This window comes from Promicromonospora sp. NPDC059942 (assembly GCF_042731755.1).
Lineage (GTDB): Bacteria > Actinomycetota > Actinomycetes > Actinomycetales > Cellulomonadaceae > Promicromonospora.
This window is the reverse complement of the sequence record NZ_JBHWLR010000002.1, coordinates 168457-226127: the sequence shown is the minus strand read 5'-3', so window position 1 is coordinate 226127 and position 57671 is coordinate 168457. Positions and strand designations below refer to the sequence as shown.

Below are 57671 nucleotides of genomic sequence, written 5' to 3'. Positions count from 1 at the left end.
GCCGTCACCGACGGGTTGCGGACGTTCGAGGACGGCGGCTTCGAGCAGTCCGCGGAGCTCTTCGAGCGGGCCCTCGGCTGGTGGCGGGGCGACCCGTTCGGCGGCGCACCGCCGGGCGGCTCCGCCGTCGAGCTGACCCATCGGCTGACGAGCCTGCGGACGACCGCCGTCGAGCACGGTTTCCAGGCGCAGATCAACCTGGGCCGGCACCGGGCGGTCGTCGAGGAGATCGAGGCGCAGATCGCCGAGTCCCCCTTCCGGGAGCCGCTGTGGCGGCAGCTTCTCGTCGCCCTGTACCGCAGCGGTCGGGCCGCCGAGGCCCTCCAGCAGTACGACCGCCTGCGCCGCACCTTCACGGAGGAGCTCGGTACCGATCCCAGCCCGGCCACCCGCGCGATCCACCAGCAGATCCTCGATGAGACGCTGCCGATGACCGAGGCGTCCTCCCGGGCCTCGGCGACAGTCACGGTCGGGGCGGAACCCGCCGAGGCCGCGCGGCCCGTGCGGCAGCTCCCTCCGGAGGTGGCGGACTTCTGCGGGCGCGCGGGCGAGACCGAGGCCGCGGTCCGCGCCGTCACGTCGCACGACCGGCCCGGCTCGCCCGTCGTCCTCGTGCTGCACGGCGCGCCCGGGGCGGGCAAGTCGAGCCTGGCCCTGCACGTGGCGCGCCTGGTCCAGGCCGAGTACCCCGACGCTCAGTTCCATCTCGGCCTGGCCGGGACGTCGAGCAACCCCCGTGGCCCCGACGAGCTCCTGGCGGCGATGCTGCGCGCCCTCGGCGGCTTCGGGCACCCGTTGCCGACCGCCCTCGACGACTGCGCCGCGCTGCTCCGCTCGCAGCTCGCCGAACGGCGCACGCTCGTCGTGCTCGACGACGCGGCGTCCGCCGAGCAGGTCCTCCCGCTCCTGCCGCCGGACGGCCGCTCGGCCGTCATCGTGACCAGTCGTGGAATGCTCGCGGATCTGCCCGGCGCCCGGCACGTCCACGTCGACGTGCTCACCGTCGACGACGCGGAGGCGCTGCTGGCACGGATCGTGGGCAACGACCGGGTGGCGCGGGAGCCGGCCGAGGCGCAGGCCATCGTGCAGCTGTGCGGTCTGCTGCCGTTGCCGATCCGCATCGCGGGGGCCAAGCTCCTGAGCCGCCCGGCCTGGCCCCTGAGCCGGCTGCGCGAGCGACTGGAGGACGAGACCCGAAGGCTGAGCGAGCTGAGCATCGGCGGCCTCGACCTCCGCGCGAGCCTGGACCTCTCGCTGCGTTCCCTCTCGACGGACGCCGCCCTGGCCTTCGCCCTCTTCGGCCTCCTCGGCCCCGGCGACCTCCCGGGCTGGGTGCTGGGCGCGCTCCTGGACACCGACGCCTGGGAGCCCGTGGCCGAGGAGCTCCTGGACGCCGCCCTCCTCCAGCAGGTCCGCCTCGACGACATCGGCCAGCCCCGGTACCAGATGCACGACCTGCTGCGGGTCTACGCGCGGCAGCAGGCGAGCGACCACGGGGCCGGCACCTGCCGGCAGGCGGTACTGCGGACCGTCGGAAGCTGGACCCTCCTGGTCGACAGGCTGCGCCGGAACCGGCCGCACAGCCTCTTCGACCCCGTGGACGCGCCCCGGACGGTCGCCCCCGAGGCGTTCCCGGCCTGGCTCCCGTACGACGACGAGAACCCCCCGTCCCACGCCATGGGGACCGCGTGGACGGCGATCGAACGCCAGTCGCTGCTGGACGCGGTGCGGCTCGCGTGCGCGCACGACCTGACCGCCGAGGCCGGGCGCCTGGCCCTCCTGCTGGGCCCCCTGTACGACCAGCACGCGCTGTACGAGGACTGGCGGACGAGCCACCAGACCGTGCTCGACCGCCCCGACGTCGACGACCTCGCGGCCGCCGCCCTGCGACGCGGCCTCGGCCAGGTCAACATCTACACCGGCGACTTCGAGACCGCCGCCGGGTTCCTCCGGGACGCGCGACGCACCTACCAGGGACACGGCCACGACCTCGGCGCCGCGCTGGCGCTCGCCAGCCTGGCGAGCGTGCACCGCTGCCGGGGAGAGCACGACGCCGCCGAGGCGGCGCTGCGCGAGTCCCTCGACGTCGTCGCGGCCGCCGGGGACGCGCCGAAGGAGGCGCTGTTCCGGGGCGCGCTGGGCCGGATCCTCACCACCCAGGGCAGGCTCGCCGAGGCCCGGACGTGGCTCGCCGACGCCGCGGCCCTGGCCCACGGCATCGGTGACACCCACCGCGAGGCCGTGGTCCTGCGCGACCTCGGCACCTTGGAGCTGGCCGACGGCGAGCCCTCCGTCGCCCTGCGCACGCTCGAACAGGCCACGCAGATCTTCTGGGACCTGAGCGACGAGCGCTGCGCGGCCAAGACCCTGCTCGAGACGGCCCCGGTGCTCGTCGCGCTGTCCGAGCGCGAGCGAGCGCTGGCGTCCCTGGCCGAGGCCACCGCGTACTTCCGCCGTCACGGCCTGCATGACGACGAGGCCCGCTCGGAGAAGCTGCTGGCCGAGGTCGCCGGGACTGCCGCTCACCGGGCACCGTGAGCTCCACGATGTCGAGATTCTGCTCCAGCACCTCCTCGAGCCGGTCTCTGCCAATCGTCAGGGGAAGGTCGGTCATCCGGGCAACCCGCACGGTTCGGTCGTCGGCCCAGGCCATGCCGAGGTAACCGCCTCGTGCCGGGAACTGGCACATGTCGCAGGCACCGACTGCGATGCTCACCTTCTCGGTACCGACCACGACGAGATCGTCGATTCGGACGATCGAGACCTGCATCGTCGGGCCTACGGCAGTCTGGAATGCGACCGCGGCATAGCGAAAGTCAGGCGAGACCCGCACCTCCGATACCAGGTCGCACCCGGGAAGGCCCACGGTTCGGCGCTCGCCACGGGACGACGGCACGACGTCCGTGCGAATCGCCTCGACCCAGCACGGGACGTCCTGTTTCATGCCGAACGACGGGCCGCCACCCGCGAGTACGATCCGGTCCCCGGCGACGTCGCCCGCGGCCACGGGATGGTCCTCGGTGGCAAGGACCCGCTCGTCGGTGGATGTCCGCACCGTGACCTCGACGGGTCCGGCGGGCATGCCGTCCTCCCCCTCCCGCGCCCGGAGCAGGACCACGGTCGACTCGTCAGGTGCCGCCAGCAGCCCCGATCCCCGGCCGGCGGCCGACACGTCCTCACGCGCCCGGACGGTCCCGGAGCCGTCCAGGACCACCAGCTCCTCGCCGAGGGAACCGTCGTCCCGGGTCACGTTGCCGACCAAGGCGACTGCGCCGTCTGCCACGGGTTGCACGCCATCGGCCGAGAGACCGTCGGGGAGGTCCGCCAGGAGATCGACTGTTCCGTCGGGAAGCACCTCGAAGAACGGGATCCCGGTGGCGACGTCATCGCCGGAGTGTCGCGACTGGAAGAAGAGCTGCGGCACCAGGCGGTCCGCACCAGACCGCGCTGGCCAGGAGACGGAATCGGCGGCGGGAAGGGCCGCCGGGGCATCCGGCACCACGCCCGGCCCGGTGCACCCGGAGAGCCCGAGCATGAGCGCGCACCCGACAGCAGCTGCCAACCATCGGGGACCTTGCTGGGACATCGACGGCTCCTCCGTGTCGGCACTGCGGGCGATGGTGGCCGGGGTCGAGGGCTGCCGGGACCGTGGTTCCGGGCAGCCCCCGACGTCAGAAGCCGGAGTTGACGCCGAAGCCACCGCTGCCGTAGCCGGTGCCGACGTCGCTGCCCCAACCGCAGTAGACGTTGCCGGCGTTGGTGATCATGCACAGCTGCTCGTGCGCACGGCTGGTGTTGTCGGTCACCAGGATGCCCACGCTCCCGTTCTCGACGCTGCCACCTGAGGTGTAGTTGCCGTCACCGTTGCCGTCCCAGCGGAACGACACGCGATGGCCGTCAGAGCTGCTCGCGTCCACGAGTGTCGCGTGATATTCGCCGTCACCGTTGCAGGTTCCCGAGTTCGGCACGTCCCGTACACGGACGGTCCCGCCGTAGGACATCGTGCTCGTCACGCCATTGCCCTGACCAGCACAGCGTGCCTCGGCGGACGTCGCGCCGATGACGCCGAACAACGCCGTCAGCATCAGCAGTGACGCGCCGCCGGCGGCGAGTCGTGATCGTGCTCGCATCGTGTTCCTCCATCGTCTCGGGTGGGCCCGGCAATTCCGCCGGACACGACAAGGTTGGATGCCCTGCCATGGCCCGAGGCCGATCTCGATCGATGTCGAACACCGGGTACGCGGCGATCGGACAAGCACAGGTCGGATGTAGGTCCGGCGTGGATCAGGCTCGCGCGTGATGGTCCGTCAGGCGCCGCAGCGCCTCCTGCCGGGCCGTGGCGGGGTCCGCCTCCCAGGACGTCGCCCGCGCGTGGTCGCGGACGAGCTCGTGGAGCGTGAAGCGGCCGGCGCCGATGTCGAGCACCAGGTTGCGCCGCACCAGGTCGTGGACGGCGTCGGCCGCGGACTCCTGCGCGACCCCGGCCAGCGCGGCCGCGGCCGGGACGTCGAAGACCGGGCCCGGGCACCACGCCACGAGGCGCAGCAGAGCCGCCGACGTCTCCGGCAGGAGTGCGCACGAAGCCCCGATCGCCGCGCCGACCTCATCGTCGACCCCGGCCGCGGCGGCTCGCCGGTGGTGGTCGTACAGGCTCCAGCCCTGCCGCTCGCGCACCTGCCGGGCGTGCACCGTCAGGGCCAGCGGCAGGTGGCCGCACAGCCGCGCGATCGCGGCGGCCGCGGGCAGGTCCGTGTCGACCCGACCCGCGCCGATCTCGTGCCGCAGCAGCTCGACCGACGCCCCGGGAGCCAGCGGCCCGAGGCGCACCACCAGCCCGGGACGCAGCCCAGTCAGCCGCGTCCGGGACGTCACGAGCACCACCGTGCCGGGGCGGTCGGGCACGAGGGGCAGCACCTGGTCGGCGGACCCGGCGTCGTCCAGCAGCAGGAGCAGCGGGCGGCCCGGCGCCGCGTGCCGGAGCTGGCCGGCCAGGTCGGCGGTGCGCCGTCGTCCGATGCCGGGGCGGGGCGACGCCCCCATCCCCCGCAGGAAGCCGGCGAGGACGGCGGACGGCTCGGCGGGCACGCGGTCGCCGCCGCCTCCGCGCAGGTCGGCGAAGAGCGGGACGGCCCCCCGGAGGACACCGCGAAGCAGCAGGTGCGCGGCGTGCACGGCGAACGCTGTCTTGCCGACGCCGGGCATCCCGTCGACGGCGATCACCACCGGGCCGGTCAGGTCGGACTCGGAGAGCCCGGTCGCGGCCTCCAGCTCCGTCCGCCGGCCGACGACGGCGACATCGCCTGCCGGGAGCCCGATCGTCGTCCGGGCCCAGGCGGACTCCGCGGCCAGGCCGGCGACCACGCGGCAGGTCCTGCGCCACTCGTCTGCCGCGGCCGCGCCGTCCGGGCCCGGCAGTAGCGCCCGCGCGACGTCCGCCACGAGCTCGTCGTCCAGCCGCCGGCGGCCGGGCTGCAGGCACCGGTACACCGTGTTGAACGCGGGGACGTCGGCCCGGCCGGACTCGCGCCGGAGCCGCACGACCCGGCGGTGCAGCTCCCGGTACGTCACCCCCGACCGCCGACGCAGGTCGGCGAGCCGGGCAGCGAGCTCCTCGTACGTCCGCGCGCCGGCCGGCAGCGGCACCACGGCCCCGGGAGCACTGTCACGCATCGCTGGCACTGGCACGATCCCTTCCTCTCCGTCACGGATCCTTGTCAGCGCGTCAGGACGATCACCTCAGTGGTTGGCCTGGAACCAGGGCTGTGCCCAGCCGAGATAGGTGTACCCCCACTCGCTCTCGACCTCAGCGATCGTGGCGGTCGAGATCCTGGCGTAGCCGTCGATGTCGTTGGAGACGAAGGTGCCGCCCCCGACCGAGATCATCACGTGCCCGTGCTCGCCGCCGCGGAAGAACGCAAGCCCACCGGCGGGCACGGAGCGGTCGCCCGCGTGCTTGTTCCCGGACGCGACGGCGTTCCAGTGGATGATGGCGCTCGCCGACCCGCTGTGGTCCCAGCCGTAGGCGTTCGCCACGAAGCGGTCGCACAGACCGCCCCACCCCGTCACGCCGACCCGGCTCTCGGCCCAGTCGACGGCCCCCGCACAGGTGCGGGGGTTCCCGTACGCGTTCTTGCAGGACTCGCCGCACGGTGCCACGTTGTCCGTGGTCAGCCACTGCTCGCCGGAGTCGGGCCCCGACCACTGGAAGAACGCCCGTGCCCGGAAGCTGTGCACGCCGCTGGAGCAGCCGTGCAGGCCGGTGTCCCCCTCGTCCCGGGTCGCGGCCCAGCCGTCGAAGTCGCCGAGCGACTTGACCGTCACCCACTCCGTGCCGTCGTGCCGCTGCAGCTGGACCTGGTTCACGGCGACGTCGTACGCACCGTTCTCGTCCTCGATCCCGGCGTGCGCGTAGAACGAGTCCCCAGACCTCAGGACCCTGATGCACCGCTTGACCTGCTCACCGAAGCACGTATCCCCCAGGGCCTGCGCCGGGGTCGCGGTCGACACCGCGCCCAGGAGGCTCGCCACCAGCGCCAGGACGAGCGCGCAGGCCACGAGGACGCCGTTCCGCCGCGCGGGCACGCGGGACTCCACCACGGCCGCCATCAGAGGCACTCCGAGTCCCGGCTCAGGTTCTTGTCCCCGTAGTAGACGGGGTCCGCGTTGACGAACCTGACCCGCACGTCGTCGCCGTTCAGCCGCTGCTCGTAGTGCAGGTGCGCCCCCGACGAGTTGCCGGTGCTGCCCACCCGGCCGATCACCGACCGCACGGTGACGGCGTCGCCCACCGAGACACCGAAGCTCTGCAGGTGCGCGTACAGGGTCTGGTAGCCGCCGTTGTGCGTGATGATCACGTACCTGCCGTAGGACGAACCGCCCAGGTCGCGGACGGTCGTCACGGTTCCTCCCGCCGACGCGTACACCTGCTGCCCCTCGTCGGGGTTCCGGTTGAAGTCCACGGCGTTGGCCGGGCTGTGGCCCGAGCGAGTGCTTCCCGTCCAGGTCTCGCTGCACGGGAAGGGCACCTGGAAGGCACCGTCGCACACCGGGACGACGTCGGTGGTCAGCCACTGCTCGCCGGAGTCGGGCCCCGACCACTGGAAGAACGCGCGTGCGCGGAAGCTGTGCACGCCGCTCGTGCAGGAGTGCGCGGCGGTGTCGCCCTCGTCCCGGGTCGCGGCCCACCCGTCGAAGTTGCCGTTCTCCTTGACCGTGACCCACGTGTCGCCGTCGTGCCGCTGCAGCTGGATGCTGTTCACGGCGACGTCGTACGCACCGTTCCGGTCCTCGATGCCGGCATGCGCGTAGTAGGACGTACCGACCTGCAGCACTCGGATGCACCGCTTGACCTGCTCCCCGGGACACCTGTCCCCCAGAGCCTGCGCAGAAGTCGCCGTCGAAGCCACGACCAGCAGGCTCGCCATCAGCGCCAGGACGGCCACGAGGGCCGTGCCGACCCGTCGTATCACCAGTTCCATGCTCATTCCTCACTCGATGCGGGACATGACACGGTGAGCCTGGCAACGGCCGCTATGACGGACCTATGGCGGGTCTCTACCGGCTCTGCGCCGGACGCGAGGCCCACCGGTACGACATCCGCCGCGCGACCCGGCCCAGGACCTGGTGCTCGGGACAGGGACCCCACCGCCGGGAGTCGGACCCGCGCGGGTTGTCGCTCAGGAGCACGACGTGGCCGGACGGCACCGTCTCTCCCCCGCTGCCTCGCGCCGCCTGGCCGACGACGTCCGGCCACGGGTCCCCGCCCGTCGCGGCGACCCGCTTCAGCAGCCATCTTCGGCCGGACGGCGCGCCGGGGCCCGGACCGTCCGGCGCCGCCGGCCACCCGTACGTCACATCGGGCTTGCGCACGACGACGACGTCACCTCGGGCCGGGGCGCGGCTCTCCCTCCGGACCAGCACGCGGTCGCCCGGCGCGTACGCCGGCGCCATGCTCTCGCCGTCGACGACGACCACGACGTAGCGCCGGCGCACGTGCCGCAGCAGCACCAGGACGAGCGCCGTCGCCCCGAGCGCCGCCATGCCGACGACGGACCATGCCTCCACCACCGCGCCCGTCCATGCCGTCACGCGGGAGCCCCTTCAACCGCGGGCACCGCGTCCTGGTACCCGGTCGCCTGCAGGTTGAAGAGCCGGGCGTACTCGCCGCCGAGCCGCATCAGCTCGTCGTGCGTACCGCGTTCGGCTGCCACGCCCTCGGACAGCACCACGATCTCCTGCGCGTCCCGGACGGCGCCGAGGCGGTGCGAGACGAGCAGGGTCGCGGTACCGGACCGCAGGGTGCCGACCAGGTCCCGGACCTCGCTCTCGGCCTGCGGGTCCAGGCCCGACGTCGGTTCGTCGAGGACCAGCAGGTCACGACCGGCCCGCATGAGCGAGCGCGCCAGGGCGAGCCGCTGCCACTGCCCGCCCGACAGCGTCGTGCTCGGCCGTGACCGGTCCTCATCCCCTGTCTCGTCGTCGGACAGGAACGTCCGCGACAGCATCGTGTCGTAGCCGTTCCGCAGTCGCTCGACGACCGGCGCCGCCCCGGCGGCGACGGCGGCGGCGCGGACCTTGGCGTCGTCGTCCAGGTCGTCGAGCGATCCGAGAGCGATGTTCTCCCGGGCCGAGAGCTCGTACTGGACGAAGTCCTGGAAGACCGCGCTGACCCGCGAGCGCAGCGTGGCGACGTCGAGGTCCCTGAGGTCGACGCCGTCCCACCGGATGGCACCGCGCACCGGGTCGTACATCCGGGTGAGGAGCTTGACGACGGTGCTCTTGCCTGCGCCGTTGAGTCCGACCAGGGCGACCGAACCGCGGGCCGGGATGGTCAGGGAGACGCCGCGGAGCACCCAGGGGCCGTCGTCGGTGTACCGGAACCAGACGTCGTCCAGCCGGATCTCGTGCTCCAGAGGTCGCGCCGGCCGGGGCTCCCCCGCAGGCAGGCGGAGGTCCTGGGGTGTCGCGAGCACGTCGTCGTAGTGCCGCATGAGCAGCAGCACGTGGTGCACGCGCGCGAGGGACATGACCAGCATGGCGGACGAGCCCTGGACGCCGCCGGCCGCACCGACGAAGGCGGAGACGTCGCCGACGGTGAAGTCGCCACGCAGTGCGCCGAGGACCACCCAGACGAGGCCGCCGCCGGTGACCAGGGTCCCGACCAGGGTCAGCGGCGCGTGGGCCAGCAGGGTCTTGCGGTCGACGCGTTCCTCGGCGGCGTTGACGGCCCGGAGCTCCCGGTCCATGCGTCCCGCCAGAAACCCTCCGACGCCGAAGAGGCGGACCTCCGCAGCCGCGACCGGATGGATCATGAGGTCTTGGTAGAACGCCAGCCGGCGTGCCCGCGGGCTGATCTGCCACAGGACGTCGGCATGCTCCCGGTTCAGCAGCAGCTGCACGACCAGCCCGGGGACGGCGGCCATGACCACCAGCACGGCGATCAGCGGGCTGATCAGGACCAGGACGCCGAGGGTGCTCGCGATCGTCAGCACGCTGCGGGCCGCACCGAACAGGGACCCGATCACCTCGTCGGGCGCGTCGGCGGCGGACGTCTGCGCCATGCGGAGCCGGTCGCGGAACGCCGGGTCCTCGAAGTGGCGCAGGCCGCTGAGCCGGGTGACCGCCGCGAACAGCCGCCCGGTGACCAGCAGGGTGGCCGCACGGCGAGTCCGGGCGCCGACGTACTGGATCACCTGGCTCAGGAGCGCGCCGGCCAACGTCATGGCGGCCAGCGCCAGCACGATCGCCACGGGCCGGTCCCGCAGGAGCTGTGGCACGCCGTCGGCATCGGAACCGAGCTGGACTACGTCCAGCAGCCACTTGGTGGCGAGCAGCACGCCGGCCGGCAGCAAGGCGTCGACCACGGTCAGGAGCACGTGCACGGTCAGCGCACCGGGCGCGGCCTGCCAGCACAGGGCGACGGTCCGGCCGGCCCGCCCGGCACCGGCACGTACGGCACGGACCGCTGCGGTCAGGGTGCGGGCGTTGCCGCCGGCGTCGGTCATACCGGCGCGAGGACCGTGTCGAGGTCGCTGACCTCCACACCCGAGCGCAACACCTGCCCGGACGCGTCGACCAGCACGAATGCCGGGTATCCGCCGGCTTCGAACGGCAGGTCGATCTCGCCGCGCTCGTGCACGACGACGGTCACCGCGTCACCGAGGACGCCCAGGTACTCGTCGCGCTTCTCGTCGCTCCCGTACTGCTCGTGCACCACGAACGCGATCACCTGGTGAGGGGTGAACCCCTCGCGGTGCACGAGGTCGACGAGCGGCTGCAGCTCCTTGGCGCACGTGCCGCAGCCGGTGTCGAAGAAGGCGTACACGGCGGTGTCGCCGTACCGGTCCTCGTACGACACAGCGGAACCCGTCGTCGTCGTCACCGCGAAGGGCCGGATCGAGGACCCGGCCCTGACCTCGTCCAGGTCCGGGAATGTAGGGGTGCCATGGGAGTGCCCGGCTTCCGTACCGCTGCGGACGCGACGGGCGAGCGCGAGGGTGAGCACGATGTTGAACACGGCGAGGATGCCGAGGAGTACGACGGCGGTGGTCAGGACTGCCACGGGGGTCTCCGTTCTTGCTGGGTTCTCTGGGGAGAGGAGTCAGCGGACAGGTCCGCGCACGCCGGACCGGACCGGTGTACGAGGCACGAGCAGGTCGATGACGTCGTCGAAGAAGAAGGTCAGCGCCGTGACAGCGACGGCACCGAGGACCGCGAGGGCGGCGTGGCCGGGCGTCGAGAGCATGGCGTTGTCGACTGTGCCCGTCGTCCGGGCCGACGCCGCGACACCGGAAACCGTCAGGCCGGTCAGCACGAGGTTGCGGCCCACGTGCGCCCAGCCGAGCGGCGTGGTGCTCGCGCCGAAGCACGAGCACGTGACCGAGCGGCCTGTGACGGCGGAGTACAAGGCGAGCCCGGTGAACCCCACGAGCAGGAGCGCAGCGACGACCAGCGCGGGCAGGACGAGCCGGGGGACGACCGTGCTGAGCAGCAGCGCGCCGCCCACCAGGACCTCGACCCCGACATGGAGTCGCGACATCGCGGCGGCGGGTAGGTGCCGGAGCGGTTTGGGCGCCCTGCCGAGCACCGTCGCCCAGGTGTTCCGGTTGGCGTCGCCGCGCAACTTGGCGACACCGGACGTGAGCAAGACGCCGGCCACGGCGAGCTGGACGAACAGGACCAGGGTGACGAGCACATCAACTCCAGGGGTGGCGGGCGGTGGTCGGTCGCCGGCGCCGGTCACTGTGCCCGGCGCCGGCGGTCGTGGTCAGCAGCAGCCTGTGCTCACCCACGAGTTGCAGCCCGAGCAGGACGTCCCGTCGTAGCAGTCCCGGTGCTCGCGCCACCCTCGGTACCAGACGTTGCCGACTTCGCAGAAAAAGTTGGTATTGCACCGCGTCTGGCGAGTTCTGACGCAGACGGCTTCGGCAGTCTGCTGCGGCGCTACCTTCTCGAGGACCAGGTCACCGAGCTGCGTGAAGAGGTTGCTCATCTCAGTCCTTCGTTCGTCGTGATCTCTTGCTGGCAGTCAGCAACAGCCGTTGTCGGCCCAGGCGGTGCAGCTGGGCGGGCAGGAACCCGTGTAGCAGGCGCGCCGCTGACGGTTGCCCGTCGTCTGCGGCTGGGCACGACACCTTTCGCTGGACTCGCACCGGTACTGGTAGTTGGTGATGCAGACGGCCTCGGCCGTCTGCACGGGGGCGACCTTCTGGAGGATCGCTTCGCCGAACTGCGTGAACAGCTTGCTCATCCCACTCCTACTTTCTCCGCGGTTGCCGACGACGCCGTGTGAACCAGTCCATGACCGAGGCCACCAGGAACGACGCGCCGGCAGCTGCACCGACAGTTCCAACGGCCGGCACAGAGTCGGTTCGGCGTCGTCCAGCGACGGATGTCGTCGCACAAGAAGAGTGGTCGGCCGCGCTATGGCGAACCTATGGTCGATCTGTACGCGGGCACGACGGCGCCCTCAGCTACGAGAGGCATGGCAGGCGTGGCGACCCGACCCGCGCCTCCTGATCGACGTCGAGGGGCGGGTACATCGCCCGCCGAGCCCATCCAGTGGGTCAGCTCGGTCGGCGACAACGCGGAGTTGACCGTGTCCCAGGGTCACGGACTTCACTGGTCCGGGAAGGCGGTGAAGGCAGAGACCCCGCACGACGAGAGGACCCACGATGCCCAGCACCATGTCGCTGCCAGGCTGCGACGAGCAGCTCCGCGACGCCCTGGACGACGCGATCCGCGCCAGGACAGTCACCGACGCGGAAGCGGACACGTACCTGTGGCTGCTTCAGGCGAACCCGGGCCGGTACGAGACCTTCGGTGACCTCATCGAGGTCGTTCGCCAGGTGCTCACCAGCCCGCCGGGCTGACGAGCGCGTCCCAGGTACTTGACCGTGCCCTTGCGACATGGTCTGGAGTAGCGCTCGGCCGTCCGGTCCGGCGGCCCTGTCGACCACTTCATGGAGCATGAGCATGCGACTCTTCCGGCACGCCCTCCAGACCATCCAGGCGAATCGCCGCGCGTATCTCGCCCTGAACGCGATCCTGTACGGCTCGGTCCTCGCCGGCTTCGGGGCGGGCCTGCTCTTTCCCGACCTGACGGCCGCGCAGACGGAGTCCTTCCAGAGCAGCGACTCGGCCGACCTGATCCGGTCCCTGCTCGAGAGCCCCTGGCTGTTCGCCCTCGTGATCCTCGCCAACAACGTCCTGCGCGCCGGCCTGCTCAACCTCGTCCTGCCGTCGATGATCGTGCCGTTCGCGGGCATCGTCTGGTACGTCTACGTCCTGTTCACGGTCGGCCTGATGCTCGCACCGGCCGACCGGGACGGCTGGCTGACGCTCGTCCCGCACTCGCTCACCGTGGTCATGGAGGTCCAGGCCTACGTGCTGCTCTCGCTCGGTGTCTACCTCCTGGGCAGGGCATGGATCCAGCCGCGGACCGTCGGTGCCGGGAGCCGCCGGCAGGCCTACGCGCACGGGCTGCGTCAGCTCGGCGTGCTGAGCCTGCCGGCGCTCGCGCTGCTCGTGGTGTTCGCGCTCTACGAGGCGTTCTCCGTCGTCTACCTCGTGCCTCTGCTGACGGAGGGCTGAGCGCGCAGCCACCGGCTCGGCCGGGTGCTCGCACGGCATGCTGGTCCCATGGATCCGGTAGCCGTCGTCGTCGCAGTGTCCGTGCTGGCCGCGCTGGCTTTCGCGATCGTGGCCGTCCTGCGCCTGGAGTCACCGTGGTTGCAGCCGATCGCGATCGGGCGGGCGGTGCTGCAGCTCGGGCTGCTGAGCCTCGTCCTGACGGGGGTGCTGGCCGACGGCGTGTGGGTGGGCGTCTTCCTGGCCGTGATGGTCGGCGCCGCGACGGCGGTCGTGCTGCGCCGGGCGCGGCTCCCCTGGCGCGACGCGCCGCGCCTGGCCGGTGTGCTGCTCGTCGCGGCGGCCGTGCCGATGGCGGTGGTGTTCGCCACCGGTGCGCTGCCGCCGGAGCCGCGCTACCTCCTGGCGGTCGGCGGGATCGTGGTGGGCAGCACCATGACCGTCAGCTCCCTGATGGGCCGGTCGCTCGCGGCCGCGCTGGTCACCGACCGGGACGAGATCGAGGGGTGGCTCGCGCTGGGCGCCACGCCCCGGACGGCCGCCCTGCGCGCCGTGCGCACGGCGGCGTCCACCGCGCTGATCCCCTCGACCGACCAGACCCGCACCACGGGCATCGTCACCCTGCCCGGCGCGTTCGTCGGGGCGGTCTTCGCCGGCTCGCCCCCGCTGGAGGCGGCCGGCTTCCAGCTGATCGTGCTGGCCAGCATCCTGGCCGCCGGCGCGATCTGCGTCGCGGCCCTGGGCTGGCTGCTCGGCGCGCCCACCCAGCTGCCGGACGGCGGCGCGGACGCCGGCCCGGCCACGCGTCCGGGGCGGCGCTACTCGAAGTAGGTCGGGTAGTGCGCCGCGCAGCGCGGGTTGAACGCGGCGGCACACCGCGGGCAGGACGGCGCCCCGCGGTACCCGTCGATGGTCAGCTCCGTCCGGCACACCCCGCAGAGCACGGCGCGCTCGTGGCCCGATCCCGCGGGCCACGGACGCGAGCCGTGGTCGGCGGTCTCGTCGTGGCAGAGGTGGCACGGGTAGTACCGGCCGCAGCACGCGAACCGGATCGCGATCACGTCGAGCTCCGTGCGGTAGTGCACGCAGCGCGTCTGCTCGTCCACCGTCGGCCCGTGCACCGTCGGCCCGTGCACCACCGGGCTCATCGCACGCCCCGGGCGGTCAGCGCGTCGCCTAGCGCGTCGGCGTGCTTGAGCGCGACAACGAGGAACGGCATCGCGAAAAGCCGCAGGCTCCGCCCGCCGCCCCGGGCCCGCTGCGCCTCGCGGACCTCGCGCTCGATCCTCGCGAGCACGGGCAGGGTGCTCACCGTCACCGCCACCGTCAGGGCGGCCCGGTCGGGATCGATCCGCAGGAGCGCGAGCGGTCTCAGCGCCCGTTCCAGCACGTCCAGCAGCTCGCCGAGCGGCGTGGTCGACGTGAGCAGCCCGCTGATCACCACGGCCGCGGTCACCCGGGCGACGTTCGCGACGGCGTCCTCGGGGCCGGCGAACACGAGCTGCCCGGCGGCGATCACCACGATCATCCACCGCACGACGACGAGCTGCCGGACGAGCTCGCGCATCCCCGCTCCCCGCACGGCGTAGCAGCCGACGCAGACGACCGCGGTGACCGCGGCGCCCCACCAGCTCGCCGGGAGCAGGCACACACCGAGCACGACGAGCAGCAGCACGACGGCCTTGGGCCCCGCCGGCATCCGGTGCCAGGGGCCGTCGCCCGGCCGGTACAGGGTCAGCACGCGAGCGCCTCCTCGTAGGCCGCGACGATCGCGTCGGGGGCTCCGACGGCGGCGATCGTGCCGTCCTGCACCAGGACCGCCGTGTCGCACCGCCGGGCCAGGGCGAGGTCGTGCGTCACCAGGAGCAGCCGGTGGTCGCCGTCGGCGAAGAGGTGGTCGGCGACCCGCCGGGCGTTGCGCGCGTCCAGGTACGCCGTCGGCTCGTCGGCGATCACGAGGTCGGGGCGGCGCACGAAGGCACCGCACAGCGCGAGGAGCTGCTTCTGCCCGCCGGACAGGTCGTGCGACGCCCGGTCCGCGACCTCGTCGAGGCCGAACCGGCGCAGGGCCTCGTCGACCCGCCGGTCCCGCTCCTGCCGGGGCAGCTTCTCGGGACGCAACGAGAACGCGACGTCCTCCGCCACGGTCGGCATGACGATCTGGGTGTCCGGGTTGCTGAACACTACGGCGACGCGACGGCGCAGCCGGGCGGCGTCGCGGGCCGGGTCGAGGCCGAGCACGCGGACCGTCCCGCTCGTGGTGTGGGCCAGCCCGCCGACGAGCCGCGCGAGCGTGGACTTGCCCGACCCGTTCTCGCCGACGACGGCGACGGTGCGCGCGTCGAGCGAGCACGTCACGCCGCGCAGCACGTCCGTGTCCCCCAGGCGCACGTGGACGTCGTCCAGGTCGAGGTAGCTCATCGGACCACCTCGACGACGGCCGCGACGCCCATCCCGCCGCCGACCGAGGCGGCGGCCACGCCGAGGGTCCCGGCCGGCGCGCCCGCGCGGACCAGCCGGCTGAACAGCCGCACCATGGCGACCGCGCCGCTGGCGCCCCACGGGTGGCCGAGCGCGAGCGCCCCGCCGTCGGCGCAGACCCGCGGGTCGTCGTCGGCGAGACCGATCCGGTCGAGCACCGCCAGCGACTGCGCCGCGAAGGCCTCGACGATCTCCACCGCGGCGACGTCGCCGATCCCGGCGCCGGCGGCGTCGAGCGCCGCGAGCACGGCCGGGGCGGCGCCGATCCCCGGCAGGGCCGGGTCGCAGCCGACGACCGCGTGCCCGCGGACCACGAGGCCCGCGGCGTCGCCCCGGAGGCGGTGGGGCACGATCGCGACCGTCGCGGCGCCGTCGCTGATCCGCGTCGACGTCCCCGCGGTGACGGTGCCGCCCGGGAAGAGGGGGCGCAGGCGGGGCAGCAGGGGTTCGGCCACGCCGATCGAGTCGTCGGCGAGCACGCCGCGCAGGGGCGCGAGCTCGGCGTCGAACCGTCCGGCGTCGCGGGCCGCGCGGGCCCGCTCGTGGCTGCGGGCCGCGTGCGCGTCCTGCCGCTCCCGGGTGATCGCGTCGGCCCGGGCGAGGTCCTCGGCCGCCTCGACCATGTCCGGATCGGGCCAGCCCGACGGCGCGAACGGGGCCCGGTCGTAAGGTGTGCCGTCGACCGACCTGGTCGGGGCGGTCGACGCGCTCTCGACGCCGCCGGCGATCCGGGGCCGGTCGTCGCCGGCGCGGATCGCGGTCACCGCGTCCAGGACGGCGGCCAACCCGCTTCCGCACTGCCGGTCCACGGTCACGCCCGGCACGCCGACGCCGAGCCCGGCGGCGAGCGCGGCGACGCGGGCGGGGTTGCCGCCAGGCCCCATGCAGTTGCCGAGCACGACGTCGGCGACGTCGAGCGCCCGGCCGGTGGCGGACTCGGCGTCGGCCAGGGTGGCGCGCAGGACGGGGCCCGCGAGCTGCTCGGCCCTGACCTGGGCGAACGCCCGGCTGCGGGTGCCGATGGGGGTGCGTCGCGCGGCGACGACGACGGGCAGCTCGGACATGCGCTGCCCGGACACGTACTGCTCAGACAAGCCGGCTCACCTCGCCCGTGCCGACCTGGCGCAGCACCTCGGCGCGGGCCGGCTTGCCGGACGTGGTGCGCGGCAGTGGTCCCGCGAACCACACGCGGGGCCGGTGGGCGGGCGCGAACCGGGTCTCGGCCAGCGAGCGCAGCCGGCCCGCCGTGGGCGCCGGGGCGCCGTCGGCGGGCTCGACCATCGCGGCGACGAGCGCGCCGACCCGGGGCGTGGGGAGCCCGAAGACGACGGCGTCGGCGATCCCGGGGAGCGTGCGCAGGCCCGCCTCGACCTCGTCGGGGACGACGGTGGCGGACGCGGTGAGGATGGCGGCGTCCGCCCGCCCGCGCACGGTCAGGGTTCCGTCGTCGTCCAGGGTGGCGAGGTCGCCGACGGTGCTCCAGGCGCCGTCGGTGCGCAGGGGGCCGGGCTCACCGAGGTAGCCGAGGGCGGTGTAGGGCGAGCGGACCCACAGCTCGCCGTCCCGCACGTCGATCTCCACCCCGGGGAAGGCCCGCAGGCCACGGCCCTCGTCGACGGCGACGAAGGAGAGCTCCGCCGCCCCGTAGTACGCGACGACGCGGATGCCGCGGGACTCCGCGTCCGCGCGCAGCCGCGCGTCGAGGTGGGAGCCGCCGACCAGGGCCGTCCGCAGCCGCGGGGCGGCGCCGGCGTCGAGCAGGGCGCGCAGCGCGTGGGGCGTGCCGTGGAAGAGGGTGGCCTCCTCGGCGCCCCGTCCGCCGGGAAAGACCGGCCGCGGCCCCCCGCCGAGGGCGTGCGCCAGGGAGAACAGCGTGAGGGACGACGCCGGCGGGGCGGGCAGCAGGATCTCTTCTTTGGGCCCCTGGCCGGCGAGCAGCGCGGACACCGCGGCGAACGACCGCTCCCACGACGCGGCGGTGCGCAGCACGACGCGCGGGGTCCCGCTCGTCCCGGAGGTCAGGGCGGCCCAGGCCGCGCCGTCGGGGACGGGGGCGTCGGCGGTGAGGTCGCGCACGGCGGACCACTGCGCCGCGGGCCACCGGTCGTCGCCGACCAGGGGAACGTCCCCGTCGTCGCGCACCGCGCGGATGCTGTCGAGGAGCTCGCCGGACGCACCCCGCAGCACCCTGATGCGTGCGGTCATCGGGTCGCGTCCGGTGCCGGGGAGTCGGGGGCCGGGGCGTCCGGGGCCGCGACGCCGTCACGCCGCGGCGGGAGCCACGTGCGGCGGAACGCGCGCGGGTACGCGCGCAGAAGGGTCGTGACGGTCAGGGTCGCGAGCGTCGCCTTGACCAGGTCACCGGGGAGGAACACGAGGCTGGTCAGCGCGGTCTCGCCCAGGGACAGCCGGGTCACCAGGCTCTGCACGGGGATGCCGAACGCGTAGACGACCACGATGCCGCCGACGACCGTGGCGACCGCCGTCCGCCAGACGGCCGGCCTCCGGGCGGAGGAGTGCACGATCAGGCCCGTCACGAACGCCCCGGCGACCCAGCCGGCCAGGTATCCCGCGGAGGGTCCGACGAAGACGCCGAGGCCGCCCCGCCCGCCGGCGAGCAGCGGCAGCCCGACCGCGACGAGGGCGAGCAGCACGACCATGGACAGCGCACCCAGCCGCGGGCCGAGGACGGCGCCGGCAAGCATGACACCGAACGTCTGTGCCGTGATCGGTACGGCGCCGAGGACGCTGAAGCTGCCCGGCAGACCGAGCGCGGCGACGACGGCGACGAAGACGGCCAGGCGCGCCATGTCCCTCGCATCGAGGGCCCACGGTCGTGATCTGTGGTCGATGGACATTCACTCACCTCCTACCTGAACGCTGTTCACCTGAACAGCGTTCGACAATATAGTGACCTCATGGCCGTTTCGGGAAGCTCGCGTCGACGAAGCCGCGACGACGTCGCCGAGACGGCGCTGCACCTCCTGGACGAGTACGGTCTGCCCGACCTGACCATGCGACACCTGGCGACCGCGCTCGGCGTACAGCCGAGCGCCCTGTACTGGCACTTCCCGAACAAGCAGGCGCTGCTCGCGGCCGTCAGCGAGCGGATCCTCGCGCCGATGGCCGAGATACCGAGCGACAGGACGTCCATGCACGAGGCCGTGCGCGTGGTCGGGACGAGGATGCGCGAGTGCCTGCTGGCGCACCGGGACGGCTCCGAGCTGGTGTCGAGCTCGCTCGCCCTCGGACTGGTGAGCTCACCCGTGCGGCCGCACCTGCTCGACGCCGCTCGTGTCCACGGCGTGCCCGACGCGCTGGCCGAGGTGGCCGCCGAAGCGGTCATGCACTTCGTGGTCGGCTTCACCTTTCACGAGCAGCAGCGCCTGGCCGCGGACCAGCTCGGGCTGCTGACGGAGACCGACGCCTCGACCCTGGAGGGGGACCGCGTGGGCTCCCCCGTCGGCGGCGACTTCGCCGAGGCGCTGACGATGATCGCGCACGGCCTCGAGGTGTCGATCGCCCAGCACAGGGAAGTGGAGAAGATCAAGCGGGACGAATTTGCACGCACGGTCGGATGAGAAGAGGTCGCGTTGCGCGAGTGTGAGATCAAGTTTCAGATCCACGATGCGTCGAGCGCACTGGACCTCACCGAACGGCTGCTCGACCTCGACGGCACGGCATACACCGGCTCTCGCGAGGAGCTCGACTGCGTCGTCGACACCGAGGACCACGCGATGCGGGCCGCGGGAGTGCTGCTGCGGCACAGGGTCGTGCGCCGCAAGGACGGCGTGAGCGAGCTGATCACCCTGAAGACCGCGCGTCCGGAGACGGCCGCCGGGAACTGGCGGTTCCAGGACCACGAGGAGATCGAGTTCGAGGCGGACGGCTCCGGGAGCGCGGCTCGGACGTCGTCCCACATCGGCGACGAGGTTCGCCGGCTGTCGGGGGTGAGCGTCGAGGTACCGCGTTCGCCGGTCGGCACGCGCGCATGGTTGACCGTGCTCCGCACCCAGATCGGGCCGCTCCGCGTCCGGGCCCTGCTCGAGAAGCGTCGCTCGGTCTTCAAGGGAGAGGGCTGGGAGGTGTGCCTCGACCGCTTTCCGTCACCCATGGGCTCCTTCGCCGAGATCGAGGCGACGGATCCGGGCACGCTCCTCAGGGTTGCCGGGCTGCTTCACCTCGACACGGATGCGGGCGAGACCCGGACGTACGGAAAGATCCTGGGTGAGCGGAACGCGCACCGGCCCGCCGCTTTGCGGCGAGTCGCGCTGTTCGACGACAGCCGGAGCGACCTGGCGGACGTCCTGGAGCTACCCGCCCGATGAAGGGGACGCGGGGCTTCCCCCTATCATCGGCCGCGTGCTGAAGACCCACCCTCCCGGCGCCCCGTCCGACGGGGACCTGGTCCGCGCCGCGCGGGCCGGCGAGACGAGTGCGGTCGGCCTCCTGCTGGCCCGGCACCGGCCCGCCATGCTCGCGGTCGCGACCGGCGTGCTCGGTCACGTCCCCGACGCCGAGGACGCCGTCCAGGAGGCCGCGCTCGTGGCCCTGCTGCGGATCGACGACCTGCGGGACGTCGACGCGGCAGGGCCGTGGCTCCGGTCCGTCGTGCGCAACGCGTGCAGGATGCGGCGGCGGGCGCGGTCCGACCTGCCCCTGGACGAGCAGCACGCGGACCGGCTCCCGAGCGTCGAGCCGGACCCCGCGGACCTGCTCGACCGGTACGCCAGCCGCGACTGGCTGTGGGCCGCCCTCGGCGAGCTGCCCACGGACCTGCGCCTGACCCTCGTGCTGCGGCACCTCGGCGGGCTGCCCGCCTACCGCGACATCGCCACGACCCTCCAGATCCCCGTCGGCACGGTCCGCAGCCGGCTCGCCGAGGCCCGACGGCGCCTGGGGACCGCGTTGCTCGCCACCGCCGAGGACGCGCACGACGACGTCGCCTCCGTGACCCGCGCCCGGCGCGGCGAGGCCGCCGAGCTGCTGGCGGCGGCCGACCGCGGTGAGCTCGGCTCGGTGCTGGGCGAGGGCTGGTCGCCGCTCGTGGAGTCGACGTGGCCGCGCGGGCACACCACGACGGGCCACGACTACATCGTGCGGGCCCTGGCGGCGGACGTCGCCGACGGCGTGCACCATCGGCTCGCCGACGTCGTGGCAGGTCATGACCTCGCCCTGTGGGAGATCGAGCTGCTCAACCCGCCCGAGGACCCGGACCACTGCCCGCCCGGCGCGCTGTGGGTGCTGCGCCTGGAGGACGGCCTGGTCCGCCGGGCCCACCTGTTCCACCGCCCGCGGAAGTGACGCACGTCACTCCCCTCGCGCCGAACTTCCTGGCGCCGGCGAGCATCGTGCAGGTGTGAACACACGGACGACGGACCCGACCGAGCTCGCCGAGAGCGTCGAGGCCGAGATGATGTACCGCTACGAGACGAACGCCCCGGCCCTCGCCCAGGAGGGGCTCGGGATCGCGACGACCCGGATGGGCGGCGGCGTGGTGCTGTCCGCCCGCCTCGACCCGTTCGACTACTGGAGCAAGGCGCTCGGGTTCGGGTTCGCGGAACCCGTCACGCACGACCTGGTCGACCGGGTGGTCGCCTTCTACCGCGAGCAGGGCACGCCCACCGCCGTCCTCCAGGTGGCGCCGTCGGTGCTGCCGCCCGACTGGGCGCAGATCCAGGAGGCGCACGGGCTGCAGGCGGCGGGGTCGTGGCTGAAGCTCGCGTCGCCGATCGGCGACGTCCGGGCCGAGGCCGACACCGACCTGCGGGTGGGTCCGGTCGGCGAGGCCGACGCGCACGAGTGGGCCTCCGTCGTCTCCCGGGCCTTCGGCATGGAGATTCCCGCCATGGTCGCGATGCTCGCCGAGAGCGTGCGGCACCCGGCCGCCACCCCGTTCGCCGCCTGGGACGGCGACACGATCGTGGCCGGCGCGAACCTCTACGTGCACGGCTCGGTCGCCTCGCTGAACTCCGGCGCCACGCTGCCCGACCACCGCGGCCGTGGCGCCCAGTCGGCGCTGATCGCCGCACGACTGGCCGCCGCGCGGGCCGCCGGCGCCGGCTGGGTGGTCGCCGAGACCGGCGAGCCCGCACCGGGCGAGGCGAACCAGTCGCTGGCCAACCTGCGACGCGCCGGCCTGCAGGTCCGCTACGCACGCCAGAACTGGCGCTGGCGCGCCTGACGCCGAGGCCCGCACCGGGCCGGGCCGGCCGGGGTCACCCCGGGTCAGTCCAGGTGCCGCAGCTCCGGCCACAGGACGGCCCAGCCGCCCACGGGGCTGCGGCACTCCAGGATCGACACGCCCTGTTCCTCGTTGTCGACGTCCATGCCATTGTCGAGCCGCCCCCGGACCGCGCACTCCTCGAACCGCTGGTCCCAGGCACCGGGGGCCTCGGTGAGGACCAGGGCGACGGTCGAGGACGCCGGGGGCGGACCGTACTCCCACAGCTGGTTGTGCCCCGAGTACACGGCGGGCAGCCCGAGCCCGGGACCGTACCGGTCCACGGCCCCGGCCTCGCCGTAGTTCTGCGTCAGGACGACGGTCCGGTCGCGGTCCTCGGCGGGCAGCGCCGCGTGCACGTCGGCGACCTGCCGTACGTACTCGGGCCAGCCGACGGCGTCCTGCGCGGCGGAGTTGATGTCGGGGACCGGCGTGCTGCCCAGGGCCGCCACGGGCACCAGCGGCAGGCTGATGACCAGGCAGATCACCGCGTTCACCGCCACCGTCACGACGACCGTCCGCCGCCAGGTGGTCCCGGCCCAGTCCACGACCGGCACGCAGCCCGCGGCGAACAGCACCGACAGCAAACCGGTCGCGTAGTACGTCTGGGACCCGGCCAGGTAGGTGAACGCGAGCAGCACCGGGTAGGCGACCACCAGGAAGCGCAGCAGGGGCCGACGGCGCCACAGCCACACCAGCCCCACGAGCCACACCAGGGCCAGCGGCGGACCGAGCGTGAGCAGCTGGAACAGCCACATCTCGGAGCGCACGTCGACGGCGTTGTTCTCGCCCAGCGCCGCGCCCATCGCGAGCTGCGGCCAGCCGTTCGTGGCCTGGAAGACCAGGTTCGGCAGGCCCACGAGGAGCGCGACGACGGCGCCGGCCCACGGCCACGGTGTCGCGAGCGGCCACCGGTCCGGGGCGGCGGACCCGCGCAGCGTCCGCCACGGCCAGGCCACGACCAGCCCCAGCAGGATCGCGCCGAGCAGCGCCACCACCAGCAGCTTGTTGTACAGCGCGACGCCCGTGACCAGCCCGGCGACCAGCCACCAGCGGGGGTCGCGCTGCACGGCCCGGATCACGCACAGCAGGACCGCCGGCCACATGAGCAGGTCCAGGCTGGAGGTGAGCAGCGTGTGGCCGAACGCCACGGGGATCGCCGCCGTGCCGTAGCCCCAGGCGGCCAGCGCCTGCGCTCCCGCGCGCCCGCCCAGCTCGCGGGCGACGAGCGCGATCACGACGACCGCGGCCAGGTGCGCGAGCGTCGCCGGGACGCGCATGACCAGCAGCGTGTCGCCGAACAGGTCGGCGAAGGTCCGCGCCAGCCACGGCGTGAGGGGCGGCTGGTCCACGTACCCCCAGGCAGGCTCCAGCATGCGGAAGTACAGCTCGTCGCGGTGATACCCGTACTGCGTGCTGGTCACGGTCAGCAGCACGCCCAGCACCAGCACCGCGGCGCCCACCGGGCGCCACGCCACGGCGGGCAGCGGGCCGGTGGGCCGGACCTCGGCGGCGTCGGCCGGGCCGCGGTGCGAGTCGGGTGGTGCGGACGCGTCCGCCATGGTCGGGAGCGTACCGACGGCGCCGGGCGGCGCGCCAGGAGACGCCGCGCCGGGAACCGGCCTGGCCAGAGCGTCGCCGGGCGAGCAGAACCGGCCGAGCCGCCCGTCAGAGCCGGAGGTCCACCACCGCGGCCGCCACCCAAGCGGCCAGCACCACCAGCACGAGCACGACGTCGGCCGGGCCGACCGGGACGGGACGCCACACGGTGCGGGGGCGCTCGCCGAGGCCACGGGACTCCAGCGCCAGCGCGATGCGTTCGGCCGACCGGATCGAGGTGACCAGCAGCGCGAAGGCCGCCCGCCCGGCGTCCGGCAGGCCGAAGCGGGGACGGCCGCGCCGCAGGGGCGCACGCACCGCCTGCGCCGCCCGGATGGTGGCCCACCGCGCGGGCATCGCCGTGAGCATGCGGTGGCCCGCCAGCACCGGGTAGGCGTACCGAGGGCTGAGGCGGGCGTGCTGCACCAGGCTCACCATCAGGTCGCGGGGCGGTGTGGAGGCCAGGAACCCGATCGTGAGCACGCCGATGACGAGGCCGCGCAGCGCGAGGGCGACGCCGACCGTCAGCCCTTCGACGCTGACCGGCGCTCCCGGCACGAGCGGGGTGCCCGGCCGGCTGAGGCCGTTGACGGCGACCAGCCCCACGCCGAACACGACGAACGGCACCTGGCCCAGCACCAGGGTGCGCGGCGGGACGCGGGCGGCGACCCCGACCGCGACGACCGCGAGCGCCCAGAGGCCGAGCAGCGGGCGCGGGTCGAGGAAGCCGAGGGTGGCGAGCGAGGCGACCAGCAGGATCGCCGACTTGACCGTCGGGTTGCGGCGGGCCAGGTAGGGGGTGGCGGCCGTGGCCGGGTCGGTCGGGCGCGTTCCGGTCGCGGCGCGCGGCTCGACGGCCGTCATGTCGCCGCACCCAGCGCGAGGGCCCTGTCGTCCATGGCGCGCAGCACTCCGACCAGGTCCTGCGCGTCGCGCACCTCGCCGGCCAGCGCCCGGAGCAGGGCGGGTGGGCGCAGGCCCGCGCGCGCGAGTAGCGGCTCGTCGCGGAGCAGGTCGAGCGGGGTGGTATCGGCCAGCAGGGTGGCGTCGGCGAGCACGAGGACGCGGTCGGCGTAGCCCGCGACGGCGCGCAGGTCGTGGCTGGAGAACAGGACGCCGCGGCCGTCCGCCGCGGCGTCGCGCAGCGCCCGGAGCACGCTCACGGAGGCGTGCCGGTCCAGGCCGAAGCCGGGCTCGTCGGCGAGCAGGAACGGGTGCTCGTGCACGAGCATCGCGGCGAGGCTCAGGCGGCGCTTCTGCCCGCCGGACAGGCGGTACGGGTTGTGCTCGGCGAGCCGGCTGAGCCCGAAGCGGGCCAGCGCCTGCTCGACCCGGGGCGCGGCGTCGGGCGGCAGGCCGTGCGCCACCTCCTGGCGCACCGTCGTGGCGGTGAGCTGGTGCTCCGGGTTCTGGAACACGAGCCCGGCCCGGGGGCCGTGCACGCTGCCGGCGGCCGGCCGGTCGAGGCCCGCGAGGCAGGTCAGCAGCGTGGACTTGCCGCTGCCGTTGGCCCCGACCAGCGCCGTCGTGGTCCCCGGGTGGAGCTCCAGGTCGACCCCGCGCAACACCTCGCGCCGCCGTGCCCGGGGACCGCGCGCGACGGCGAGACCGCGGGCGCGGAGTGTGGGGCCGCCGTGCGGGGCGGGACGGGTCGCGACGCCAGACGCGGTCACGTCGCCGGACGCGGACCCGCCGTCGGACGCGGGCACGGCGTCGGACGCGGACTCGCCGTCGGACGCGGGCACGGCGCCGGACGCGGGCCCGCCGTCGGACGCGGACCCGCCGTCGGACGCTGACCGGGCGCCCGGCGCGCCGTCGTCCCGGCCGAGCTCCCGCAGCAGCCGCGCCGCCAGCGACTCGCCCGCGAAGTGCGCTTCTACCCAGTCATCGGGCCCGGAATCAGGCTGTTTTCGGGCCCAATGACTGGGTAGAAGCGCACCCTCGGATCGCGTCCCCGCCTCGCCCAGGAGCGCCCGGAGCTCCAGGTCCAGCGGGAGCCAGCAGCCCTCGCCCACGAGCTCGCGCAGCACGGGCACCGTGAGGTCGCCGACGGCGACGTCGTGCCGGACGCGCCCGTCGCTGCCGAGCACGATCCAGCGCTCCGGGAGCGCCTCGACCCCGGCATCGCCCGCGAGCTCGTCGAGGCGGTGCTCCACGAGCACCCAGGCGGCGCCGGTCTCCCGCCGCACCACGTCGAGGGCGCGCCGCACGGCGTCGATCCCGTCGGCGTCGAGCATGGAGGTCGGCTCGTCGAGCAGCAGCAGGCGCGGCGACGGCGCGATGGCCGCCGCGAGCGCCACGCGCTGCAGCTCGCCGCCGGACAGCTCCGCCGTCGCCCGTCCGGCGAGGCCCGAAGCCCCGGCCCGGTCGAGCGCGGTGCGCACGGCCGGCCCGATGAGGCCGGGGTCGACCGCGAGGTTCTCCAGCGGGAACGCGACCTCGTCGAGCACGTCGGGGAGGCAGACGCCGGACTCGGGGTCCTGCCCGACGACGCCCACGACGTCGGCCAGCCCCGCGATCCCCGCGCCGGCGACCGGCCGGCCCACCACGTGCACGACGCCGTCCACCTGCGCGTGCACGGCGTGCGGGACCGCGCCGTGCAGCATCCGCAGCAGCGTCGACTTGCCGGAGCCCGACGGGCCGAGCACGAGCACGCCCTGCCCGGCCTCGATCCGCAGGTCGACGGGGCCCACACCGTCGCCGGTGCCGTAGACCGCCTCCAGGCCGGCGGCCTCGACGACGGTCGCCCCGACGACGGCGGCCCCGACGACGGCGGCGGTGACGTCAGCGCTCACGGCGCGCCACGGGCCCGCGCAGGGCGGCGTCCGCCCGGCCGATCGCGAACTCGTCGAGCACCCCGGTGCCGTGCAGGCGGTCGACGATCACCTTGGCGAGCAGGCCGCCCAGCACGAGACCGGAGACGAGCTGCATGCCGAGGCGCAGCGCCAGGATGTCCTGCCCGTACCAGCCGAACCGGAACGCGGACCACACGAACACCAGCCCCGCGCCGAGCAGGCCCGAGAGTGCATACACGCCCCACCCGAACCGGCGGTAGCGGGTCAGCGCGAACGGGAGCTCGCTGCCGGCGCCCTGGATCGCGGCGGCCACCAGCAGGAGCGGCCCGACCGGGGAGCCCAGGAACACGACCTCGACGACGGACGCGATCACCTCGGCGATGATCCCCACGAACGGCTTGCGGATGATCGCGACGGCGATCGGCGCCACCAGGAGCCAGCCGCCCAGCAGCACGTGCTGCGCCAGGTCGCCGGCCGGTCCCATCGCCACCGCGAGCCCGTTCCACGCCTGCACGAGCGCCCAGTACAGGAACCCGAACACCACGCCCAGCATCACCATGAGCACGATGTCGCGCAGCGGCAGCCGCGCGCGGCGGCGCTCCGACGTCCCGCTCATCGGGCGCCGCCCGCGTGGCTCGGGCTGTTCACCGAGAGGGTGAGGTGGCTGGTGACGTGCTGCACCGTGCGGCCGGCCAGGACCCAGCCGGCGAAGGCGCTGGCGAGCACCCGTCCGGCGTCGCCCTCCAGGCGGGTGACGAAGTGCTGCGAGCCGCGGAACGTCCCGTTCTCCTTGGCCAGGTCGATCGCGGCGTAGATGTCGCGCATGTGGTCCGGCGTGACGTCCGCGCGGACGTCGTCGGCCAGCGGGTACAGCGCCCACTCCGCCGTGACGAAGCGGCCGGTGTCGCGGCCCTGCGGCACCTCGGTGACGCGCGGGCCGGCCCCGCCGGGCAGCTCGCAGGCCACCTCGCCCGGGCAGCCCCGGGACAGGTGCACGGTGATCGCCGCGTGCCTGCCCGACGCCGCGATCCCGGCCGTCAGGTCGGTCACGTACCGCAGCAGGTCGGCCTCGGCGCCGCCCACGTAGGTGCTCACGTCGCCGGTCTCGACGACCAGCCCCGTGGTGTCGGCCTGCCGCAGCGCGCCCAGGATCACGTCGACGTAGTCGTCCGACATCACCGCCGCGGTGATCCGCGCGCCGACGCCGAAGCGCATCGGGTCACCGCGCAGCTCGGCGGTGTCGTCGGTCGTGGTGGCGTGGTCTGCCATCGGGGTGCTCCCTGTCCGTCGGATCTCCGTCGGCACAGGAGGACGGGGACCCTACGGCCCCACGTCCTGAGTCGCTTCCTGCGCCGGCATGATCCGGGTCAGGTTCAACGGTCGGAGTTCGAGTACTCCCTCTCAGCCCGGCATACCGGACTCCCGTGCACTGCGCCCACCGTAACAGCACGCATCGCACCACCTGGACATTCCGCCCGGGCGCCCCCAAGTGTCCGCATAGTGAGAGCAATCGCCCAGGCTCTGGTCAAGCCCGGGACGCGCACCTATACCTCGCGGTCGTCAGGAGACACCCGGCCCCGACGATCGGACGCCCTCATGCCCCTCCGCACACCCGCCAGAGCGGCCTCGCGCCGCCCGACGAACCACCGCACCGCCGCCGCTGCCGTCGCCCTCTTGCTCCTCGCCTCCGGCTGCGCCGTCGGCGCGCAGGCCGACGACGACGGCGCTGGCAACCTCTCCCCCGACGCCGCGCTGCCCACCGAGGTGCCCGCGGGCACCACGCTCGCAATCGGCGACCCCACGACGCAGAAGGCCTTCGAGCTCGCCGGCGACGCGATCGACTCGGACTTCGACTTCGAGATCGAGTGGGCCAACATCTCCGGCGGCCCGCAGACCATCGAGGCGTTCAACGCGGGGGTGCTGGACATCGGCGCGGTCGCCGAGATCCCGCCGATCCACGCGGCCTGGACCGGGCTCGACGTGCAGATCTACGCCTCGCAGTACCGGGAGGACTGGGCGGAGCACCCCGTCTACGAGCTCGCCGGCGCTCCCGGCGTCGAGCTGGCGGACCTGTCCGACCTGCGCGGCAAGCGGATCGCGTTCAGCCCCGGGCAGGCCCAGGGCGCGCTCGTCCTGAAGTCCCTGCGGGAGGCGGGGCTCGGTCAGGACGACGTCGAGCTGGTCGAGCTGCCGTCCACGGGCGACGTGTATCCCACGGCGCTGGCCGCCGGTGAGGTCGACGTCGCCCCGGTCGGCGGCACCGCGCTGCTGCGCTACCTCGACAAGTACGCGACCGACGGCGCGACGTCCCTGCGCCACGGCCTGCGGGACGACCCGAGCCACCTCTACGGCCCGACCGACGTGGTGCGCGACCCCGCCAAGGCGGCCGCGCTGCGCCAGTACGTCACCGCCTGGGCCCAGGCACGGGTCTGGATCTACGAGCACCCCGAGATCTGGAAGGAGAAGTACTACGTCGAGGACCAGGGGCTGACCGAGGACGACGCGCAGTACCTCATCGACACCGCGGCCCGGCCCGAGGTCCCGGCGGACCTCACCGACGGGATCGAGCGCACCCAGGACACGATCGACCTGCTCGCCGGTGAGCTCGACCGGCCGGAGCTGCGCGCCGCCGACCTCTTCGACGAGCGGTTCGGTCCCGTCGCCGGCGAGGCCGCCGAGCAGGCGTGGAGCACGTCGTGACCGCCGTCGTCCAGGCCCGGCCGGCCGCCGCCGCCGGGCGGCCGGCGACCGCGCCGGGGGCCGACGTCCGCCCGGGGATCCGCCGCCTCGGCCTGCGCAAGCCGGTGCCGCTGGCCGCCGGCTCCGGCATCGCGCTGCTCCTGGCGGTCTGGGCCGCAGGCTCGGCCACCGGGCTCATCGACCCGCGGGTGCTCTCGGCCCCGTGGACCGTGGTGACCACCGCCGTCGACCTCGCGGTCGACGGCAACCTGCTGGAGAACCTGGGCGTCTCGCTGGCGCGGGCCGCCCAGGGCCTGCTCTGGGGAGTGCTGGTGGGGGTCGTCCTCGCCCTGCTCTCGGGACTGAGCCGCGTCGGTGAGGCCCTGCTCGACGGGCCGATCCAGGTCAAGCGCGCCGTCCCGAACCTCGCCCTGCTGCCGCTGCTCATCCTGTGGTTCGGGATCGGCGAGGAGATGAAGGTGATCACGATCGCCCTCGGCGTGTTCATCCCCGTCTACATCCACACCCACAACGGGCTGCGGTCGATCGACAAGCGGTACGTCGAGCTCGCCGAGACCCTCCGCCTGAGCCGCCGGCAGTTCGTCACGCGCGTGGTGCTGCCCGGCGCGCTGCCCGGGTTCCTGCTCGGCCTGCGCTTCGCGGTGACGGGCTCGCTGCTCGCGCTCGTCGTCGTCGAGCAGGTCAACGGCACCGCCGGCATCGGCTACATGATGGAGCTCGCGCGCACCTACGGGCAGACCGAGGTCATCGTCGTGGGCCTCGTGGTCTACGGCGTCCTGGGCTACACCGCGGACTGGTCCGTCCGCCTGCTGCAGAGGAAGGCGCTGACATGGCGACGCACGCTGGAGGACTGACCACGACCACCGGGCGGCCCGCCGGGACGGGCGGCCCCGGACGCCCCGCCGTCGTCGTGCGCGACCTGGTGCGGACCTACGGGACGCCCGCCGGCGTGCTCAGCGGGCTCGACCTGGAGATCATCGAGGGCGAGTTCGTCGCGATCCTCGGCCGGTCCGGGTCCGGCAAGAGCACGCTGCTGCGGGCGCTCGCCGGGCTCGACCACGACGTGCGCGGATCGGGCGAGGTGCAGGTACCCCGGAACGTCTCCGTCGTCTTCCAGGACTCCCGGCTGCTGCCCTGGGCACGCGTGCTCGACAACGTCGTGCTGGGCTACGAGGCCCCGCCGGCCGAGGCCCGCGCGGCCGGCCGCGCCGCGCTGGCCGAGGTGGGGCTCGCCGGGCGCGAGCGGGCCTGGCCGAACGAGCTGTCCGGCGGCGAGCAGCAGCGCGTGTCGCTGGCCAGGTCGCTGGCCCGCAGCCCGGAGCTCCTGCTCGCCGACGAGCCCTTCGGCGCCCTCGACGCGCTGACCCGGCTGCGCATGCACGACCTGCTGCGCGACCTGCTGCGGCGGCACCGGCCCACCGTCCTGATGGTCACGCACGACGTCGACGAGGCGATCGTGCTGGCCGACCGGGTGGTCGTCCTCGACGCCGGCCGCATCGTGCTGGAGCGCCGGACCCCGCCCGGCGCAGCGCAGGACACCTCGCACGACGCCCTCGACCACGAACCGCACCGCACGCTGCGCGCCGAGCTGCTCGACGCGCTCGGCCTGGACCGAGAGGACACCCCATGACCGCGAACCACCGTCCCGGACGGCTCAACCTCAACGCGTTCCTCATGAGCAGCGGGCACCACGAGGCGTCCTGGCGCCTGCCGGAGAGCAGCCCCGACGCCACCGGCCACGACATCGCCCACCTGCGCCGCCTCGCCCTGATCGCCGAGAAGGGCAAGCTCGACTCGATCTTCTTCGCGGACGGGCCGGGCCTGCAGGGCGACGTCGGACGGCGTCCCTCCGGCACGCTCGACCCGCTCATCGTCCTCACCGCCCTCGCGACGGCCACCGAGCGGATCGGGCTCATCGCGACGGCGTCGACCACCTACAACTCGCCGTACAACCTCGCACGGCGGTTCGCCTCGATCGACCACGTCTCCGCGGGCCGCGTCGGCTGGAACGTGGTGACGACGGCGGGACCGGAGATCGCCCGGAACTTCGGCCTGGACGACCAGCCCGCGCACGCCGAGCGCTACGCGCGGGCCGCCGAGTTCCTGGAGGTCGCCTACAAGCTCTGGGACTCGTGGGAGGACGACGCGATCGTGGCCGACAAGGCCGCGGGCGTCTGGGCCGACTCCGCCAAGATCCACCCGCCCGAGCACGTCGGCCGGCACTTCTCCGTGGCGGGCGCGCTCAACGTGCCGCGGTCGCCGCAGGGCCGGCCGCTGATCGTCCAGGCCGGGTCGTCCCAGGACGGCAAGGACCTGGCCGCGCGGCACGCGGAGGCCGTCTTCACCGCCCACCAGAGCCTCGGCGACGCCCAGGCGTTCTACCGGGACCTCAAGGCGCGCGCGGTCGCTGCGGGCCGGGACGCCGACGGGGTGCGGATCCTGCCCGGCATCGTGCCGGTGATCGGGTCGACCGAGGCCGAGGCCCGCGCCAAGGAGCGGGAGCTGGACGAGCTCATCCGGCCGGAGTTCGCGCAGCGCCAGCTCGCCCGCACCCTGCGGCTGACGCCCGAGGACCTGCCGCTGGACCGCGAGCTGCCGGCCGACCTGCCCGACGAGGACGAGATCGAGGGCGCGAAGAGCCGCTACACGCTGATCGTGGAGCTCGCCCGCCGCGAGCGGCTGACGGTGCGGCAGCTCATCGGCCGGCTCGGCGGCGGACGCGGGCACCGCACCTTCGCGGGCACCCCGGAGCAGGTCGCCGACGCGCTGCAGGAGTGGTACGACGCCGAGGCCGCCGACGGGTTCAACATCATGCCCGCCGCGCTGCCGTCCGGACTGGAGCAGTTCACCGCCCACGTGCTGTCGATCCTGCGCGAGCGCGGGCTCTTCCGCGGCGAGTACGAGGGCACCACGCTGCGCGAGCACTACGGGCTGGACCGGCCGGCCAACCGGTACGCGACGACCCGGCGCCCGGCGGCGCTGAGCACCACGACGGGAGCCTGACATGGCCGACGACATCCTCTGGTACATCCCCAACCAGACGCACCCCGGCCACCGCGGGGACGACGCGACCCACGGGCACAACAGCCTCGACACGCTGACCGAGCACGCCACGCAGCTCGAGAAGCACGGCTGGGACGGCGCCCTGCTCGGCACGAGCTGGGGCCGACCGGACACGTTCACCGTGGCCACCGCCCTGGCCGCCCGGACCACGACGTTCGAGCCGCTGATCGCCGTCCGGCCGGGGTACTGGCGCCCGGCGCACCTTGCCTCGGCCGCGGCCACGCTCGACCACCTGACGGGCGGCCGCGTGCGGATCAACATCGTCTCGGGGCAGGACCACCTGGCCGCGTACGGCGACGCCGAGGGCGACCAGGCGCACCGCTACGCGCGCACCCGGGAGTTCCTGCAGATCGTGCGGCGGCTCTGGACGCAGGAGTCGGTCACGTACGCCGGCGAGCACTTCCAGGTCACCGACTCCACGCTGGACCAGCGCCCGGTGTCCCGGCCCGGCCGCCCCCACCCGCGGCTCTACTTCGGCGGCGCGTCGGCGGCGGCCGAACGGGTCGCCGCCGCGGAGGCGGACGTGCAGCTCTTCTGGGGCGAGCCGCTGGACGGCATCGCGGAACGGATCGGCCGCCTGCGCGCCCTGGAGGCCGAGCTCGGGCGCGAGCACGCGCCCCTGGAGTTCGGGCTGCGCATCACGACGCTCGTGCGGGACACCACCGAGGAGGCGTGGGCCGACGCCGAGGCGAAGGTCGCCCGGCTGGCCGCGCAGGCGAACCACGAGCAGCCCGGCGGCCGCCCGTGGGGCAGGGCGTCCGCCGTCGGACAGCGCCGGCTGCTGGAGCTGGCGGAGCGGGGCGACGTGCTGGACGACATCCTCTACACGGCGCCCGGCCGCGCCGGTGGTGGTGGCGCCGGGACGACCTGGCTGGTCGGGACGGCGCAGGAGGTCGCCGCCGCGCTGCGGAGGTACGAACGGCTCGGCGTCACCCACTTCGTGCTGTCCGACACCCCGTACCTGCCCGAGATCGAGCGGCAGGGCAGGGAGCTGGTGCCCCTGCTCCGCGGCGAGCAGGAACCCTGACGGACCGGTTCGCCGCGCACGCCGCGGAACCGTTCAGGTGGACGGACCCTGGACGAGGATCGGCTCGACGAACCGCTCTCCCCCGGTGGCGGCCGGCTCGATGACGTTGTCGGCCGCCACCCGTCCGACGCCCATGAGGTCGAGGTCGATCGTGGTGAGGCGGCGCAGCTTCTGGTCGATCACGACCTCCTCCCAGTTGTCGACGCCGATCACGGAGAGGTCGTCCGGGGCCCGGCGGCCCTGGGCCTCCAGGGCGTCGAGCACACCGAACCCGATGTGGTCGTTACCGCAGAACACGGCGTCGAAGGGCTGCCCGCCCTCGTCGAGCTGGTGCAGGGCCTGCTCGCCCCACTCCCGGCGCCAGGACCCGTGCAGGGTCGTGACGGGCGCGAGCCCGGCCTCCGCCAGCGCCCGAGACAGGCCCGCGGCGCGCCGCCGCACCGCCAGGTCGTCGGCCTGCGCGGTCACGTGCGCTATCCGGGTCCGGCCGCGCTCGACGAGGTGGCGCCCCGCGAGGTACCCGGCCTGCTCGTTGTCGGGCAGGAAGGCGTAGTCGGCGGCGTCGTCGGTCGCGGCGAAGGCGTAGGTCACCGGGACCTCGAACTGGTGCGTGATCGACGGGGTCACGCGCGCGTAGCCGGAACCGACCACGAGCAGGCCGTCGATGCGCCGGTCCTGGAGGGTACGGATGCTCTCGGTCATGTCGCGGTGGGCGTCTATGCGGCCGTCGAACACGAGCGCGGCGCGCTCCCGGCTCCCGAGCCGCAGGACGGCGCCCATGACGACCGGCCGGGAGAACGTCGCCGTCGCGCGGTGGGTCAGCAGCCCGACGGTCCGGCTCCGGCCCGACGCGAACGACTGGGCGAGCGCGTTGGGCCGGAAGTCGAGGCGCTCGGCCGCCTCCAGCACGCGCGCCTTCGTCGCCGGCGAGACCACCGGGCTGTCGTTGAGCGCCTTGGAGGCGGTCGCCTTCGAGACGCCGGCCACCGCGGCGACGTCGCTCAGGCGCACGGCGCGTTGTGTCGCCATCCGATGATCCTAGCGAGCCGTCGCCGCAGGTCCGGGCACCTCGGCGGGCACGTCGGCCAGGTCGTCGCCGAACGCCTCCCGCGCCGCGCCGAACGGGAGGTCGCGGACGACGACGGGCCGGCCACCCGCCAGCGACGCGTTGCCCGCCACGCCGACGGCGAGCGCCCGGACGCCGTCGAGCCAGGTCGCGGCGCGGCCGAGCTCGTCGCGGTCCGCGCCGTCGCCCGCGCCCAGGAAGAGGTCGCGGAGCAGCGCGTCGTCGGCGCCGCCGTGCCCGCCCGTGGCCTGCGGCACGGCGATCTCGCGCGCGACGCCGAAGTGCTCCTGCACCAGCAGGCGTTCCCCGGTGGGCCGCAGGTCGGCGCCGGCACTGTCGCCACCAGCGGCGTCGCCCTGGGCCGAGGGGTCGACGGGCCGGTCCGCGGCACGGGACTCGACGGCCCCGCGCTCGACGACGGAGAGCTCCGCCCGGCCCCGGGTGCCGTTGATCGCGACGGTGTACCCCTCCCAGGGGGCGTGCGCGTTCAGCGCGTACGTCATGGTCGCGCCCCGCGCGTAGTCGACGATCACGGACAGGTTGTCCTCGATGTCGATCCCGGCGGAGAACACGTCCTGGTCGCGCAGGTACCCGTCGTAGGCCTCCTGCTCGTGGTAGAGGCCGCGCAGCAGCTCGTGGTCGCGCAGGTCGAGCGCGAATGGGTCGAGGTCGGCGCCGTCGTGGGTGCCGCGGGCCGGGCGCGGGCCCAGCCCGCGCCGGGCGGCGTTCGCGTCGCCGTAGAAGCGCAGCCCGCCGCTGGCGTAGACGCGCGTCGGGAGGTCGGCGAGCCACCAGTTGACGAGGTCGAAGTGGTGGGACGACTTGTGCACGAGCAGCCCGCCGGAGCTCGCCTTGCGCCGGTGCCAGCGGCGGAAGTAGTCGGCGCCGTGCGAGGTGTCCAGGAGCCACTCGAAGTGCACGGAGGTGACCTCGCCGATGTCGCCGCGCGCGACCACCTCCTTCAGCGCGGCGTTGCGCGGCGAGTACCGGTAGTTGAAGGTCGTGACGACGTCGCGCCCGGTGGCCTCGACCGCCTCCGCGATGCGGCGCACGCCCTCGGCGTCGGTCGTCAGGGGCTTCTCGACCACGACGTCGGCGCCGCCGTGCAGCGCGGCGACCACGAGGTCGGCGTGCGCGTGGTCCGGGGCGGTGACGATCACCCGGTCGATGCCCGCGCCGGCGACGTAGGCGGCGACGGCGCCGAGGTCGATGCGTTCCGGCGCCGGGTACCCCGCCTCGGCCAGCCGCCGTTCGTTCCAGTCGAGCCGGCCCGGGTTGGTGTCGCCCCAGGCGACGAGCTCGGCCTCCGCGGCGTAGGGACCGGTGAGCGCGGCCAGGTAGAGCTGGGCGCGGCCGCCCGTGCCCAGGAGCGCGTACCGCGCGCGGCGGTCGGTGGTGCGTGTCATGGCTGTGTCCTCTTGGGTTCGTGGGGGCAGGTGGATCAACGGACCGGCACGACCGGGACGAAGAGCGCGGCGTTCTTGCTCGGCCCGATGCCGCTGCCCCACTCCAGGAACCCCTGGCGGGTGCCGCCGTCGTTGTCGTTGGCCAGCAGGGAGAACGAGAACGCGCCGTCCTTCGGGTCCACGCCGAGCTCGACCCAGGGCACCACGACGTCGTAGGTCGTGGTCCCGGCCTTGCGCACGACCTTGGCCCGGACGGTGTCGACCGTCCCGACAGGCGCCGTGTACCGGTAGACGCTTGTCGTCTCACCGGGGTGGATGCCGAGCTCGACGCGGGACGCCGGGTCCTGGCCGGGCAGGCCGCGCGCGACGGCGAACTGGATCGAGTCGCCCGCCCAGAGCCGGTCCACCGCGGCGGAGGGCTGGTGGTCCTCGTCGCGCAGCACCGCCCGCACGCGCAGGCCGCGGTCGCTCCAGGACAGCGCGAAGGTGCCGCCGAGGTCGTCCGCGTCCGGCGTACCGCCGCTGAGCCCGACGTAGGTGCCGCGCGCCCGCCAGTCGACGACGGCGGCGCGGTGCGGCTCCTTCGCGACCGGGGCCAGCGCCGTGGTGCCGTTCAGCCGCCGGGTCTCCCCCGCCGCGGTCAGCGAGACCGCGAACTTCGTGGGCTGCCACGGGATGAGGCCCGCACCACCGATCGCCGACGTCGTCGCCTCCCCCGCCCCGACCGAGTAGCCGGGGACGGTGCCGGACGCCTCGCCGACGCTCCAGCCGACGTCGGCCACGTCGACGGCGGCGCCGCCCGGGAGGTTCCGGGTGCCGAGCGCGAGGCCGACGTCGCCCCGCTTGTCGGCGACCGGCCCGAACGAGAGCACGGGGTTCTGGACGACCTCGGCGCTGTCGCCGACGTACGCGACCACGGCGTCGCCGCTGCGCACGGTGTAGGCGACGGGACGCTCCCCCGCCTCGCGCATCGGCTCCAGGTCGAGCACCCCCTGCACCTCGGTGCCGGTGCCGGTCAGCGTGACCCCGCTGCCGACGGGCCCGACGACGCTCACGTCCCCGGTCACGCCCAGGGCCGCGCGGTCCACGGTCACCGGGACGGCCGCGCCCCCGCCGAGCGGGATCTGGTCCGGCGTCGCGACCTGCACCGCCGCGTCGGCGACGACCGTCGCGGTGCCGACCGCGCCCGTGACGTAGACCGGGTCGCCCCCGACGGTCAGCTCCACCGTGGCGTTCGGCAGCGCCCGCCAGGACCGCCCGTCGCCCCGGACGATCCGGGACGAGGGGCCGGTCTCCACGGCCACGGTCACCTGGTCGCCGGTCGCCCACACCATCCGGACGACGCCGCCGGCCTCGTCGGTGAAGTCGGCCACGACCGCGCCGCCGGTGCGCTCCAGGTGGGTCAGTGTGCGCCCCGCCGTCTGCCGGTTGTAGACGGCGAGCGCCGGGTAGGCGGGCTTGGGCGTGAGCGCGGTGCCGCCGCCGGTCGGCAGCCGGCTGATGCCGAAGTTGTGCTCGGGCTCGGCGCGGTTGGCGCCGGAGTCGATGAGCTCGTAGTAGACGACGCGTTCGACGCCGGCGGCCTGGAGCAGCGCGGCCGAGCGGACGACGTAGGCCGCCTGCTGCTGCTCGGTCGTGCCGCCGGTCGTCGTCGGCCAGCCGTGCTCGCTGAGCCAGATCGGGATGTCGGAGCCGGGTGCGTACTGGTCGATGAGGCCGCGGAGGGTCGCCACGCCGGCCTCGGTGCGGCTCTCGGGCGCGCCGGGGAAGTCGTAGGTGTGGTAGCTGACGGCGTCGAGGTGGTCGAGGCCGCCGAGGGCGAACAGGTCCTCCATGAAGTCCCAGCGCGCGCCGGCGCTGACGGGTCCGACGACACGGGCGCCGGGTGCGGCGGCGTGGATCGCGGCGGCGGCCGGGGCGAGGAGGTCGAGGTAGCAGGCGGCGGTCATGCCGCAGGCCCCGGTGTTGAAGGTGTGGTTGAACTCGTTGTAGACCTCGTAGTCGACGCCGGACCCGTAGTGCTCGGCGGCGGCAGCGGCGTAGCGGGCGTAGGCGGCGATCCCCTCGGGCGACGAGGGCGTCTTGCCGCCGTCGTACCAGCGGCTGAAGTAGGCGAGGATGACGATCGGCCGCTCCCCGCGGGCCTTCGCGGCCGCGATCTGGGCGTCGAACAGCGCGGGGAACTCGTACACCCCGGGCGACGTCTCGATCGTGTCCCAGGACGGCCCCTCCCGGACCGTCCCGGCGCCGAGCGGCCCCATGAGGGCGTCGATCTGGTCGACGGAGTAGCGGTTCACGTGGGCGGCGGCGCCCACGTGGGTATTCGGCCCCGATGAGCCCGGCGGGTCGACGACGGCCAGGGTGCCGGTGCGGGTCAGGGGTTCCGGCGCCGTGATGGAGATCGTGAGCCCGTAGTAACCGGCGGGCAGCGCGGACAGGTCGACCGAGGCCGCGCCGCCGGTGACGGCCGCCGTCCCCGTGTCGAGCCGCTGCCCGGAGGAGGCGCGCAGCTCCCACGCGACGCTCGCGGCGGCGGTCGTGATCCCGACGTGCGCGTCGCCCGTCTCGTAGACGAGCGCGGTGTCGGCGAACGCGAGCGTGCCGGGCGGCGGCTCGTGCTCCTCGAACGACGGGTTGACCACGAGGTTCTCGTCGTCGCCCGCGACGGACATCCGCGCGTCGTCGAACCAGACGGTCCCGGTGCCGCGCACGAGGAACCGCATGACGAAGGTCATGCTGCCCGCGGGCTGGGTGTGGCTCCACTCCAGGCGGGTCCAGCCGTTGGTGCCGGCCGGCAGCTCCACGCGCTGGGAGTGGTCGCCGCTGAGCACCACGTAGGCGGCGTCGGACGCGGAGAGGTCCTGCGTGCGGACCCACACGCTCATGTCGTAGGTGACGCCGCCGTTGGCGCGGATGTTCTGCCGCAGGTCCACGTACGAGGCCGAGTACGGCGTGTCGAAGTCGACGCGGGCGGCGGCCGCGCCGTCGTGCGCGTCGGCCGTGTCGGCGGTGACCACGAACTCGGGCGTTCCGGAGACCGTGGTGGTCCACCCGGGGAACGAGTCGGAGGCGGCGAGGTCGGCGTGGGCGGTCGGGGGCGCTACGAGGCTCAGGCCCGCGAGCAGTCCGACGAGCAGAGTGGTCGAGGTGAGCAGTGCGAGGACGGCACGCAGGGGCCGTCCCAGGGTGACGCGCATGTGGTTCTCCCTCCGGCTGACCGTCATCGGTCAGCCCTTCACGGCGCCGGCCTGGCCGGCGCTCCGCAGGAACTGGCGCTGGAACACCAGGAAGAGCACGACCGGGATGACCACCGAGATGAACATCCCCGCCATCAGCAGGTTGGTCGGGGCCGTGTCGGCCACCCGGTAGAGGCCGACCGACAGCGGCTGGAGGTCCGGCGACGGCAGCACGAGCAGCGGCCAGAGGAACTCCTTCCACGACGCGACGATCGTCAGCAGGGACACCACGCCGAGCACGGGGCGCGACATGGGCAGGACGATCGACCAGAACACGCGGAACACCCCCGCGCCGTCGATCCGCGCCGCCTCGAAGACGTCCCGGGGCAGGCCGTCGAAGAAGCGCGCGACGAGCAGCACGTTGAACGCGCTGGCCGCCGACGGCAGCCAGACCGCCCAGAACGTGTTGACGAGGTTCACGCCGAGCAGCGGCAGGTCGAGCACCGTGACGTAGAGCGAGATCAGGGACACGACGCCCGGGATGAACAGGGTCGCGAGCACGGCCCCGTTCACCACGCGGGCGTACCGGGGCCGCAGCACCGCGATTCCGTAGCCGCCGGTCAGGGCGACGAGCAGCCCGAAGAACCAGCACCCCGCGGCCACCCAGACGGTGTTGAGCAGGTACTGGCCCACGTGGATCTGCGACCAGGCGTCGCCGAGGTTCTGCCACTGGATACCGCTGGGCCACCACGCGAACGGCTCGCGCAGGATGTCCTGGCTGGTGGACAGGGCGGCCTTGAACAGCCACAGCAGCGGGCCGAGGGCGACGAGGCACAGCGCGACGACGAGCAGCACCGCGAGCACGCGCGTCGTGATCCGCACGGACGGGCGCGACCGGTCGAGCGTCGACACGTTCGACCGCTCCTCGGCGTCGGTGGTGGTGCTGCGCCGGTTCGTGGTCAGGGTGGTCATGACTCGCTCCACTTCCGGGTGAGCCGCAGGTAGACGGCGGACAGGAGGCCCAGGCCGACCGCGAGCAGCAGGCTGAGGGCCGTGGCCTTGCCGAAGTCGCCCGAGAGGAAGGCGTAGTTGTACACGAGCATCAGCAGGGTCACGGTGCGGTTCTCCGGGCCGCCGCCGGTCATGACGAACGGCTCCGTGAAGACCTGCATGGTGCCGATGAGCTGGAGCAGCAGCATCAGCAGGATCACGCCGCGCAGCTGCGGGAGCGTGACGTGCCAGGTGCGCTGCAGGATCGACGCGCCGTCGACCTCGGCGGCGTCGTACAGCTCGGTACGGATCGACATGAGCGCCGCGAGGTAGATGATCGTCGCGGTCCCCGCCGACGCCCAGGTCGACTGGATCACGATGCTCGGGATCGCGAGGGCCGGCTCCTGGAGCCAGCCGACGGGCTCGACGCCCAGCCGCGCGAGCACGCTGTTGAACAGGCCCGTGTCCGACGGCTCGTAGAACTGCTTCCACAGCAGCACGCTCACCACCGGCGGGATGATCACGGGCAGGTAGGCGAGCACGCTCGTGATCTGCCGGGTGCGCCGCAGCTCCGCCATGACCACCGCCATCAGGATGGGCAGCGGGAACCCGATCACCAGGGCGAGCACCGCGAACCACGCCGTGTTGCCGAGCGCCGTCCAGAGCAGCGGGTCGGCCAGCACCCGCTCGAAGTTGCTCAGCCCCACCCAGGTGGGTTCGGTCATCAGGTCCGTGCGCTGGAACGCGAGGATCAGGCTCTTCGCGATCGGCCACCACGCGAAGTACCCGAAGGTGAGCAGCAGCGGGAGGAACATCACGAGGGTGCCGACCCCGCCGCCGCGCACCCAGGAGAGCAGCGCGGCGGCCGGGGACGTCTTGTTCTCGCTCATCCGGCGTCGACGAGGTCCTGCACCTGCGCCTGGGCGGCCTGCAGCAGCTCGGCGGGGTCGGCGTCCTCCCGCGTGAGCACGGCCTGCGCCACCGGGTCGAGGGCGGCGTACAGCTCCTGCGCCTTGACCGCGGGCTCCGGCACGATCGTCGCGTCGGGCAGGGAGTCGATGTAGGCCTGGTAGTTCTCCCGCGGCACGTTGACCTGCGGCTCGATCCAGCCGAGGAAGGTCTCGTACTGCTCCTCGGAGACGACGGGCACCTCGGGCAGGCCCACGGGGAGGTCGTCCGCAACCTGCGACGCCGCCCAGGTGGTCGCCGCCTCCTCGTCGACGTAGCGGTCCAGGAAGTAGTACTTGGTCCACTCCAGCGCGGCGCAGAGCTGGTCCGGCGTCGCCTTCGGGCTGAACCACTGGATGTTGCCGCCGCCCAGCACGCCGACGGCGTCGTCGCCCGCCGGGAAGGGCGCCAGGCCGAAGTCCTCGGCGGGCATGCCGCGCCCGATCACGACGCTGTTGTAGAGGTTCGCGCCGTTCAGGCTCTGGCCGATGTAGCCCGCCGCGAGGTCGTCCCGGACGGTGTTGTTGTCGTGCAGGAAGTTGTCGCCGGCGGCGTCCTGCCCCCACCGCACGTCGTGCAGGAACTCCAGGCTCTCCCGCATCCCCGGGGTGTCCAGGGTGACGGTCGTCGTGTCGCCGTCCGTCTCCTGCACGAGGCTGCCGTTCGAGTACGCCATCGACGTCAGGAGCCAGCCGCCCACGTTGCCCGTGGTGGGGATGATGAAGCCCGTCTCCCCCGTCTTCTCCGAGATCGTCGCGGCGGCGTCCAGCACCTCGTCCCAGGTAGCCGGCGGGGCGTCCGGGTCCAGGCCTGCCTGCTCGAAGAGCGCCCGGTCGTACACCAGGCCCATCGTGTAGGCGGCCCGGACGACGCCGAACGTGTGCCCCTCCGCGTCCTGCGTGACGCCCGTGACCTGCGGGTTGAGCTGGCTCAGCACCTCGTCGTCCTCGACGTGGGTGGTGATGTCGGCGGCCTGCCCGCGGGCGATCAGAGCCTGGATGTCCGTGAACGGCACCTGCAGCGTGGTCGGCAGGGTCCCGCCGACCAGCAGCGCCGAGAACGTCGAGACGTCGTACTTGGTCTCCTCGTCCTCGATCGTGATGTTCGGGTGCAGCTCCTCGAACGCGGCGATCGCGTTCTCCCACGCCTCCAGCGTGGCCGCCTGGTCCGACGTCGGCCGCTCGCCGACCGTGATCGTCACCTCGGCCTCGGGGTCGCAGGCCGCCCCGACCTGCGCCTCCGCCCCCGTGGCCGCCCCGTCCGAGCAGCCGCTCACCATGAGCCCGACGAGCGCGAGACTCGAGACCACACCGCCGACGCGGCTCCAACGACGCTGTCGCATCCTCTACCCCTTCGTAGATTCCGGCTCTTCGATAAAACCGGTTTCACGAAGAGTGCCCGGCGCAGGACCGGGCTGTCAACCCCCGATCTCGCGCCGGACCGTCCAGCGCTCCCGGACGAGCCAGGCCTCGCACGCCTGCGCCCACCCGAGCCACGTCGCGTCGAGGCCGACGCCGTGCCCGCCGACGGGGTACAGGTGCAGCTCGTGCGGCACGCCCGCAGCCCGCAGCGCGGACGAGAGCAGGAGCGAGTGGTCGACCGGCACCTTGTGGTCGTCGAACGAGTGGAAGACGAAGAACGGCGGCGCGGCGGGCGTCACCAGGGTGTCCAGCGACAGCGCCGCGCGCCGTGCGGGCGCATCCCCCTCGCCCAAAAGGACCTCCGCGGAGTCCCGGTGCACGTGGTTCTCCAGCGTCACGACCGGGTACCCGAGGACGACGCCATCCACGCGGGCGGCCGGGTCCTCCGGGGCGAGCGCCGCCAGGCCGGCGGCATGGCCGCCCGCGGAGAAGCCCACGAGCAGCACCCGCTCGACGCCGCCCGACCGGAGCTCGGCGACCCGGGCGGAGACCGCGCGGTGGGCCGCGGGGTGCGGCTGCCCGACCGGGTACCGCAGCACGCTGGCCGCCAGGCCGAGACCGCGCAGCCACTGCGCCACCGGCTCCGCCTCGTGCGGGGCGTGCCTCCGGTAGCCGCCGCCGGGGAGCACCAGGGCATGATCTGTCATCGTCTATCCTTGAAACCGGTTTTAGGAGGGGGCCAGCGTGGCACGGGTCGCCCGGGACGGGCAAGTCGTCGTGCGCGGGCCCCGCCCTGTGCTCGCCCAGGTCGGAGCCGGTGCCGCCGCGCCCCGCAGTCCGTCGCTACCGGAGGTTGTCGCCATGTCACGTGATCTGCTCGTGCTGCGGGAGGGCGACGACGTCGCCGTCGCCACGCGGGACCTGAGCCCGGGCGACGCCGTCGCAGTTCCCGGGGCTCCCGGGGCTGGCCCGGTCGACGTCGGACAACCCGTGCCGCGCGGGCACAAGATCGCGCTGCGCCCCGTGCCGACCGGCGGGCACGTGCGGAAGTACGGGCAGGTCATCGGGGTCGCCACCACCGACATCGCGGCGGGCGATCATGTGCACTCGCACAATCTCGGCTTCGAGGACGGGTCGCGGGAGGCGCCGCTGGGCGGCACGCACCACGACCTCCCGGTGCCCGACGGCGTCCGGCCTACGTTTCGTGGTTTCCGGCGGGCCGACGGGCGGGTCGGGACGCGGAACTTCGTCGCGATCCTGACCAGCGTGAACTGCTCCGCCTCCACCGCGAAGATGATCGCGGACCAGTTCCGCGGCGGCGTCCTGGACGAGTTCGAGAACGTCGACGGCGTCATCGCCCTGACCCACACCTCCGGCTGCGGCCTGGTCCCCGACTCCGAGGGCGGGCAGGTCCTGCTGCGGACCCTGCGCGGGTACGCCGCCCACCCCAACGTCGCCGGTCTGCTCGTCCTGGGCCTCGGCTGCGAGATGGTCCCCGGCGCCGCCCTGTCCGCCCGCTCCGGGCAGGTCGCCGACCTCGGCATGCCCGGCATCGGCGCCCCCGACGAGACCCGGTCCGGGCTGCTGGCCGCCATCGCCGACGACACCGTGGTGCGGTCCCTGACCATCCAGGAGACCGGCGGTGTGCGCGCCTCCGTCCGGGCCGGCGTCGCCGCGATCCGCGAGATGCTCCCCCTGGTCAACGCCCGCAAGAGAGTCGAGTGCGACGTGTCCGAGCTCGTCCTCGCCCTGAACTGCGGCGGGTCCGACGGCTACTCCGGCATCACCGCCAACCCCGCCCTCGGCTGGGCGTCGGACCGCCTGGTCGCCTACGGCGCCACCTCCGTGCTGGCCGAGACCCCCGAGGTCTACGGCGCCGAACACCTCCTCACAGCCCGGGCCACCGAACCCGCCGTCGCCAAGAAGCTCCTGGACCGCATCGACTGGTGGCGCGACTACGTCGCCGCGGGCGGCGGGACCCTGGACAACAACCCCTCCCCGGGCAACAAGGCCGGCGGCCTGACCACCATCCTGGAGAAGTCCCTCGGCGCCGTCGCCAAGGGCGGGCAGGCCGACCTGGCCGCGGTCTACGAGTACGCCGAACCCATCACGCAGCGCGGGTTCGCCTTCATGGACACGCCGGGCTATGACCCGGTCTCGGTGACCGGGCTGGTCGCGGGCGGAGCGAACGTCGTCGTCTTCACCACCGGCCGCGGGTCCGTGTTCGGGTGCCGCCCGTCCCCGTCGATCAAGGTCGCGACCAACACCCCCATGTACTCGGTGATGGCCGAGGACATGGACCTCAACGCCGGCGTCATCGTCGACGGCACCGCGACCGTGGCCGAGGTGGGCCGGCAGATCTTCGACCGCATCCTCGCCGTCGCCTCCGGGCAGCAGACCGTCAGCGAGGAGCTGGAGATCGGTGCCGAGGAGTTCATCCCCTGGCACCTGGGCGCCGTCACCTGACGCGCCACCTCTCGACGGGCGGCGCGCCCCGCTGCGTTCCGGATGCGTCCACGCAGAACACGTTTTCGCCCGTGCGCGCCACACCCGGGATCCTCCGAGGTGGCGCTACCGTACGGGTGCCCGCCAGGCAGACGTCGACGCAGACCTGAAACGGAGTTCCTGTGGCACGAGGTACCGGCATCCCCCGCCGCACCGGCGCACTGCTCGCCGCGACGGGGGTCGCGGCGAGCGTCGCCCTCGCCGGGTGCGGGGCCTCGCCCGTCACCGGCGCAACGGCCGAGCTGTCCCCGGACGCGGTCTCCGCCGCGCTCCAGGAGGGCGGTCACCTGCTGGTCTGGGCCTGGGAGCCCACGCTGGACCAGGTCGTCGAGAGCTTCGAGGCCGAGTACCCGAACGTGGACGTCGAGCTGGCGAACGTCGGCACGGGCAACGACCACTACGTGGTGCTGCAGAACGCGATCAGCGCGGGATCCGGCGTGCCCGACGTCGCCCAGGTCGAGTACTACGCCCTGCCGCAGTTCTCCATCGCGGGGTCGCTCGCGGACCTCGCGCCGCTCGGCGCGAGCAAGCTCGACGGCACCTACTCCCCCGGGACCTGGGGCTCGGTGACCGACGGCGACGCCGTGTACGGCCTGCCGATGGACTCCGGCCCGATGGCCCTGTTCTACAACGCGCGGACCTTCGAGGCGGCCGGCGCCGAGGTGCCGGCCACGTGGGACGAGTTCGTCGAGGCGGCGCGCAAGATCCACGCGCACGACAGCGACGCCCACCTCATCGCGGACGACGGCAACGCCGGGTTCGCGACGTCGATGGTCTGGCAGGCCGGCGGGACGCCGTTCACCGTCGACGGCACCACGGTGTCCGTCGACCTCGCCGACGAGGGCTCGGCCCGGTTCGCCGGGATGTGGCAGCAGCTCCTGGACGAGGACCTCGTGGCGAAGGTCCCGGAGTGGTCGGACGAGTGGTTCCAGCGGCTCGGCGACGGGTCGATCGCCGCGCTGGTGACGGGCGCCTGGATGCCCGCGAACCTGGAGTCCGGCGCACCCGCGGCCGCGGGCGACTGGCGCGTGGCGCCCATGCCGCAGTGGACGGCGGGCGCCACCGCGACGGCCGAGAACGGCGGCTCCGCGCTGTCGATCACGGAGGCCAGCACCCAGAAGGCCCTGGCCTACGGGTTCCTCCAGTACGCGAACGCCGGCGACGGCGTGCAGGTCCGGCTCGACCACGGGAACTTCCCGGCCACGACGGCGGACCTCACGAGCCCCGAGTTCCTGGGCAAGGAGCCGGAGTACTTCGGCGGGCAGAAGATCAACGAGGTGCTGTCCGCGTCGGCCACCGGCGTCGTCCCCGGCTGGCAGTACCTGCCGTACCAGGTCTACGCCAACAGCGTCTTCCCCGACACCGTCGGCCAGGCGTACACCGGCTCGACGCCGCTGGCCGACGGCCTGGCCGACTGGCAGGACTCCATCGTGAAGTACGGCAACGCGCAGGGCTTCACCGTCTCCGGACCGTGAGCGCGGCGGCCGTCGTCAGTCCGACGACGCCGTCGGCCCGAGCCAGGCCAGGAACTCGTCGGCGCGGCGGACGAACAGGTGCGCCTCCCGTTCGGCCGACACGCCGCGCGCGTGCCGGGCGGCCTCGCGGACCGTGGCGGCCGGCCGGCCCTGCGCGTGCAGCAGGCGGGCCCGGAGCAGCAGGATCATCCCCTCCGCGTACCGCTGCCCGTGGGCGTCCAGGAGGTGCTCGGCCCGGTCCAGGGCCACGGCCGCCAGCCGGAGCTGTCCGGACGCGAGCCGCATCTCGCCCAGCAGCCCGTACCAGGTGGACACGCAGGAGCGGACCGGGTCGACCAGGTTCGTCTCGATGATGTGCTGCGCCTCGTCGGCGGCGCCGGCCGGGTCGTCCCCGGTGACCGCCCGGCCCCAGCAGCGCGCGAGCCGCTGGTAGGTCCCCAGGAAGGCGTAGGACAGCTCCGGGTCGACGGCGATCCCCCGCTCCGCTGCACTCAGCGCCCACCCCGGGTCGCCGGCCATGGCCGCGATGCGCGTGCTCCAGGTCGACCAGGCCGTCACGGTGTACCGGTCGTCGACGGGTTCGAGCTGGTCGAGCAGGGCACGCGCGCCCGCCAGGTCGCCGTGGAGCGCCGTGGTCTCTGCCAGCATCCCCGTCAGCAGCAGCTGGAGACCGGCCCGGACGGGGTCGGTCGGCGCACCGGCGTCGTCGGCGAGGAGCGTCTGCTGGGACCGGCTGAGGTAGCGGAAGCCCTCGCCGATGTTGCCGACGTGGTACTGGTGGATGCCCCAGGCCTGCAGCCCGTAGGTCCGGATGGTCGGGTGCTGCGACCGCTCGGCCTGCTCGCGCAGGCGCACAGCCAGGGGGCCGCACTGCTCCAGGTCGATGCCCTCGACGTGCGCCGCCCAGCGCGAGTAGAGGATCCCGGCGGCCTCCACCTCGCGGCCCAGGCTCCGCGCCAGGTGCTCGGCCCGCTCCAGGAGCTGCAGCTCCGCGCCCGCGAACATCGACCGCATGCCGATGACGGCGGTGAGCTCGGCGAGCGCGGCGAGCTCGACCTCCGCCAGGCCCGCGGCCCGCGCCACCCGCACGGCCGGCCGGAGGTGCTGTTCCGCGGCCTCCAGCGCCGACCTGCCCGCCGCCCGGCGCCCGGACCGCACCAGCGCGGCGGCGGTCCGCGCCGGCTCCGCCAGCGGCCCGGCCGACCACAGGTGGTGGGCGACGCGCTCCGGGACGGACTCGCCGTCGGGCGCGTGCTCCAGCGCGTCGGCGACGCGCAGGTGCAGCCGCGCCGCACGCCGGGACGCCGTCATCTCGCAGACGGACTCCCGGACGAGGTCGTGCGCGAACCGGACGGCGCAGGGGTCCCCCGGTGCGGGGGCGACCAGCCCCAGGTCCTCGGCCGGCTCCAGGCGGGCCAGGCAGGTCGTGGCGTCGAGCCCGGCGGCCCGGGCCAGCAGGTTCAGGTCCACCTCGCGGCCGATCAGGGCGGCGAGCTCCAGCACGTGCCGCGCGTGGTCGTCCAGCCCGGCCAGCCGGTCGCGGACGACGTCGCGCACCGTCGACGGGATGCCGGACCGCGCCGCGGCGTCCGCGTCGAGCCGGCCGGCCCCGGCGACCGACCGGGCCAGCTCCTGGACGAAGAACGGGTTGCCCGCGGCGCGGGCGTGGAGGGCACGGGCCGCGGCCGGGTCGGGGTCCTGGCCGGTCTCGGCCCGGAGGAGCTCCACCACCTCGTGCACACCGAGCGGGCCGAGGCGCAGGCGCCGGTACCCCGAGGACCGGCTCAGGCCGGCGAGCGCCCGCGCCAGCTCCGTCCCGGGCACCGGGGCCCGGTCCCGCAGCGCCCCGAGCAGCACGACGCCGGCCGGCTGCCGAGCCGCGAGGTGGCCGAACAGCCGCAGCGAGGCCGTGTCCGCCCAGTGGAGGTCGTCGACCACGAGCGCGACCGGTCGTCGTGCCGCGGCGTGGGCGACGAGCGCGACGACGTGCTCGAACAGGCGGAACTGGCCGCTGCCGCCGGACAGGACCTGCCCGGTCGGCGCGTCGTCGTGCGGGTCGAGGAGCGGGCCGAGCCCCGCCGCCAGCCGGCGTTCCCGTTCCGGTGCGTCCAGGGTGTCGAGGATCGTGCGGACCACCTGCACCCACGGCCACAGGGGTGGCGCGCCCTCACCGTCGGTGCACCGGCCCCGGACGACGAGGGCATCGTGCCCGGCGCGCGTCACCGCCTCCTCCAGCAGCCGGCTCTTGCCTGCCCCCGGCTCCCCCTCGACCAGGACCAGCGCGGTGCCGCCGGCGCGGGCGCCGTCCAGCGCGGCGCGCAGGACGGCGAGCTCGGCGGACCTGCCCACGAGGGTGCTCGCGGGCGGTGGCGCGAGGTCAGGGGCCGCTCCGTCGGGGGCCGCCCCGCCCGCCCGCGGCGTGGCGGTCCCGGGTGCCGCCGGCGCGACGTCCTGGCGCAGCACCCTGTGGTGCGCCGTCTCGAGAACCCGGCCCGGACGGATACCGAGCTCCCCCGCCAGCCGCGCGCGGACGGTCTGGAACACCGACAGGGCCTCCGCCTGCCGGCCGGCGGCCGCGAGGGTGGTCATCAGGGCGGCCTGGACCGGCTCGTCGAGCGGGGCCGTCGAGGCGGCCAGCCGCAGCGCCGGGACCAGGAGCTCGGGCCGGCCGTGGGACACGGCGACGTCGGCGGCTGCGGTGCACGCGTCGAGGAACTCACGGTCCAGCCCGCCGAAGACGGGCGCGGCCTCGGGCCCGTAGGTCAGCCCGTCGCCGGCCGGCCCCTGCCACAGCCGGAGCGCCCGCGCGTACCGGTCGAACGCCTCGTCGTGTCGTCCCTGGTCGCGGGCGCCCCGTCCGGCGTCGACCAGCGCCCGGAAGGTCGCGAGGTCCAGGGTCGCGTCGCCGGACCGCCACAGGTAGCCGTCCCCGCGGCGCAGCAGGAAGGAGCTCTCGCCGCGCCGTGCGAGCCCGGGCTCCAGCAGGCGCCGCAGCGCGCTGACGTACTTGTGGACCACGTTCACCGCGCTGCTCGGCGCCCGGTCGCCCCAGATCAGGTCGACGAGCTCGCCCTGGCCGACCGGCGCGCCGTCGTGCGCGAGCAGCAGCGCGAGCAGGTTCGCCTGCTGCCGTGGCCCGGTGTCCAGCTCGACGCCGCCGCGCCAGATCCGCAGCGGCCCGAGGAGCTGGAGCCGCAACGCGGTCCCGGAGACCGCACGTGCCTCCGCACCAGCGACGACGGGCAGAACATCGACTTCCACCATCCACACCCCGATCGGCGCGACACCGGCATCCAGCGCGGCCGGGAGCTGGTGGTCGGACCGTCCAGGCTACGGTCAGACTCTAGCGCCCGGAGCGCCGCCGCACCGGGAAAGATCACCCGCCTCCGGGACCCGGACCGGTACCACCCACCGTCATAGACTCTGATGTCGCGCGCGGCAGCCCTGACCCGTGCGCGCGAGCCGAAGACGCGCAGCGGGGAGGTGGGCCCATGGACGTGCCCTCCGGCCCCGGCACCCTCGGCGACGGTCCCCGGCCGCACACCCCCGGGCCGCTGCGGCTGCAGGTGCTCGGACCACTGCGGATCTGGCGGGGCGATGTCGAGCTGGACGCCGGACCACGACAGCAGGCCCGCCTCCTGGCGGTCCTGCTGGCCCGCGTCGGGCAGCCGACCGGGACGAGCGAGCTGATCGAGTCCATCTGGGGCGATGCGGCGCCGGCGAGCGCCCTCAACACGATCCACAAGTACGTCGGGGCGCTGCGGCACCTCCTGGAGCCGGAGCGTCCCCTCCGTGGGGCCAGCTCGTACCTGGTGCGCCGCGGCGACTCCTACCTCTGCACCGCGGGTCCGGAGACGCTGGACCTCGTCGCGTTCCGCCGCCTCGCGGGCCTGGCCGCGACGGCGGTCGCCGACGGGCGGCGGGCGGCGGCCCTGGATCTCTGCGCCGAGGCGCTGGGACTCTGGACCGGCCCCGCCTGCGAGGGTCTGCTGCCCGAACCGGTCGCAAGAGGGGTCCTCGCCGGCCTGAACTCCGAGTTCTTCGACACCTGCCTGGTGGCGGCCGACCTCGCGGCGGACCTGCGCCGGCCGGAGCGGGTCCTGCCGCACCTGCGCCTGGCCGCCGCGATCGAGCCCCTGCACGAGCCGGTCCAGGCGAGTCTCGTCACCTGCCTGGCGGCAGCCGGACGCACGGCCGAGGCGATGGCGGTGTACGAGGCGGCGCGGGACCGTCTCGCCCAGGAGCTCGGCATCGATCCCGGCCCCGTGCTGCGCGACGCGCGCGAACGGCTGCTCCGCCCGGGCGCGGGAGGCACGGCCGCGGGAGGCACGGCCGCGGCCGGCGGCGCCGCGGAGGTCACGGGCCGGCCGGCGGCGCCCGGCATCATCGGCCGCGCGGACGAGCTCTCCGTGCTGCGCGAGGTGCTGGCACCGGCGTTCGCCACGGGCTCGGGTCTCGCGCTCGTGGAGGGCGAACCGGGGGTCGGCAAGACGCGACTGCTCAAGGAGATCGCCGCCGAGGCGGAGCGGCGCGGCGCGCTCGTCGTGTGGGGGAACTGCCTCGACGGAGCGGGGGCGCCGACGATGTGGCCCTGGATCCAGGCCGTCGGGGCGATGCTGGGGAGCCTGCCCGCGGACGTGCGGAAGGAGGCGATGGCCGGCGAGCTCGGCCAGCTGCTGGAGCCGCACGACAACCTGCTGGCCGGGGACATCATGCCGGACAGCAACCTGCAGTTCCGGCTGTTCGAGCAGGTGGTCGCCGTGATCGGCGCCGCGGGGACGGACCGGCCGCTGGTGCTGGTGATCGACGACCTGCACTGGGCGGACGCCACCTCGCTGCGGCTGCTCACCCACCTGGCGACCCGGCTGCCGGACGGCGCCGTCGTGGTCGGCGCGCTGCGGGACCAGCGGGCGGGGACGGACTCGGAGCTGGCCCGGACGCTCGCGGCGGTGAGCCGCGCGCCGGGACAGCGCCGGATCCGGCTCGGGCCCCTGCGCCCGGCCGACGTGGCGGAGCTCGTCCGCCGGGAGACCGGGCAGACGCCCGACGCCGAGGTCACCGCCGACCTCCACGCCCGCACCGGCGGGAACGCGTTCTTCGTGCGGGAGCTGTCCCGGCTGCTGGGCGAGAGCGGCGCGCTCACCCCCGAGGCCGTGGCCCGGGCCGGCGTGCCGTCCTCGGTGGTGGACGTCGTCCGCGGGCGCATGGCGGCCCTGGACGACCAGGGCAGGGAGCTGCTGCGCCTCGCCGCCCTCGCCGGGCGGGACGTCGACGTCGCGCTCCTGGCCGGGGCCGCCGGCCTCGACGTGCCGACCTGCCACGACCGGCTCGAACCCCTGGAGGCCGCGGGCCTGATCGAGCCGATGCCGGGCAACCCGTTCGCGGTCCGGTTCACGCACGACGTCGTGCGCGAGTCGGTCGCGGGGACCGTCACGCCGCTGCACGCCGGCCGGCTGCACCTGCGGCTGGCCGACGCGCTGGAGCGCACGAGCCCCGAGAACGACCCGGTCGCCGAGCGCCTCGCGCACCACCTGTGGTCCGCCGGGCCCCTGGCCGACCCCGCCCGCACGGCGAACGCCCTGGTGGAGGCGGGCCGGTGCGCGGCCGGGAAGTCCGCGTTCGAGGCGGCGGCGGAACACCTGCGGTCGGCCGCCCGCACCGCGCGCGCGGCGGGCCTGGCCGAGCTGGAGCTGTCCGCCCTGGCGCAGCTCACGGCCGTGGTCGGGATGCGCTCCGGGTACGTCGCCTCGGCCGTCGACGTGCTGGAGCGTGCCGAGCACCTGGCCCGCGGCCTCGGGCACGAGGTGGTGGCCGCCGACTTCCTCTTCTCCCGGTGGGCCGGGTACTCCCAGGGGATCGAGCTCGACGTCGCCGGCCGCCTGGCCCGGCAGCTCCTCGACCACGGGGAGACGTCGGCGAGCCCCGTGGTGCGGGCCTACGGCCAGCACGCCTGGGGCATCCACCAGTGGGACGTCGGCAACATCGGCGAGGCCTTCCGGTACCTGAGCAAGTCCCGCACCACGATGCTCGACGACGCCGCGGGCAGCGCGGACCCGCTCCGGCACGACCTGCAGCTCCTCTCGCCCGTGATGCTCGCCCTGATGACGGCCCTGCACGGCGACGTCGACTCGGCCCGGGAACAGCTCGACGGCCTGGAGGCCGCCGCCGCGGACGACCCGTACGCGATCACCGTCTGGGCCGCCTTCGCCGTCACCGTCGCGGCCCTCGTGGGCGACCCGGCCTGGGCCCTGCGGGCGGCGGACCGGGGCATCGCCGTGGACCCCGAGTTCTCCTTCGTGTTCCTCGGCAGCTACCAGCGCCTGGCCCGGTGCTGGGTGCAGGCGCTGACCGGGCGGGACGCGGCCGGGTCCGCACGCCGGGCGGAGGAGCTCGTCGCGACCGCGCTGCTCGACCCGCCGCGGTCGGGCCTGGCGACCTGGTACGGGCTGCTCGCCGAGATGTGGCTGTCGGCCGGGCGGCTGACCGAGGCGGTCGCGGCCCTCGACCGCGCCGACGCGGCGCTGGCGGCCTACGGCCAGCGCTACCCCGAGGGCTTCCTCCTGCTCGTCCGCGCCCGGCTGCTGCGCGCCTCCGGCGAGCCCGACGACGTCGTCCGCGCGGCCGCCGAGCGGGCCCGGGCGCTCTCCACGGAGCGGGAGGCCCACCTGTTCGCCCGGCGCGCCGAGCGGTTCCTCCGGGACCTGCCGGGCGAGGCGGCGGGCCGCTGACGTCGCCGCGCCGCGACGCGGACCTGTGCCCGGACGCCCACTGGATCGGTACTGGACGGACCGGGCGTGCCGATCAAGTAACCGTCCATCGGCCCGCGCGAGGATCGCAGCCAGCGACAGTCAGCGCTGCCGGCCCGACGGAAGACACCCACCCATGCACCAGCAGGCGTACGAGAGTCAGTGCACAGCCGAGGAGAAGCGGCACGAGACCGCCACCACGCCGATCCGCAACCCGCGCCTGGCGCTGATCGCCCTGGCCCTGGGCACGTTCGCGATCGGCACCGGCGAGTTCGGCAGCAACGGGATCATCCAGCTCTTCTCCGCCGACCTGGGCGTGTCCATCCCCGTGGCGACCTACGCGATCACCGCCTACGCGTTCGGCGTGATGATCGGATCGCCCGCCATCACACTGCTGGCCGCGCGGATGAACCGCCGCACCCTGCTGCTCGGCCTGATCGTGCTCTTCCTGGTGGGCAACGCGCTCTCCGCGTGGGCGCCGAACATCGGGCTGCTCGTCGTCGCGCGGTTCGTGACGGGCTGCGTGCAGGGCGCGTTCTTCGGGGCCGGCGCCGTCGTCGCCGCCTACGTGTACGGCCCCGGCCGGGGCGGCAAGGCGTTCGCGACCGTCATGGGCGGCCTGACCGTGGCGACCATCGTCGGGTCGCCGCTCGCCACGTACATCGGCCAGAACGCGGGGTGGCGCGCCATGTACTGGGCCGTGGTCGTGCTGGGCCTGCTCGCGGGCGCGGCCCTCGTGTCCTGGCTGCCCCGCACCAGCGACCTGCACGGCGGCTCGGTGCGCAACGAGCTGGGTGCGCTGCGGCGGGGCAACGTCTGGCTGATGGTCGCCGTCGCCTCCCTCGGCATCTCCAGCATCTTCGCCGTCTACACGTTCATCGGGCCGTTCATCACCGACGCCGCCGGCCAGGACGCGTCCGTCATCCCGCTCGCCCTGGCCGTCTTCGGCGTCGGCATGGCCGTCGGCAACAGCTGGGGCGGCCGGATCGCCGACCGGTACCAGAGCCGGGGCCTGCTGTACGGGTACGGCGGCGTGCTGATCTTCCTGGTCCTGATCGGGCTGGCGGGCGAAAACCTCGTCGTCCTGCTCGTCTGCTTCTTCGGCACGGGCGCGACGATGATGTTCGCCATCCCCACCATCCAGGTGCGGCTGACCGGCTTCGCCCCCGACGCCCCGACCCTCATGGGCGCGCTGAACCTCGCCGCCCTCAACCTCGCCAACTCCCTCGGCGCCATCGGCGGCGCCATCACCCTCGAAGCCGGCTGGGGCACCCTGTCCACCGTCTGGGCCGGCGTGATCCTGACCACCGCCGGCCTCCTGCTCTACGTCACGACCGTGGGCCGCCAGCGGCCCGTGCTGCCCGCGGGCGCGTGAGCGGCCGCCGCCGGGTGGACCTAGCCCCGCACCAGGTCGCGGAGCGCGGCGTCGGAGGCCGCCTGGGCGTCCCGGTCGTACGTCGAGCTGAACGCCATGATCTCCCCCGTCCCCGTGACCTCCGCGAGCCGGTCCAGGTGGTCGCGCACCGTGGCGGGCGACCCGACGGCGCCCTGCGCGAGGTGCGCCTCGACGCGGTCGCGGAGCTGCTGGGTCCAGGGCTGGGCGCGGATCGCCTCGACCGGCTCCAGGGGGCCGAACTCGCCCGTCTGCCGGGACCGGGCCATCGCCCATGCCTCCGGGAGGGCCAGCTCGCGCGCCTCGGCGTCGGTGTCGGCCACGAGGACGTCGAGCGAGACCGTCACCGACGGCTCCGGGGCACGAGGTGAGGGCCGGAACTCCTTCCGGTACGCCGCGAGCGCGTCCGGCAGCGACGGGCTGCGGAGCACGGGGCCGCCCACGACGACCGGCAGCCCCAGGCCGGCGGCGACGGCGAGGCCCCGGCCGGTGGCGAGCACGTAGAGCGGGACGGCGCGCGCGGCGGCGGGCCGGGCGGTGACCGCCGCGGTGCCGTCGAGATGGTCACGCAGCTCCGCGATGTCCGCCGGGAACGTGTCCGGGGCGTCGGACCCGTGCCGGAGCGCCCGGCGGACCGGGGCCGTGAAGCCGAGGGTGCGCCCCACCCCGAGGTCCACCCGGTCCGGGTAGAGGGCGTCGAGCATGAGGAACTGCTCCGCCACGACCAGCGGCTGGTGGTGCGGCAGCATCACGCCGCCCGAGCCGATCCGGATGGTCGAGGTGTGCGCCCCGAGGGCGCCGAGCAGCACCGGCGGCGATGCCGAGGCGATCCCCGGTACGGCGTGGTGCTCGGCGACCCAGAAGCGGTGATAGCCCAGCCGCTCGGCCGACACCGCCCGCTCGATCGTGTGACTGAGCGAGGCGGCGTCGGAGTATCCGGTGCGGGTGCGGGAACGGTCCAGGAGGGAGAGCCTCACACGAGCCCTCAACCGCGGGGGCGCCCGGGCGCTTCCCGACCCCGGCCCCCGGGTTCGGGTACGGCTACGGCGTCGGGCGCGTGGGCCGCGTCGCCGTCACCGGCAGCTCGCCCCGCAGCATGCGGCCCCCGTCGTTCGTCAGGCGCAGGTAGTAGTCCGAGGAACAGGCCGTCCCGTCCTCGTCGAGCGCCCAGATGCCCGAGCCCGCCGGGACGTCGCCCGCCGTCGCGGCGGTCTTGGCGATCTGGTTGCCCTCGTTGTACTCGTCGAACATCGAGATGTACGCGCTGGCCACCCCCGCCCGCGCGTGGTTCCAGAACTGCCGCCACATGAAGTCGCCGTGCGCGCGCTGCCGCTCCTGGAGGTCACCGGGCAGCACGCAGGGCTGGTAGTCGATGCCGAGTCGGGTGCACTCCGCCAGGTCGGGGACGGTCGCGCGCGTGTAGAAGTCGTCCGCGCCGCCGGCGTTGCCGATCCGCCCGACGAGCCACGGCGAGATCATGTCGAAGGACCGGTAGACGTTCGCGAAGCCGTCCCGCGAGTCGTCGCCCTCGGTGCGCCACCAGGTGGGCACGCCGCCCATGACGTAGCAGCCCTGCGCCTGGAACCAGTCGACGACCTCCTGGCACTCCTGCGGCGTGAACGGCCGCTGGGGGTCGTCGAACCCGAAGCCCCAGATGCCCACGACCGGCTTGCCGTTCTGCCGCGCGTAGGCGGACGACGCCGTGTGGGCCGACATCTTCCCCGCCCAGTCCTGCGTGATCTGCGTGCGCATCTGCGACCAGTCGCTCACGTCGTACATGACGTAGTACTTCACGCCGGTCCGCTCCGCGGCCGACCGGACCCGCCCGGCGACGGCGTCGCGCGTCGGCCCCTCCGCCCCGAACGGGTTGAACCGCTGCAGCGCCGCCGTGTGGATCCCGTTCTCGGCCATCCAGCGCAGGTGCACGTCGACGGTCTGCTGGTCGTAGGAGGAGAAGAGCCGGGCGGCGCGGCCGTCGTTCAGCGCGGGGAACCCCGTGGCGTACGTGGCCGCGTACTCGCGGACGTCCGGCCACGACTTGATCGCGGAGTTGCCGGGCGACGGCGGCTGGTCGGCCTGGCGGGCCCAGTGCCACCACAGGTCGATGGGGGCGCCGTCGCCCCGGCAGGCGAACCAGCCCTGGTAGCCGGCGGTGATCTTGCCGACGACGTCGCCGGGCGGGCTGACGGCGACGGCCGACGCGGCGGCCGCGGCGGTCGCGGCGGGGGTCGCCGCCGCGGAGGACACGGCGCCGGGGGCGGCGGCCGCGGTCGCGACCGCCGCGGAGAGGCTGAGGAAGGAACGTCGGGAGAGGGTCATGTGGTGTCCGTTCGTCGAGGTGACGGGGCACGACGTCGTCGTCGTGCCCCGGGTACGTCGATCACGTGCGGTACGGCGGAGCGGTGGGTGACCTCCCTTCGGCCTGGATCCGGTCGACGTCGAAGCGCAGGGAGTACGAGACGGACTCCCCCGGCGCGAGCACGGGCAGGGTGCCCGCCTCGCGCGCGGCCGCGCGGCCCTGGATCGCGGGGGCGTTGGCCGGTTCGAGGCCGAGGACGTTCTGCCCGGGGGCGAACATCTTCCACTGGTAGAGCACGGGCAGGGTGGCGGTCGGGAACGTGAGGGTCAGCCGCAGGCCGAGCGCCGGGTTGGACACGACGGCCCGCCCCGTGCCGGGCGCCAGGTCGTGCCGGTGCACGCGCTGGCGGTAGCCCGGCTCGGGCGCCGAGACCTCGCGCCACGGGTCGCCCACCGCGTCCGGGCCGTCGGGCTCGACCCGCTCCGAGGAGACGTCGAGCGCGGCGGCCTCGGACACGAGCGGCCAGCCGAGGTTGGCGTGGTAGAGCACGAGGTGCGGCTCCGGGCGCCACCCCTCGTTGGTCACGGTGTCCTCGACCGTCACCCACGTCGACCCCAGGCCGGCCCGGATCCGGCGGCGGAGCACGAGGTGCTCCTCGTGCAGGGCGGCCTGACGCACGACGCCCTCCACGACCAGCTCGTCGCCCACGACCGCAGCCCGCTCCAGGCTCGCCGGCAGCGAGGTCAGGCGGCCGTGCTGCGGGAACCGCCGCCCGCCGTCGACCACCGGCGAGCCCACGTGGTCGAGGCCGCAGGTGACGAGCAGCCCGCCGCCGAACGAGGTGCCGAAGTCGTCGGCGCGGTAGAGGCCGGGGGCGGAGAACCCGGCGGGAGCGAGCCACGCGAGCTGCACCCCGTGCACCGTCAGGGCGCCGAGGTCGAGCGCCCGGTCGGGCAGGACGTCGAGCTCCAGCCCGCCGCCGGTCACGAGCCGCAGGCGGCGGGCGCCGCGGGCCGGGCCGTCCGCCTCGACGAGCTGCTCGACACCGGCCACCTGCGCCAGCGACCCCACGCGCCGCCCGACCTCGTCCCGCGTCAGTCCTGCGATACGCACAGGTCCGGGCTCCTCCCGCGGTGCTGACACAGCTCGACCCCTCTCTCTCGGTACGGCGGGCCCGCCCTTCGGACCCGCCTCACGCAGGTCTCCCCCGCGCGTCCTGCCCGGCCGGGGGGGGGGGCCGACCCCCCGGCCACGCCCCCCCCCCTCCCCCCCCGCCCCCGCCCCCCCCCCCCACCCCCCCCCCCTCCCTCCACCCCCCCCCCCCCACCC

48 protein-coding genes and 1 riboswitch (1 of these 49 running past the window's edge) are annotated in these 57671 nt (G+C 74.3%); of the genes, 17 read left to right on the top strand and 31 right to left on the bottom strand.

The annotated features are described in order from the left end of the window. On the top strand, positions 1–2538 hold the 3' portion of the coding sequence (locus tag ACFV9Q_RS03550) for a BTAD domain-containing putative transcriptional regulator (protein ID WP_377233181.1). It extends 312 nt beyond the left edge of the window; only the last 2538 of its 2850 coding nucleotides appear in the window; its start codon lies beyond the left edge, outside the window; its stop codon occupies positions 2536–2538. A gap of 1133 nt (positions 2539–3671) precedes the next feature. Here ACFV9Q_RS03550 and ACFV9Q_RS03545 read toward each other — a convergent pair. The 9 genes from ACFV9Q_RS03545 to ACFV9Q_RS03505 form a co-directional block, all read right to left on the bottom strand. Further along, positions 3672–4130: a hypothetical protein gene (locus ACFV9Q_RS03545; RefSeq protein ID WP_377233180.1), complete on the bottom strand. Its 459-nt coding sequence runs from the start codon at positions 4128–4130 to the stop codon at positions 3672–3674. Between the two features lie 154 nt (positions 4131–4284). Then, entirely contained in the window at positions 4285–5685 is a 1401-nt protein-coding gene (locus ACFV9Q_RS03540; protein WP_377233179.1) for a hypothetical protein, read from the bottom strand. A 51-nt stretch (positions 5686–5736) separates the two neighbouring features. Then, on the bottom strand, positions 5737–6606 hold the full coding sequence (locus ACFV9Q_RS03535) for a hypothetical protein (protein ID WP_377233178.1): 870 nt from the start codon (positions 6604–6606) through the stop codon (positions 5737–5739). After that, the gene (locus ACFV9Q_RS03530; protein WP_377233177.1) at positions 6606–7478 is read right to left on the bottom strand and encodes a M23 family metallopeptidase; all 873 of its coding nucleotides are present in this window, start codon (positions 7476–7478) and stop codon (positions 6606–6608) included. Before ACFV9Q_RS03530 ends, ACFV9Q_RS03535 begins: the two co-directional genes overlap by 1 nt. A 76-nt stretch (positions 7479–7554) precedes the next feature. Next, entirely contained in the window at positions 7555–8088 is a 534-nt protein-coding gene (locus ACFV9Q_RS03525; protein ID WP_377233176.1) for a S26 family signal peptidase, read from the bottom strand. After that, the gene (locus ACFV9Q_RS03520) at positions 8085–10004 is read right to left on the bottom strand and encodes an ABC transporter ATP-binding protein (RefSeq protein WP_377233175.1); all 1920 of its coding nucleotides are present in this window, start codon (positions 10002–10004) and stop codon (positions 8085–8087) included. The genes ACFV9Q_RS03525 and ACFV9Q_RS03520 overlap by 4 nt, the downstream gene beginning before the upstream one ends. Continuing rightward, positions 10001–10561 (bottom strand): hypothetical protein, encoded by a 561-nt coding sequence (locus ACFV9Q_RS03515; RefSeq protein WP_377233174.1) that lies wholly within the window; start codon positions 10559–10561, stop codon positions 10001–10003. Before ACFV9Q_RS03515 ends, ACFV9Q_RS03520 begins: the two co-directional genes overlap by 4 nt. A gap of 39 nt (positions 10562–10600) precedes the next feature. Beyond that, positions 10601–11194: a MauE/DoxX family redox-associated membrane protein gene (locus ACFV9Q_RS03510; protein WP_377233173.1), complete on the bottom strand. Its 594-nt coding sequence runs from the start codon at positions 11192–11194 to the stop codon at positions 10601–10603. A 333-nt stretch (positions 11195–11527) separates the two neighbouring features. Continuing rightward, a complete protein-coding gene (locus ACFV9Q_RS03505; protein WP_377233172.1) occupies positions 11528–11749 on the bottom strand; it encodes a hypothetical protein in 222 nt (73 codons plus the stop codon). Positions 11750–12173: 424 nt separating this feature from the next. On the opposite strand from ACFV9Q_RS03505, the gene ACFV9Q_RS03500 reads away from it, so the two are divergent. The 3 genes from ACFV9Q_RS03500 to ACFV9Q_RS03490 all read left to right on the top strand — a co-directional run bounded on the left by ACFV9Q_RS03500 (position 12174) and on the right by ACFV9Q_RS03490 (position 13920). Beyond that, positions 12174–12371 carry a hypothetical protein gene (locus ACFV9Q_RS03500; protein ID WP_377233171.1) on the top strand — a complete coding sequence of 66 codons (198 nt, stop codon included), beginning with the start codon at positions 12174–12176 and terminating at the stop codon, positions 12369–12371. Positions 12372–12474: 103 nt separating this feature from the next. Further along, on the top strand, positions 12475–13092 hold the full coding sequence (locus tag ACFV9Q_RS03495) for a hypothetical protein (RefSeq protein ID WP_377233170.1): 618 nt from the start codon (positions 12475–12477) through the stop codon (positions 13090–13092). A gap of 48 nt (positions 13093–13140) precedes the next feature. Continuing rightward, positions 13141–13920 (top strand): ABC transporter permease, encoded by a 780-nt coding sequence (locus tag ACFV9Q_RS03490; protein WP_377233169.1) that lies wholly within the window; start codon positions 13141–13143, stop codon positions 13918–13920. On the opposite strand, the gene ACFV9Q_RS03485 is transcribed toward ACFV9Q_RS03490, so the two are convergent. From ACFV9Q_RS03485 to ACFV9Q_RS03460, 6 genes are read right to left on the bottom strand one after another with little or no spacing between them, the layout of a single operon-like run. After that, positions 13908–14237, bottom strand: a complete 330-nt coding sequence (locus ACFV9Q_RS03485) for a CHY zinc finger protein (RefSeq protein WP_377233168.1) — start codon at positions 14235–14237, stop codon at positions 13908–13910. The genes ACFV9Q_RS03490 and ACFV9Q_RS03485 overlap by 13 nt on opposite strands. Beyond that, entirely contained in the window at positions 14234–14830 is a 597-nt protein-coding gene (locus tag ACFV9Q_RS03480; protein WP_377233167.1) for an energy-coupling factor transporter transmembrane component T family protein, read from the bottom strand. Before ACFV9Q_RS03480 ends, ACFV9Q_RS03485 begins: the two co-directional genes overlap by 4 nt. Further along, on the bottom strand, positions 14824–15510 hold the full coding sequence (locus tag ACFV9Q_RS03475) for an energy-coupling factor ABC transporter ATP-binding protein (RefSeq protein ID WP_377233166.1): 687 nt from the start codon (positions 15508–15510) through the stop codon (positions 14824–14826). The genes ACFV9Q_RS03480 and ACFV9Q_RS03475 overlap by 7 nt, the downstream gene beginning before the upstream one ends. Next, positions 15507–16634, bottom strand: a complete 1128-nt coding sequence (locus ACFV9Q_RS03470) for a thiolase family protein (protein ID WP_377233445.1) — start codon at positions 16632–16634, stop codon at positions 15507–15509. The genes ACFV9Q_RS03475 and ACFV9Q_RS03470 overlap by 4 nt, the downstream gene beginning before the upstream one ends. A gap of 22 nt (positions 16635–16656) precedes the next feature. Further along, the gene (locus ACFV9Q_RS03465; protein WP_377233165.1) at positions 16657–17775 is read right to left on the bottom strand and encodes a class I adenylate-forming enzyme family protein; all 1119 of its coding nucleotides are present in this window, start codon (positions 17773–17775) and stop codon (positions 16657–16659) included. Continuing rightward, positions 17772–18428 (bottom strand): biotin transporter BioY, encoded by a 657-nt coding sequence (locus ACFV9Q_RS03460; protein ID WP_377227549.1) that lies wholly within the window; start codon positions 18426–18428, stop codon positions 17772–17774. The genes ACFV9Q_RS03465 and ACFV9Q_RS03460 overlap by 4 nt, the downstream gene beginning before the upstream one ends. A 60-nt stretch (positions 18429–18488) precedes the next feature. On the opposite strand from ACFV9Q_RS03460, the gene ACFV9Q_RS03455 reads away from it, so the two are divergent. From ACFV9Q_RS03455 to ACFV9Q_RS03440, 4 genes are read left to right on the top strand one after another with little or no spacing between them, the layout of a single operon-like run. After that, entirely contained in the window at positions 18489–19151 is a 663-nt protein-coding gene (locus ACFV9Q_RS03455) for a TetR family transcriptional regulator (RefSeq protein ID WP_377233164.1), read from the top strand. A 12-nt stretch (positions 19152–19163) separates the two neighbouring features. After that, entirely contained in the window at positions 19164–19898 is a 735-nt protein-coding gene (locus ACFV9Q_RS03450; protein WP_377233163.1) for a CYTH domain-containing protein, read from the top strand. Positions 19899–19932: 34 nt separating this feature from the next. Continuing rightward, positions 19933–20874, top strand: coding sequence for an RNA polymerase sigma factor (locus tag ACFV9Q_RS03445; protein WP_377233162.1), 942 nt, complete (start codon positions 19933–19935; stop codon positions 20872–20874). A 55-nt stretch (positions 20875–20929) separates the two neighbouring features. Then, positions 20930–21754, top strand: a complete 825-nt coding sequence (locus ACFV9Q_RS03440; RefSeq protein WP_377233161.1) for a GNAT family N-acetyltransferase — start codon at positions 20930–20932, stop codon at positions 21752–21754. Between the two features lie 44 nt (positions 21755–21798). Here the strand turns inward: ACFV9Q_RS03440 and ACFV9Q_RS03435 are convergent, their stop codons facing one another. From ACFV9Q_RS03435 to ACFV9Q_RS03415, 5 genes are all read right to left on the bottom strand, one after another. Beyond that, positions 21799–23355 carry a glycosyltransferase family 39 protein gene (locus ACFV9Q_RS03435; protein WP_377233160.1) on the bottom strand — a complete coding sequence of 519 codons (1557 nt, stop codon included), beginning with the start codon at positions 23353–23355 and terminating at the stop codon, positions 21799–21801. A gap of 106 nt (positions 23356–23461) precedes the next feature. Beyond that, complete coding sequence (locus ACFV9Q_RS03430; RefSeq protein ID WP_377233159.1) at positions 23462–24256, bottom strand: energy-coupling factor transporter transmembrane component T family protein; 795 nt, start codon at positions 24254–24256, stop codon at positions 23462–23464. Continuing rightward, positions 24253–26187: an ATP-binding cassette domain-containing protein gene (locus ACFV9Q_RS03425; RefSeq protein ID WP_377233158.1), complete on the bottom strand. Its 1935-nt coding sequence runs from the start codon at positions 26185–26187 to the stop codon at positions 24253–24255. The genes ACFV9Q_RS03430 and ACFV9Q_RS03425 overlap by 4 nt, the downstream gene beginning before the upstream one ends. Further along, complete coding sequence (locus ACFV9Q_RS03420; protein ID WP_377233157.1) at positions 26177–26803, bottom strand: ECF transporter S component; 627 nt, start codon at positions 26801–26803, stop codon at positions 26177–26179. The genes ACFV9Q_RS03425 and ACFV9Q_RS03420 overlap by 11 nt, the downstream gene beginning before the upstream one ends. Beyond that, positions 26800–27456, bottom strand: coding sequence for a YkoF family thiamine/hydroxymethylpyrimidine-binding protein (locus ACFV9Q_RS03415; RefSeq protein ID WP_377233156.1), 657 nt, complete (start codon positions 27454–27456; stop codon positions 26800–26802). Before ACFV9Q_RS03415 ends, ACFV9Q_RS03420 begins: the two co-directional genes overlap by 4 nt. Positions 27457–27514: 58 nt before the next feature. Further along, a riboswitch (TPP riboswitch) is annotated at positions 27515–27623 on the bottom strand. Between the two features lie 160 nt (positions 27624–27783). Here ACFV9Q_RS03415 and ACFV9Q_RS03410 point away from each other — a divergent pair. From ACFV9Q_RS03410 to ACFV9Q_RS03390, 5 genes are read left to right on the top strand one after another with little or no spacing between them, the layout of a single operon-like run. Further along, a complete protein-coding gene (locus ACFV9Q_RS03410) occupies positions 27784–28887 on the top strand; it encodes an ABC transporter substrate-binding protein (protein WP_377233155.1) in 1104 nt (367 codons plus the stop codon). Next, the gene (locus ACFV9Q_RS03405; RefSeq protein ID WP_377233154.1) at positions 28884–29741 is read left to right on the top strand and encodes an ABC transporter permease; all 858 of its coding nucleotides are present in this window, start codon (positions 28884–28886) and stop codon (positions 29739–29741) included. The genes ACFV9Q_RS03410 and ACFV9Q_RS03405 overlap by 4 nt, the downstream gene beginning before the upstream one ends. After that, positions 29717–30517 carry an ABC transporter ATP-binding protein gene (locus tag ACFV9Q_RS03400; RefSeq protein WP_377233153.1) on the top strand — a complete coding sequence of 267 codons (801 nt, stop codon included), beginning with the start codon at positions 29717–29719 and terminating at the stop codon, positions 30515–30517. Before ACFV9Q_RS03405 ends, ACFV9Q_RS03400 begins: the two co-directional genes overlap by 25 nt. Further along, on the top strand, positions 30514–31890 hold the full coding sequence (locus tag ACFV9Q_RS03395) for an LLM class flavin-dependent oxidoreductase (protein ID WP_377233152.1): 1377 nt from the start codon (positions 30514–30516) through the stop codon (positions 31888–31890). Before ACFV9Q_RS03400 ends, ACFV9Q_RS03395 begins: the two co-directional genes overlap by 4 nt. 1 nt (position 31891) lies before the next feature. Beyond that, complete coding sequence (locus ACFV9Q_RS03390; RefSeq protein WP_377233151.1) at positions 31892–32977, top strand: LLM class flavin-dependent oxidoreductase; 1086 nt, start codon at positions 31892–31894, stop codon at positions 32975–32977. A gap of 33 nt (positions 32978–33010) precedes the next feature. Here ACFV9Q_RS03390 and ACFV9Q_RS03385 read toward each other — a convergent pair whose 3' ends face one another. From ACFV9Q_RS03385 to ACFV9Q_RS03355, 7 genes are all read right to left on the bottom strand, one after another. Continuing rightward, positions 33011–34006, bottom strand: a complete 996-nt coding sequence (locus ACFV9Q_RS03385; RefSeq protein WP_377233150.1) for a LacI family DNA-binding transcriptional regulator — start codon at positions 34004–34006, stop codon at positions 33011–33013. A 9-nt stretch (positions 34007–34015) separates the two neighbouring features. Continuing rightward, positions 34016–35449, bottom strand: a complete 1434-nt coding sequence (locus tag ACFV9Q_RS03380) for a Gfo/Idh/MocA family protein (protein ID WP_377233149.1) — start codon at positions 35447–35449, stop codon at positions 34016–34018. 35 nt (positions 35450–35484) lie between these two features. Next, on the bottom strand, positions 35485–38646 hold the full coding sequence (locus ACFV9Q_RS03375) for a hypothetical protein (protein WP_377233148.1): 3162 nt from the start codon (positions 38644–38646) through the stop codon (positions 35485–35487). 30 nt (positions 38647–38676) lie between these two features. Continuing rightward, on the bottom strand, positions 38677–39597 hold the full coding sequence (locus ACFV9Q_RS03370; RefSeq protein WP_377233147.1) for a carbohydrate ABC transporter permease: 921 nt from the start codon (positions 39595–39597) through the stop codon (positions 38677–38679). Next, a complete protein-coding gene (locus tag ACFV9Q_RS03365) occupies positions 39594–40505 on the bottom strand; it encodes a carbohydrate ABC transporter permease (protein ID WP_377233146.1) in 912 nt (303 codons plus the stop codon). The genes ACFV9Q_RS03370 and ACFV9Q_RS03365 overlap by 4 nt, the downstream gene beginning before the upstream one ends. Next, a complete protein-coding gene (locus ACFV9Q_RS03360) occupies positions 40502–41905 on the bottom strand; it encodes an ABC transporter substrate-binding protein (RefSeq protein WP_377233145.1) in 1404 nt (467 codons plus the stop codon). The genes ACFV9Q_RS03365 and ACFV9Q_RS03360 overlap by 4 nt, the downstream gene beginning before the upstream one ends. A 75-nt stretch (positions 41906–41980) precedes the next feature. After that, positions 41981–42631, bottom strand: a complete 651-nt coding sequence (locus ACFV9Q_RS03355; protein ID WP_377233144.1) for an alpha/beta hydrolase — start codon at positions 42629–42631, stop codon at positions 41981–41983. A gap of 154 nt (positions 42632–42785) precedes the next feature. Between ACFV9Q_RS03355 and ACFV9Q_RS03350 the strand changes: the two genes are divergently transcribed. Further along, positions 42786–44390, top strand: a complete 1605-nt coding sequence (locus ACFV9Q_RS03350) for a UxaA family hydrolase (RefSeq protein ID WP_377233143.1) — start codon at positions 42786–42788, stop codon at positions 44388–44390. Positions 44391–44551: 161 nt separating this feature from the next. Then, positions 44552–45904, top strand: a complete 1353-nt coding sequence (locus ACFV9Q_RS03345; RefSeq protein WP_377233142.1) for an ABC transporter substrate-binding protein — start codon at positions 44552–44554, stop codon at positions 45902–45904. A 15-nt stretch (positions 45905–45919) separates the two neighbouring features. Here ACFV9Q_RS03345 and ACFV9Q_RS03340 read toward each other — a convergent pair whose 3' ends face one another. Further along, a complete protein-coding gene (locus ACFV9Q_RS03340) occupies positions 45920–49165 on the bottom strand; it encodes an ATP-binding protein (protein WP_377233141.1) in 3246 nt (1081 codons plus the stop codon). Positions 49166–49395: 230 nt separating this feature from the next. Between ACFV9Q_RS03340 and ACFV9Q_RS03335 the strand changes: the two genes are divergently transcribed. After that, entirely contained in the window at positions 49396–52632 is a 3237-nt protein-coding gene (locus ACFV9Q_RS03335) for an ATP-binding protein (protein ID WP_377233140.1), read from the top strand. A gap of 154 nt (positions 52633–52786) precedes the next feature. Beyond that, complete coding sequence (locus ACFV9Q_RS03330; protein ID WP_377233139.1) at positions 52787–54025, top strand: MFS transporter; 1239 nt, start codon at positions 52787–52789, stop codon at positions 54023–54025. A gap of 20 nt (positions 54026–54045) precedes the next feature. On the opposite strand, the gene ACFV9Q_RS03325 is transcribed toward ACFV9Q_RS03330, so the two are convergent. From ACFV9Q_RS03325 to ACFV9Q_RS03315, 3 genes are all read right to left on the bottom strand, one after another. Beyond that, a complete protein-coding gene (locus tag ACFV9Q_RS03325; RefSeq protein ID WP_377233138.1) occupies positions 54046–55020 on the bottom strand; it encodes an MsnO8 family LLM class oxidoreductase in 975 nt (324 codons plus the stop codon). A gap of 64 nt (positions 55021–55084) precedes the next feature. Then, positions 55085–56362 carry a glycoside hydrolase family 71/99-like protein gene (locus ACFV9Q_RS03320; protein WP_377233137.1) on the bottom strand — a complete coding sequence of 426 codons (1278 nt, stop codon included), beginning with the start codon at positions 56360–56362 and terminating at the stop codon, positions 55085–55087. Between the two features lie 61 nt (positions 56363–56423). Next, on the bottom strand, positions 56424–57455 hold the full coding sequence (locus ACFV9Q_RS03315; protein WP_377233136.1) for an aldose 1-epimerase family protein: 1032 nt from the start codon (positions 57453–57455) through the stop codon (positions 56424–56426). Positions 57456–57671: the final 216 nt, after the last annotated feature.

Coding starts and splice junctions, on each gene's coding strand:
- ACFV9Q_RS03545 (WP_377233180.1), bottom strand. CDS start 4,130: ATGCGAGCACGATCACGACTCGCCGCCGGCGGCGCGTCACTGCTGATG.
- ACFV9Q_RS03535 (WP_377233178.1), bottom strand. CDS start 6,606: ATGGCGGCCGTGGTGGAGTCCCGCGTGCCCGCGCGGCGGAACGGCGTC.
- ACFV9Q_RS03530 (WP_377233177.1), bottom strand. CDS start 7,478: ATGGAACTGGTGATACGACGGGTCGGCACGGCCCTCGTGGCCGTCCTG.
- ACFV9Q_RS03520 (WP_377233175.1), bottom strand. CDS start 10,004: ATGACCGACGCCGGCGGCAACGCCCGCACCCTGACCGCAGCGGTCCGT.
- ACFV9Q_RS03505 (WP_377233172.1), bottom strand. CDS start 11,749: ATGAGCAAGCTGTTCACGCAGTTCGGCGAAGCGATCCTCCAGAAGGTC.
- ACFV9Q_RS03500 (WP_377233171.1), top strand. CDS start 12,174: ATGCCCAGCACCATGTCGCTGCCAGGCTGCGACGAGCAGCTCCGCGAC.
- ACFV9Q_RS03495 (WP_377233170.1), top strand. CDS start 12,475: ATGCGACTCTTCCGGCACGCCCTCCAGACCATCCAGGCGAATCGCCGC.
- ACFV9Q_RS03490 (WP_377233169.1), top strand. CDS start 13,141: ATGGATCCGGTAGCCGTCGTCGTCGCAGTGTCCGTGCTGGCCGCGCTG.
- ACFV9Q_RS03485 (WP_377233168.1), bottom strand. CDS start 14,237: ATGAGCCCGGTGGTGCACGGGCCGACGGTGCACGGGCCGACGGTGGAC.
- ACFV9Q_RS03475 (WP_377233166.1), bottom strand. CDS start 15,510: ATGAGCTACCTCGACCTGGACGACGTCCACGTGCGCCTGGGGGACACG.
- ACFV9Q_RS03470 (WP_377233445.1), bottom strand. CDS start 16,634: ATGTCCGAGCTGCCCGTCGTCGTCGCCGCGCGACGCACCCCCATCGGC.
- ACFV9Q_RS03465 (WP_377233165.1), bottom strand. CDS start 17,775: ATGACCGCACGCATCAGGGTGCTGCGGGGTGCGTCCGGCGAGCTCCTC.
- ACFV9Q_RS03460 (WP_377227549.1), bottom strand. CDS start 18,428: ATGTCCATCGACCACAGATCACGACCGTGGGCCCTCGATGCGAGGGAC.
- ACFV9Q_RS03455 (WP_377233164.1), top strand. CDS start 18,489: ATGGCCGTTTCGGGAAGCTCGCGTCGACGAAGCCGCGACGACGTCGCC.
- ACFV9Q_RS03435 (WP_377233160.1), bottom strand. CDS start 23,355: ATGGCGGACGCGTCCGCACCACCCGACTCGCACCGCGGCCCGGCCGAC.
- ACFV9Q_RS03430 (WP_377233159.1), bottom strand. CDS start 24,256: ATGACGGCCGTCGAGCCGCGCGCCGCGACCGGAACGCGCCCGACCGAC.
- ACFV9Q_RS03420 (WP_377233157.1), bottom strand. CDS start 26,803: ATGAGCGGGACGTCGGAGCGCCGCCGCGCGCGGCTGCCGCTGCGCGAC.
- ACFV9Q_RS03415 (WP_377233156.1), bottom strand. CDS start 27,456: ATGGCAGACCACGCCACCACGACCGACGACACCGCCGAGCTGCGCGGT.
- ACFV9Q_RS03410 (WP_377233155.1), top strand. CDS start 27,784: ATGCCCCTCCGCACACCCGCCAGAGCGGCCTCGCGCCGCCCGACGAAC.
- ACFV9Q_RS03400 (WP_377233153.1), top strand. CDS start 29,717: ATGGCGACGCACGCTGGAGGACTGACCACGACCACCGGGCGGCCCGCC.
- ACFV9Q_RS03395 (WP_377233152.1), top strand. CDS start 30,514: ATGACCGCGAACCACCGTCCCGGACGGCTCAACCTCAACGCGTTCCTC.
- ACFV9Q_RS03390 (WP_377233151.1), top strand. CDS start 31,892: ATGGCCGACGACATCCTCTGGTACATCCCCAACCAGACGCACCCCGGC.
- ACFV9Q_RS03385 (WP_377233150.1), bottom strand. CDS start 34,006: ATGGCGACACAACGCGCCGTGCGCCTGAGCGACGTCGCCGCGGTGGCC.
- ACFV9Q_RS03380 (WP_377233149.1), bottom strand. CDS start 35,449: ATGACACGCACCACCGACCGCCGCGCGCGGTACGCGCTCCTGGGCACG.
- ACFV9Q_RS03375 (WP_377233148.1), bottom strand. CDS start 38,646: ATGCGCGTCACCCTGGGACGGCCCCTGCGTGCCGTCCTCGCACTGCTC.
- ACFV9Q_RS03370 (WP_377233147.1), bottom strand. CDS start 39,597: ATGACCACCCTGACCACGAACCGGCGCAGCACCACCACCGACGCCGAG.
- ACFV9Q_RS03365 (WP_377233146.1), bottom strand. CDS start 40,505: ATGAGCGAGAACAAGACGTCCCCGGCCGCCGCGCTGCTCTCCTGGGTG.
- ACFV9Q_RS03360 (WP_377233145.1), bottom strand. CDS start 41,905: ATGCGACAGCGTCGTTGGAGCCGCGTCGGCGGTGTGGTCTCGAGTCTC.
- ACFV9Q_RS03355 (WP_377233144.1), bottom strand. CDS start 42,631: ATGACAGATCATGCCCTGGTGCTCCCCGGCGGCGGCTACCGGAGGCAC.
- ACFV9Q_RS03350 (WP_377233143.1), top strand. CDS start 42,786: ATGTCACGTGATCTGCTCGTGCTGCGGGAGGGCGACGACGTCGCCGTC.
- ACFV9Q_RS03335 (WP_377233140.1), top strand. CDS start 49,396: ATGGACGTGCCCTCCGGCCCCGGCACCCTCGGCGACGGTCCCCGGCCG.
- ACFV9Q_RS03330 (WP_377233139.1), top strand. CDS start 52,787: ATGCACCAGCAGGCGTACGAGAGTCAGTGCACAGCCGAGGAGAAGCGG.
- ACFV9Q_RS03320 (WP_377233137.1), bottom strand. CDS start 56,362: ATGACCCTCTCCCGACGTTCCTTCCTCAGCCTCTCCGCGGCGGTCGCG.